The 57,671-nt window shown below is 51.1% G+C and carries 26 protein-coding genes (1 of these 26 running past the window's edge); 14 read left to right on the top strand and 12 right to left on the bottom strand.

Going from position 1 to position 57,671, the window contains the following annotated elements; translation table 11 throughout:
- From ACN0YH_RS25990 to ACN0YH_RS25975, 4 genes are all read left to right on the top strand, one after another.
- A protein-coding gene (locus tag ACN0YH_RS25990) for a hypothetical protein (protein ID WP_417382522.1) crosses the window boundary here: on the top strand, positions 1-1,267 show its 3' portion. 512 nt of this gene lie to the left of the window's left edge; the window shows 1,267 of its 1,779 coding nt (coding positions 513-1,779); its start codon lies off the left edge, out of view; the stop codon is at positions 1,265-1,267.
- Positions 1,268-1,444: 177 nt separating this feature from the next.
- Complete coding sequence (locus ACN0YH_RS25985; protein ID WP_417382521.1) at positions 1,445-3,247, top strand: cation:proton antiporter; 1,803 nt, start codon at positions 1,445-1,447, stop codon at positions 3,245-3,247.
- A gap of 153 nt (positions 3,248-3,400) precedes the next feature.
- A complete protein-coding gene (locus tag ACN0YH_RS25980; RefSeq protein WP_417382520.1) occupies positions 3,401-4,585 on the top strand; it encodes a sialidase family protein in 1,185 nt (394 codons plus the stop codon).
- A gap of 499 nt (positions 4,586-5,084) precedes the next feature.
- Entirely contained in the window at positions 5,085-19,448 is a 14,364-nt protein-coding gene (locus ACN0YH_RS25975) for a choice-of-anchor D domain-containing protein (RefSeq protein WP_417382519.1), read from the top strand.
- Between the two features lie 189 nt (positions 19,449-19,637).
- Here ACN0YH_RS25975 and ACN0YH_RS25970 read toward each other — a convergent pair whose 3' ends face one another.
- From ACN0YH_RS25970 to ACN0YH_RS25960, 3 genes are read right to left on the bottom strand one after another with little or no spacing between them, the layout of a single operon-like run.
- Positions 19,638-21,440: an amidohydrolase family protein gene (locus tag ACN0YH_RS25970; protein WP_417382518.1), complete on the bottom strand. Its 1,803-nt coding sequence runs from the start codon at positions 21,438-21,440 to the stop codon at positions 19,638-19,640.
- Positions 21,437-22,900, bottom strand: a complete 1,464-nt coding sequence (locus tag ACN0YH_RS25965; RefSeq protein WP_417382517.1) for a DUF1501 domain-containing protein — start codon at positions 22,898-22,900, stop codon at positions 21,437-21,439. The genes ACN0YH_RS25970 and ACN0YH_RS25965 overlap by 4 nt, the downstream gene beginning before the upstream one ends.
- Before the next feature lie 5 nt (positions 22,901-22,905).
- Complete coding sequence (locus tag ACN0YH_RS25960; protein WP_417382516.1) at positions 22,906-25,779, bottom strand: PSD1 and planctomycete cytochrome C domain-containing protein; 2,874 nt, start codon at positions 25,777-25,779, stop codon at positions 22,906-22,908.
- 262 nt (positions 25,780-26,041) lie between these two features.
- Between ACN0YH_RS25960 and ACN0YH_RS25955 the strand changes: the two genes are divergently transcribed.
- From ACN0YH_RS25955 to ACN0YH_RS25935, 5 genes are all read left to right on the top strand, one after another.
- Positions 26,042-27,052, top strand: coding sequence for a Gfo/Idh/MocA family protein (locus tag ACN0YH_RS25955; protein WP_417382515.1), 1,011 nt, complete (start codon positions 26,042-26,044; stop codon positions 27,050-27,052).
- A 292-nt stretch (positions 27,053-27,344) separates the two neighbouring features.
- A complete protein-coding gene (locus ACN0YH_RS25950; RefSeq protein ID WP_417382514.1) occupies positions 27,345-30,296 on the top strand; it encodes a PSD1 and planctomycete cytochrome C domain-containing protein in 2,952 nt (983 codons plus the stop codon).
- Between the two features lie 45 nt (positions 30,297-30,341).
- A complete protein-coding gene (locus ACN0YH_RS25945; protein ID WP_417382513.1) occupies positions 30,342-31,811 on the top strand; it encodes a DUF1501 domain-containing protein in 1,470 nt (489 codons plus the stop codon).
- Positions 31,812-32,186: 375 nt separating this feature from the next.
- A complete protein-coding gene (locus ACN0YH_RS25940) occupies positions 32,187-32,870 on the top strand; it encodes a hypothetical protein (protein WP_417382536.1) in 684 nt (227 codons plus the stop codon).
- 129 nt (positions 32,871-32,999) lie between these two features.
- Positions 33,000-33,341 (top strand): YegP family protein, encoded by a 342-nt coding sequence (locus ACN0YH_RS25935; RefSeq protein ID WP_417382512.1) that lies wholly within the window; start codon positions 33,000-33,002, stop codon positions 33,339-33,341.
- Positions 33,342-33,356: 15 nt separating this feature from the next.
- Here the strand turns inward: ACN0YH_RS25935 and ACN0YH_RS25930 are convergent, their stop codons facing one another.
- The 5 genes from ACN0YH_RS25930 to ACN0YH_RS25910 all read right to left on the bottom strand — a co-directional run bounded on the left by ACN0YH_RS25930 (position 33,357) and on the right by ACN0YH_RS25910 (position 43,360).
- Positions 33,357-34,739, bottom strand: coding sequence for a carbohydrate porin (locus ACN0YH_RS25930; RefSeq protein WP_417382511.1), 1,383 nt, complete (start codon positions 34,737-34,739; stop codon positions 33,357-33,359).
- Positions 34,740-34,899: 160 nt separating this feature from the next.
- Positions 34,900-35,883 carry an HAD family hydrolase gene (locus ACN0YH_RS25925; RefSeq protein ID WP_417382510.1) on the bottom strand — a complete coding sequence of 328 codons (984 nt, stop codon included), beginning with the start codon at positions 35,881-35,883 and terminating at the stop codon, positions 34,900-34,902.
- 104 nt (positions 35,884-35,987) lie between these two features.
- A complete protein-coding gene (locus ACN0YH_RS25920; RefSeq protein WP_417382509.1) occupies positions 35,988-37,562 on the bottom strand; it encodes an arylsulfatase in 1,575 nt (524 codons plus the stop codon).
- Positions 37,563-37,937: 375 nt separating this feature from the next.
- The gene (locus tag ACN0YH_RS25915; RefSeq protein ID WP_417382508.1) at positions 37,938-41,177 is read right to left on the bottom strand and encodes a family 16 glycoside hydrolase; all 3,240 of its coding nucleotides are present in this window, start codon (positions 41,175-41,177) and stop codon (positions 37,938-37,940) included.
- Between the two features lie 365 nt (positions 41,178-41,542).
- Positions 41,543-43,360: an arylsulfatase gene (locus tag ACN0YH_RS25910; protein WP_417382507.1), complete on the bottom strand. Its 1,818-nt coding sequence runs from the start codon at positions 43,358-43,360 to the stop codon at positions 41,543-41,545.
- A gap of 415 nt (positions 43,361-43,775) precedes the next feature.
- Between ACN0YH_RS25910 and ACN0YH_RS25905 the strand changes: the two genes are divergently transcribed.
- Entirely contained in the window at positions 43,776-45,950 is a 2,175-nt protein-coding gene (locus ACN0YH_RS25905; RefSeq protein ID WP_417382506.1) for a sulfatase-like hydrolase/transferase, read from the top strand.
- Positions 45,951-45,993: 43 nt separating this feature from the next.
- Here ACN0YH_RS25905 and ACN0YH_RS25900 read toward each other — a convergent pair whose 3' ends face one another.
- Positions 45,994-46,533: a hypothetical protein gene (locus ACN0YH_RS25900; protein WP_417382505.1), complete on the bottom strand. Its 540-nt coding sequence runs from the start codon at positions 46,531-46,533 to the stop codon at positions 45,994-45,996.
- A gap of 25 nt (positions 46,534-46,558) precedes the next feature.
- The gene (locus ACN0YH_RS25895) at positions 46,559-47,962 is read right to left on the bottom strand and encodes a DUF1501 domain-containing protein (RefSeq protein WP_417382504.1); all 1,404 of its coding nucleotides are present in this window, start codon (positions 47,960-47,962) and stop codon (positions 46,559-46,561) included.
- Between the two features lie 375 nt (positions 47,963-48,337).
- On the opposite strand from ACN0YH_RS25895, the gene ACN0YH_RS25890 reads away from it, so the two are divergent.
- Positions 48,338-50,371: a right-handed parallel beta-helix repeat-containing protein gene (locus tag ACN0YH_RS25890; protein WP_417382503.1), complete on the top strand. Its 2,034-nt coding sequence runs from the start codon at positions 48,338-48,340 to the stop codon at positions 50,369-50,371.
- 19 nt (positions 50,372-50,390) lie between these two features.
- Here ACN0YH_RS25890 and ACN0YH_RS25885 read toward each other — a convergent pair whose 3' ends face one another.
- Positions 50,391-53,156 carry a patatin-like phospholipase family protein gene (locus tag ACN0YH_RS25885; protein ID WP_417382502.1) on the bottom strand — a complete coding sequence of 922 codons (2,766 nt, stop codon included), beginning with the start codon at positions 53,154-53,156 and terminating at the stop codon, positions 50,391-50,393.
- A gap of 480 nt (positions 53,157-53,636) precedes the next feature.
- Between ACN0YH_RS25885 and ACN0YH_RS25880 the strand changes: the two genes are divergently transcribed.
- Positions 53,637-54,533: a dienelactone hydrolase family protein gene (locus ACN0YH_RS25880; RefSeq protein WP_417382501.1), complete on the top strand. Its 897-nt coding sequence runs from the start codon at positions 53,637-53,639 to the stop codon at positions 54,531-54,533.
- Between the two features lie 421 nt (positions 54,534-54,954).
- The gene (locus ACN0YH_RS25875; protein ID WP_417382500.1) at positions 54,955-55,329 is read left to right on the top strand and encodes an HPF/RaiA family ribosome-associated protein; all 375 of its coding nucleotides are present in this window, start codon (positions 54,955-54,957) and stop codon (positions 55,327-55,329) included.
- Between the two features lie 205 nt (positions 55,330-55,534).
- Here ACN0YH_RS25875 and ACN0YH_RS25870 read toward each other — a convergent pair whose 3' ends face one another.
- Positions 55,535-56,452 carry a DUF1559 domain-containing protein gene (locus ACN0YH_RS25870; protein ID WP_417382499.1) on the bottom strand — a complete coding sequence of 306 codons (918 nt, stop codon included), beginning with the start codon at positions 56,450-56,452 and terminating at the stop codon, positions 55,535-55,537.
- A 688-nt stretch (positions 56,453-57,140) separates the two neighbouring features.
- On the opposite strand from ACN0YH_RS25870, the gene ACN0YH_RS25865 reads away from it, so the two are divergent.
- Positions 57,141-57,422, top strand: coding sequence for a hypothetical protein (locus ACN0YH_RS25865; protein WP_417382498.1), 282 nt, complete (start codon positions 57,141-57,143; stop codon positions 57,420-57,422).
- The last annotated feature ends 249 nt before the right edge of the window (positions 57,423-57,671 follow it).

Here is a 57,671-nt window from a genome sequence, read left to right as displayed (position 1 = left end):
CGATTCGGTTGTAAAGCGATTCCTGCCCAACAGTAATTCAGGAGGTGCCTTTGGACCCAATGGGCTGTTGTATGCGACAGGTCACGATCATGGTGAAGTTTATGTACTGCGAATACCAGACGCGCCAGGAATGCTGGAGCATGTAGAAACGATATCCGCCCCCATTGCCGGGCAGGGAATTGCCTGGGACCAGAGTGATATCGGGACCTTCTTAGGCATCGTCCGGCGTTCAAAAGAGGTTGTGAAACTCAGGCTGACGCATTCCCAGGAATTCAGAGAACTGCGCGATCGGATTCAATGGAAACGCGAAGAAAAAAATCCAATCCTGCCGCCACGCTCTGTCGGAAAGTTCGATTCCACACGTTGCATGAACCCCTGGGTAGTACGACAGAATGACCAGTATCATTTGTACTATGCAGGCGGTGATGATCGTAGTCAGCATCGGATTGGTATGGCGACAGCAAAAGTGGACGCTATCACAGAGTGGAAACGCAACGGTCCTTTATTTGAGAAGGGTAAGCCGGGAGCCTTTGATGCACGCTGGTGTGTCCTGCCCCATGCAATTCGAATGGAGGAAGATCGCTGGCATTTATATTACACAGGAAACAGTGGACAGGGGACGGGGCTCAGCTCATTTCCCGGTATTGGTCTGGCGACCAGTGTGGATGGAAAAAACTGGTCACGTTTCAGTCATCAACCGGTCCTGCCACGGAGTGGTGAACCAGGGAGTCCCGATGCTATCGGCATGGCCGGAGGCTCGGTGCTGAAGGTCAAGCGAAGTGATGGTACATCGGAATGGCGTTTTTATTACACCGGGTGCCCTACCACGGGTAAAGCCCACCTGCTCAATCAGCAGAAAACAATCTGTCTGGCTGTCTCCGAGGATGGCATTCACTGGCAAAAACAAGGTGCAATCATGCTACGTGATCCTGAACGGGATTATGAAAACGTGGGAGTCGCCGGCCCGGTCGTTCTGCAGCGTGACGATGGCACCTTTCAGATGTGGTATTCCGCCATTGGTACCCGCTGGGGCTATTATTGCATCTGCTATGCGGAATCAGATGATGGCATCCACTGGAGCCGAGGTGTTAAGTCGGGAGATAATCTGCAACTGACCCCCACAGGTTCCGGCTGGGAGAGCCAGATGGTGGAATATCCTTCTGTCATTCGGGAAGGAAAGCGGTTACGCCTGTTTTACTGTGGAAATGGTTATGGGAGAACTGGAATCGGGACTGCAGTGAGTATCGAGCCAGATCAGAACAACTGACCCTTGCTTTTTAAGTCGAGCTTGTAATGATTCTGACAGAACAGCACTTCCATCATTGATACGCTTCACCAGTTTGTCGCCTTCGATTCGCAGTAAACCGGGCGCGTTCTGTATTCAACTGACGAAACAAACGGCTTAAATGAACAGGGCCGAATAAAAAAACAAGCTGGAAACTACATGAACGAACACGCAATTCTTTCCTTATCCTTTATCCTACTCGCAGGCATGCTGTGCCAGTGGGTTGCCTGGCGCGTCAAATTTCCCGCAATTATTTTCCTGCTGGCGGCCGGAATCGTCGCTGGACCGGTAACCCAGTGGTTAAATCCGGATCAGTTATTCGGAGATTTGTTGTTTCCCTTTGTTTCACTGGCAGTCGCGGTCATTCTGTTTGAGGGAAGTCTGACCTTAAAAATTCAGAATATCCCCGGGCTGGAACGGGTCATCCGAAACCTGATTACGATCGGGGCCTTCATCACCTGGATGATCACCACGCTGGCGACTCGAACACTGCTGGACTTTTCCTGGAGTGTTTCGTTTCTATTCGGTGCGCTCATGGTCGTGACCGGGCCAACCGTCATTACGCCGCTCCTGCGGACCGTTCGTCCCAAAGAAAATGTCGCCAGTATCCTGCAGTGGGAGGGAATTCTGATTGATCCCCTCGGGGCCATACTGGCGGTGCTGGTATTTGAGTTTATCGTCTCCGGGGGAGGAGTAGAGGGTAGTTTTACTGCGGGCCTGGTGGTCTTCGGGAAGATGATCTTGATCGGACTCTTATTTGGTGCAGCGGGAGGCAGCTTATTTGGATTTCTATTGAAGAAATTCTGGATTCCTCACTATCTGCATAACATCTTCGCGCTGGCACTTGTGTGTGTCGTGTTTGCGGTTTCCAATGTCTTCGAAGCCGAATCGGGGCTGCTGTCGGTGACGATCATGGGGATCTGGCTGGCAAACAGTAAAGGGCTGGAACTGGACGATATCCTGGACTTTAAGGAAAGCCTGAGTATCCTGCTGATCTCCATGCTGTTCATCATTCTGGCTGCCCGCATGAACCTTGATGCTTTTATTGATCTGGGCTGGCCCGCCCTGGCAGTCTTCGCCGTGATTCAATTTGTGATACGGCCTTTAAGCGTGCACCTCTGTGCCTTGGGATCCAAATTGACAATGAATGAACGACATCTGCTGTCCTGGATTGCACCGCGTGGAATTGTGGCTGCGGCCATCTCAGCTCTGTTTGCGATTCGCCTGGAATACCTGGGATATCAGGATGCATCTCGCATGGTGCCTCTCACTTTTCTAATCATCATCGGGACGGTATTGCTGCAGAGTACCACAGCCGGTCCGCTGGCACGATTTCTCAAAGTCGCTGAACCAGAGAACAAAGGCTTCCTGATCGTGGGGGCAAACGCGGTCGCGCAGCTTATTGCCGAGGAATTAAAGAAAAACGGAATTCGGACTCTGATGACGGATCAGAACTGGTCGTCTGTGACCGAGGCCAAGCTGAAAGGCCTGGCCGCTTACTGGGGGAATCCGGTATCAGAGCATGCGGAACGCAATCTGAACCTGATGGGGATCGGAAATCTGCTGGCGCTGTCACCACAGGTCGAATTGAATGCACTGGCGGCGCAATACTATCGACTGGAGTTTGCCCCTTCGAGTATTTTTACCATTCGCAATGCACAGCCTACTGCTGGCACAGCAGAAACGAAGACGGCTTTCAAGTACAGTGGGCGTGTCCTGTTTGGTGAGTCAGTCACATTTCAGGATCTTGAACATTTACTGCATCAGGGGGCGGAGATGAAAACCACCCTGCTGACGGAAGAATTTTCTTATGAAGACTATCGGGATCAGCAGGGAGATACACGCAATTCCCTGTTTGCGATCGATCCAAATGCAGCCGTCCATGTGTTTACAGACCAGCCCGATTTCGTGCCTAAAGCCGGTTGGAAAATAATCGCTCTGGCAGTCAAAAAAGCAGCTTAACCGGTCTCTCGATTGAATGAGCTCACTGGAAGATACTCTCGTTCGGGATTCTCAAGGTTCGGTAATTCACAAAACCTGTTCGCTCTCTTAAAATACGCCTGCTACAATCAATGGATCTTTCTCGAACACTCTCTGTGAGGAAATCCTGCACTCATGACAATTCGCCGACGCACTTTTCTAACATCGTCACTGTCAATGGCTCTGACAGGCCTACTGCCAGACAGGCAATTGCCAGCGAAGGGGGAGTCGATTGGTGAGAATCGTCGCCTGCTGAAACCTGTCCACGACCAGATCGTCTGTCCCTGGGAACCTGAGCATCCCCGCCACGATCACCAGTTGATATTTCCTCTGGATAAGCAGAGGCTGTTGCTGGTCTGGTCAGAGTATTACAGTCAGTCAGAGCACCCGGCAACCAAAAAAGGTTTTTCCGGAATAGGCGATCATGTTGCCTGTCAAATCTCGTCGAAGATCTCGACAGACCGGGGGCGGACTTGGGGCAAGCATCAGGTGCTGCAGCCTAATCGCTGGAAGCAGAACGTCAAGCATCCAAATCTGGTCCGCCTGTCTGAACAGGAAATCCTGTTTTCCTATGTGGGCTGGGATGATGAACATCAGCGCAACGTTTATTTGCGGCGGTCTACAGACAATGGAAAGACGTGGGGCGAGCAGCGGCAAATTTCCGAGCCGGGCTGGTACTGCTGCAATGCCGATCATGCTTTGCGGCTGAGTTCAGGTAGGGTGCTGATTCCGGCGCACGGTCCCTACGCGAAACAGTATGTGGGGGGAACTTCTTACAAAGGGGGCGACCTGCATTCATTCGTGTTTTATTCGGATGATGGATTTCGCACGTGGAAACGCAGTGCAGACAGCATGACTGCACCGGGCCGTGGTTGTCATGAGCCAGCGATCGTGGAATTGAAAGACGGGCGTCTGCTCTGCCTGTTAAGAAGTACAAATCAGAGGCTCTACCAGAGTTTTTCAGAGGATGGGGGCGATCACTGGTCTCGGCCTGAAGCCACGAAATTACCGGCACCCGAATCCCCGGCGATCGTCAAACGCGTTCCTTCGACGGGGGATCTGCTGTTATTGTGGAATAATGTAGCTTCTCCCACGAACTGGCCTCGTACACCCTTGAGCGCTGCGATTTCTCAGGACGAAGGTAAAACCTGGGGGCATTTTTCGGATATCGATGCGCGTCCGGCTTTTGATGCGGCTTACCCTTCCATCACATTTGTGAATGATGAGGCGTGCATCGCGTATTACTCACGCTCCACCCGCTGGAAACGTGACTCTGAAATTACGCTGCGAATTTATCAGGTCAAGCAGTTTTACGCCTGATGATGTCTTATGAGGAAGTCTGGCATTCCAGGTATTGCAACTCGTTGATCCGACTATGACTCTCTCTTCGGAAACAGGACCTCAGAGTGGCTGATTGAGAAAATAGTCATGGATCCATCCGAAATCGGTTTGCAATCAGGCCAAATTATTTACGCTCTCACCCAGAAAAATTTTCAAAAATGGCCGAATCTGTATAGGTGATTTGTTGAAAAAACCCTACATAGTAGTTTTATCATCAAAAGCCCCCAAATTGTTAAAATTATGATAGAAGACCCATTTTATAGTGGAAATCCTTCCACAGATTGGTTAATCCTATTATCTTAAATGAAAATAGGTTGAATGCGCAGGTAGAGAGTTATTTGTGTTTTGGAAGATATCAGCAGAGATGTTCAGGATTAAAAACACTACCTGTAGGCATTAGACAGTTAGAAAATAAGAAGTTTGAGGCGAATATTCTCATCCCCCGAGACTTTTGATTCACTTACGAAGGAATGACAGGATGCTACTGACGAACTGGCTCAACACACTCACTTCCCGAATTTCAAAACGCCGTGTTTTTCGATCCCGCGATCGCCGCGACATCCGCAAACGCTGGCAGTCAATCGTCCATAATCAGATCTCCACAACAGAAGCGCTCGAAGATCGCACGCTGCTGACCACGTTCTTCGTCGATGACTCCCTGGTGATCACGAATGACCCGGGGGCAGACGGTTTAAACGCGGGTGATACTGTCACTTTTGCGTCTGGTGAAGCCGGCGAGACAACAGGGCTGATTTTCGGGACGGATGTCTTTGACACGATTCAGGACGCGGTTACTGCTGCTGCATCCAGTGGCGACTTGAGTGACATCATTAATATTGCTGCCGGCACATACAATGAGAATGTCACCGTTGGAACTGCCATCGAATTTATTGGGGCAGGAACAGCTAATACGTTTGTTGGTGGTACCGGCAATCTGTTTACAGTGACTGCCAATAATGTCAGCTTTCAGGACATGACCTTGCAGAATGCGACACAGGGGATTCGCGTTGATCTGTTGGATGGGACAGTTGATAATCTCCAGGTCGATAATGTTCATTTTATCGATATCGGCAGTTATGGAATTGAAGTACATAATGGAACCACGTTGACCAATCTGGATGTCGCTAATAGTCTGTTTCGCGGAACAGCCAGTGTGGGTATCCGGTTTGCGCAATCTGCTATTGGTGATGGTGTAGACATCGACAATACAGAATTTGATGGTTTAGGTCGCGCAATCTATCAACAGAGTCACAGCGCTACCGGTCTGGGCTATCTGGCTGATTTGCAGTTAACCTATTCCACCATTCATAACATGTCGTCTGAAGGGATTTATACTGAAGAACTGACTGGCGACAACATAACAGGCACTAATATCAGCAATAATATCTTTGAGGATAACTCGCGGGACATTATTCTGAACAATAAATATGGCACTTCCGGAACTGCATTCGGAAATATCTTTATTACTGACAACACTTTCACAGATTCCGAAAAACTATCCATTCAGCTCAACAGTAAGGGAACTTCTCTGGAAGCCGGTGTGACGATTACCGGGAATACCTTCAATAGCGCCATTGAAAGTCTGATTCAAAACTGGGGGCAAATTGATGTCTCATTACAATCTGGTATCAGCCACGCCCCGGTTGTCATTAACGAGAATACAATCAACTTCACTGGTTCAAGCTCAGGTGGTGCCACAGAAGCCTATGGTATCCGACTGATGGGCGCATCAGATGATATTACCATTAATGGCAATACACTGACGGATACTAATACAGGTGGCGTTCAGACATCTGCCCTGTTTGTAGATACCAATAATGCAGATATGGGGCCGGTTTCCTCGACCGCTATTATCAATGCCACCAATAACTTCATCAGCGGTTTTGACAGTGCGGTAAGCGTTTTTGCTACATCCGGTCCGATGTCTGGGCCTGGTGGTCTGGTTCCCGGCGCGCAATTGAATATCAATAATAACTCCATTACCAATAATGCGATCGGTGTGCTCAATGGCCCTGGTGCTACAGTGAATGCTTCCGGCAACTGGTGGGGGACTTCTGATGAAGGAGTTATCGCAGGTCTGATGACCGTGGGGGTTGACTTTTCTTCTTACCTCAATAGCGATACAGATACAGACGGTGGAACAGCTGGCTTTCAGGGTGATTTCTCAGTGGTAAATGTTACTGCTCTGGGAGCGCAGACCGGGCCTGTGGGACGGATTCAGGAAGCGATTGATCTGGCAACATCGGGAGCAACTATTAATGTTGCCGCCGGAACTTATGCCGAAGATGTGATCGTGAATACCTCCGTGACGATCCAAGGTGCCAATGCCGGGATTGCTGCGGGGGTTGACCCTGGTGCTCGCGGCCTGGAAAGTGAACTGACCGGCGGGTTTCGTCTCTTTGCGAACGATGTCGTGATTGACGGACTCAAGATCGTCGAAGGGACCGGTCCGGCCGGCGTTGGCAGTAAATCTGCCGTCTTCATGGCCAACGGCACCACGGGGCATACGATCGAGAACAATATTCTGGAAGGCCCGGGAACGGGAGTCGAAAGTCGTGGTGTGCTCTCCACATTTAATGGAAATAACGACAACATCACGATCCAGAACAACGAAATTTACGATTGGGTCGCCGGTATTCATAACCATGGCAACACGAATGTAGATATTTTCGGCAACAACATCCATAGCGTGTTCGTAGGCGTCGCCAATGACTACGTTGCTGATGTCACTATCGAAGGCAACGCCTTCAGCAACTCAACGGAAGGTATCGGCGTCTTAAATAACATTTCCAATGGCACGCCCGATGTAGCCGCTCATAACAACTCTTTTGACTCCTTAACGCTCACCAACCTCATCGCTCATTACGGTGGAGATACTGTCGACGCTTCCGGCAACTGGTGGGGCATCATAGACGCAACAACCATCGCCAATTCCATGATGAGCGACGGTGTTGTTGGCGACGCTTCGAAGGTCGACTTCACTTCCTATCTGGATAATGGCGTGGATACAGTTGGGGGAACAGCCGGTTTCCAAGGTGATTTCTCAGTGGTAAATGTAACCACGCTAGGCGAACAGACCGGACTAACGGGTCGTATTCAAGAAGCCATTGATAGTGTAGCCTATGGTGCGACGATTAATATTCTTGCCGGAACCTATACGGGTAATGTAGACGCTACCGGAATTAATATTACTCTCGCTCCTGGTAACAGTCCCGGTCAGGTGGTGATTAACGGTGATCTGATTTTAAATGGTGATGATACACTTGATATCGAAATTAACGGTACCACCGCTGGTTCCGGTTATGACCAGTTTATCGTCAACGGGGCTGTTGTGTTGAACGATGCCGTTCTAAATCTGTCCAGTACTTATACTCCAGTCGATGGTGATAAGTTTACATTGATCGATAATGACGCTGCCGACGGAATCACAGGAACTTTCATTGGCTTCCCTGAAGGTCATAACTTCACAAATTTCCTGGGTAGCGGGTTGAATGCCTACCTGACCTATGTTGGGGGTGACGGTAACGATGTTGTGATTCATATGGTGGATTCCACGCCTGAAGTCGATCTGCCTGATGATGACGGCCCTGATAATTATTCACTCACAATTGTCGGTGGCAATGTTGTGATTACCGATGTGAATACCGGGGGCATCATCTCTTCAACTCCACTGGCTTCACTGGCTGGCACTCTGGTGATCAATGGGGAAGATGGTGAGAATGATACACTGAGCATTGATATGACCGGCATCGATCATACCACCCCGCTGCAGATTCAGTTTAATGGCGGTACCGGTGGTTTTGATACACTGGAATTACTGGGGGGAAGCCTGAACTCGGTCGAGCATATCTTCACCAGTGACAGTAGCGGTAGTGTTCAACTTAATGGTTCTGGGACAGATTTCATCCGTTATACGGGATTGGAACCAGTCTTGGATACGATTGTCGCCGGGGACCGGACCTTCAGTTTTACCGGGGCAGCTGAAATAATTACGCTGTCCGATGATGGTGTAGCTGCGAACGGGACTTCTCGCATTGACTCCAATATCTTCGGGGAAGTTGTCACCTTCCTCAATCCAACTGATAACATCTTCATCAATACTGAACTGTCCGGCGGGTCCGGGGCAGATCTGGTCGATATTGTCGGCCTTGATTCTAATTTCGATGCGAATCTGACAGTGACTGCGGGCACTGATGATACCATTGATACGGGTACAGTAGATATCGGATCAGGGATTCTCAACCTGACTGGTGGCCAGGTCAATGTGAATGGTGCTTTCACGACCACGGGCAGCGTGGATATTGACGCCAATGCTGCCGATATTACATTTGGTGTAGTCGGATCCATTGATGCCGGTACCAGTGAAATTGATTTAACTGCTACATTCAATGTGGAATCTGTGAAAGTGACCACAACCAGTGAAGTGCGGGTGACTGCCACCGGTGGTGGCATCAATAACGTGAATACGACCCTGATCACGGCCGATCGCGTGGCTTTGGTTGCAGATGGTGCAGGGGGGGGGATTTCCGGTGTTAATACCGATGTGAATACCCTGGCTGCCCGTGCTGCAGGTGGTGGCTTTACCATCGACAACGCGGGTGATTTAGAAATTGGTGCCGTAGGTGTTCTCATTGGAGTCAATAGTGGTATCAATGCTGACAATAGCACGGTTTTCCTAACCACGACCGGCCAATTGACAGTCACGAATGCTGTTTCTGCAGGCACGATTGGTCACCTGCGAGCCATTGACGCAGCTGGCGCAGGACAGGATCTGAACGTCAATGCAGGAGTCACCACTACGAGTGGAAATCTCAATTTAGACGCCGGTGATAATTTGAATCTGGCTACGGGAGTTACTTTAAATGCTGCGGCAGATCTGATTCTCAACATTGATAGTCCATTTGGGGGTGTTCCAGATGCGGCGGGTGGTGTAGCTAACCTGAATGGAATTCTGATTGCGGGAACAGACATCACCGTGAATGGTGGGGCTGAGGCTGATCAGGTCATCATTGACAGTAATGGTGGTCCCTCTAACGATGGTGGTACTGTAGACGGCATTCAGTCGCTCTTCACATTCCTGGGGGGTGGAGGTAATGACGAGTTGATCGTGGATGATTCAGGCGATGCGACCGGCGACAACATTATCATCCAGAATACGGGGGATGGGGTTGGTACGGTAATCGGTGCTGGTGCCGTGACTCTCAGTTATGAAGACCTGGAAGATCTGACATTTTATTCCGGATCCGACGCAGATGACATTACGGTCAATCCCAATATATCCACAACGATTAATATCTTCGGCGGGGATCCCGCAGCTCCCACGATGCCTGCAGACTCGTTGACTTATCTAACCCCAGGGGGGCAAATTTCCACGCTCTCACCATCTGGACTTGATGGAGGCACGATTGGTGCGACGGGCGGATTCCAGGATGTAGTCTTTGATGAAATCGAAAGCCTCACGTTTGGTGGAAGTGTTGCCGTTACAGGAACGGCTGGCGATGACATACTCACAATTAGCGCGACAAGTGCCAATGCCGGGACCTATCGGATCAATGGTGGTCCGATCATTAACCTGGATAACATCACCGATTTCACTTTCAATGGTGGTGATGGCAACGATACGCTGATTATTGACAATTCCGGGATTACACCTACTGGTGGCTCAGATCTGTTTGATCCGACAGACGGTATCTTCTTCAATGGTGAAGGCAATCTCGGTGTAGGCGTCGGCGACAGGCTCCAGATTCTGGGCGGCGATGCCACGACTGTCGAACATCGCTTTACGAATGCCAACGATGGTTTTGTCTTCTATGATGGGGAAGGAACCGCCACGATTACCTACACCGGTCTGGAACCGGTTCTGGATACGATTGCCGCCACCAATCGGATTTTCAGTTTCACCGGTGCAGGTGAAACGATTACCCTGTCTGATGACGGCGACGCAAACGATGATGAATCTCTGATCGGTTCCACTCTGGGTGAGTTGGTCACCTTTGACCACAGCACTCTGAGCACCGTGACCATCATCACAACCGCGGGCAGCGGTGTCGATAGCGTGGAGATCGAAGGCGTCGATGCCAATTTTGATGCCAACCTGATTGTGACAGCCGGCACCGATGATACAGTCATCTTCCAGGCTGCCGCCACTGATCTGGGTTCAGGCGATCTGACGGTTAACAGCGGCAACGTGGTGTTTGATGCGGATGTGACCACCACCGGTAATGCGGTGATCAACGCGACTGGTGGTTCGATTACCGATGGCGGTTCAAGTGCCGCTGACGAATTGACTGCTGCTACGGCGGTTCTGACTGCAACCGTTGATGTGGGGGGCGCCGGGGATGCCGTTGACATTAACGTTGACAATCTCGAAGCAGATGCCGATGGCGCCATCAATGTCGTCAACACCAGTGGCGCGACTTTGACGATTGGCGGGATTGCTGGTTCTCTCATTGATGGCCTGGAAGCAGTAACCGGCATCAGTCTGACCACTGATGCTGATTTAGAGAACTCGGAAAATGTGACTTCTACCGGCGCAGGACTGGTTGAACTGATCTCAGCCGGCGGTTCGATCACAATGGGCACTGGAACTACGTTTGACGCAGGGACCGGTGCTCTGGAAGTGACAGCGGATAACAACGTTCAGCTAGAACTGCTGACAACTTCCACGGCTGATGTGACAGTGACGGCAACCAATGGTGCGATTACCGATGGCAATGCCGGGGGGAACAATATTTCTGCCGTCAATGCGACACTGAATGCCGGCACCGGAGCGGGCGTAGGAAATGCTCTGGAAACAACGATTACCGCTCTGGAAGCAAATACCGGAGCAGGACTGGAAGTTGACGATGCAGCAACACTCAACATCGGGTTTACCGGTGGAATTGTTGGACTGACTGTCGGGGCACCTTCGCGGATTACCTCAAGTGGTACCATGACCGTGACGGAAGGTATTGCCGCCTCCGGTGGCAACCTGCAACTGGAAAACACCGTTAATGATTTTGTCTTGAATGCTGCCACGACGATCTCAAATACGGGCGGGTTTTCGATTCAGGTAGACTCTGCCAATGATCTGACCGTGAATGGAACAGTACAGACGGCAGCGGGTGCCATTACCTTGCGGGCAGACAATGACCTGATTCTCGGTGCAACTTCTCTGATCGATACCACAGCCGCAGCGGTTGTGACGTTGACAGCAGATGCTGCTGGTCCCGTGGGTGGTGTCTTCACTCAGAATGAGGGAGGCGTGGTCAACGCATACGGTGGAGATCTGAATGTGGCTGCAACCGGTGATATCCGGCTTGCCGATCTGCAAAGTGCCGGGGGGACGATTACCGTTGATTCAGCGGCAGGAGCAATTCTGGACAATACGGCAGCCGGAAACAATTTAATTACAGCAGACAGTGTGTATCTGGAAGCCGCGACCTCCATCGGGATCGGTGATGATATCGACACTGCTGTTACCACACTCGCTGCACGAGCCTTCGATGGTGAGATCTCGGTCAGAAATTCAGGTGACTTGACGATTGGTACGGTCGGTGCATTCCCCGCAGGTGTGATTGCTACAAGTACCATACCAGCGAATGGAACAGTCACGATTATCGCGGCCAGTCCGCTGACAGTGGCCAGCAATGTGAGTGGCTCGGGGACTGTCACGTTGACCTCAACGGATGTAGGCGGCCTATTGGATGTTATGACGATCAACGCTGGTGTGACTGTCGAATCAACCGGCGACAATGTCATTCTGAACTCTGGCGATGACTTCACGTTGGCACTGACGGGTACCGTCCGGGCTGCGACTACCATTGAGATCAACGTTGATCCGAGTGCCGGGGATCCAGATGCTGCCGGTGCGATCGTAAACCTGCTGGGTAATGTTGATGCGACCCTGACGACCATCAATGGTGGGGACGACAACGACATATTCAATATTCTGCCCACGGGAACATCGCCGATTACCGTTAATGGCGGAAGCCCTGCCTTGCCTACGATTCCCGGTGACACGCTGAATATCGACCTGACCGGTTTGACTTCACCCGTGCTGACCTTGGGAGGCTCCGCCGGTTCGGGGACCTTCAGCTTTAACCCTGATCCACGCCAGGCTGTCACCTACAACAGCATTGAAGACGTCAACTCCATTGGTGTGACTTATCACCTGGTGCTGGATATGGCAGCTTCTGGCTTCGAGAATGGGGGTAACGATACGATTGATGCAGGTTTGGACGCCGGTGGTACGAACCTGGTACTGGATATCAACACCAACAACTTTTTCACGGGCGACGACGCAGATATTCGTTCCTTTACGGTTCTTGGTTCGACTGATAATGATACGCTGAATATCAATGAAACTGCTGGCGGACTGCCTCTCTTTGTGACCGCGGCTCCTGCAGGACCAGTGATTCCTGGCTCTAACGGGGCGCACTTGAATTCGTCCGCAGAAACATTCCTGAACACAACACTTGCAGGGGCGGCTCCCTTTACGGTAACGGATATCACGATTCACTATGATGGTGGAGCGGGTACAGATGCCATCAATGTAAATTTCATAACTGATCATAATACGGGTTACTTTGCAGATACCGTCGATGGCCTGGGCAGCGGTAACATTGCTTCTGCAGCCATAGCAGGAGCTGATATCGATCTGGGGCTGTCGTTTGCCCGTCTGGAAGGTGTGGGTTTATTTGGTACTGCGACCGGCGGATTACGCGTGGATGCTTCTTCCACTCCTGATACGAACAGTATCGCGATTAACGATGACGGAACCGCTGCAGACGGTATTTCACAAATTACCGGTAATATGCAGTTTACCAATGTACTGTTTGATGGCTTTAATGATCTGCAGGTTGTTTCCGGAACGGGGGCCGAGCTACTGGATCTGATTGGTCTGGATGAAAATACCACTCTGTCCAATGTCGAACTGGATGCTGATAATGTGGATGGCACGGATACCGCGAATGACACGATCCGTGTGCGGTCCACTCCCGTCACAACAGTCACCAACGTCACATTACTGGGTGGAGCGGGTAACGATCTATTCCAGATTTTTGATGCTGGTAATACTGTTGATAATATTAACGCCGCCATCCAGGTCTTTGGAGAGGATGGTGTTGTTGGAACTGACACACTGACGTTGATCGACTCCGGTGATGTTACCGGTGATACATTTGAAGTAACATCCACAACGATTCAAGATCTGATCAGTTCTCCTGTTCTCGATGTCACATTTACGGATATTGACAATCTGAATGTGACGGGAACTGGCGGCAATGACACGATCAATGTGAATCTGGGAGCACAGCTTGACCTGAATAATGTGAACATCAATGGTTCAGGCGGAGATGATGACTTCAACCTGCAGAATAGCACTCCAGTGGGCGTCGATACTCGCTTAAACGGTAACGCCGGCCTGGATGAATTTTTCTTCCTGGGCACTAACGTGCTGCGAGGCTTCATCAATGGTGGCTCAGAAGTCGACACGATCGACTACAATGGCTACACCCCGCCTGTGCATGTGGCTCTTTCCAATACTGGTACTATTGACGGTTTCGAAGGACGCGAATTGAATGGAAGTATCCTGGGAACCGGAGTTGCCAGCCTGGCCTTCGATAACATTGATAATCTGGTGGGAACCTTAAGTAATGATGATGTGCTGGAAGGCCCCGACTTGAACAACTACTGGGGGATCACATCCACTGATGAAGGTTTTATTATCGCGGATCGAGCTAATCTGAACAGTGGTCGGCCAACGATCGGTGCAGATGCGACAGCCAGTGGAGCGGAAGAGCGTCTGGATTTCACTGACTTCCAGAACCTGATTGGTGGTACACAGGATGATCGTTTCGACCTGACTGACGGAGCCGGCCTGACCGGGAATTTGGACGGTGACAGCGGAAATGACAGCCTGGATTACCGGGACTTCAGCACGGGCGTGACAGTCAACCTGTTTGCGGGAACTGCCACTAATATTGGTGGTGACCTGGAAGCTGGGGCCGGTGGCGGTGACGATGACAACAGCATTGAAAACGTCTTTGGTGGTGATGGCAACGATAATATCACCGGCGACAATGACAATAACATCCTGGGTGATGGCTTAGGGAGCGACAACCTGGATGGTGGTGGCTTTGGCGTGGGTGGTGGCGTGGGCGCCGTTGGTGTCTCGGGAATTATTGGCAGCGGTAATGGCGGCAATGATGTGTTCCTGATGGAACCCGGGGCTGGCGGTAGTGCCGATGTCATTACTGACATCCACGGTAACGATACAATTGATTTCCGCTTTGCCAGTACCGGTATCACTTTTGATGTGGATCTTCTCAACGTGGCTCAGACTGTATTCGGCAGCAGTACTGTTACACTGCAACAGATTATTCCTGAGCAGCCTGTTACGAACCCCAGTTTCATGGAAAATATTGTAGGCAGCCAGGGTGATGATACGATCTTCATTGATCCACTGTCGCAGGATGGTAACTTCCCGATTGACGGGCCTCCGGTTCTGCGTTCTGCTGATGGGCTGGGGGGGACGGACTTCCTGGACTTCGATTCCAAGGGACAGGAAGTCATCGACACCGGCTTCTCACTGACCGCCGATGGTGTGGGAACAGTCCAGTATCTCAACTTCGAAAATGTAACACCATTTGAAGATAATCCCGCTTTCATCGTGGATAACGGTGATCCCGGATTCACCTTCACAGGTGATTGGCCCTGGTATACTCTGGGGAATACTTCTCTGACCAATGGTATCGGGTTTGAAGATGATATCTATGTGGCTCACCCTCAAACTCCATTCAGCACCGGACCCGCACAGGCTTACTGGGAATTCTTTGGTCTGACTCCTGGCGAGTATCGCATTTCCGTCACCTGGCCTGCCACTACGAGTCCATCAAACGTGCCTTTAGGGGCAACCGATGCTCCCTATACGATCTATGACGGGTCGCGCACTGAAATCGGTTCTACAGCCCTTGATCTGGGGACCACAGACTTGAATCAACAGTTGGCTCCAGATGATTATTCGGCTGATGGCACCACCTGGGAAATTCTGGATACCGTTACCATATCCAGCAGGACGCTGACCGTGATGTTGACGAATCTGGCCGATGGGGGAATTACCGCCGATGCGATCCGGATTGAACGTGTTTCTGCCGGCCCCGAGATTGAACTTGTGGATGTGACCGATGCTCTGGCGCCTCCGGCACTGATTGTAGACGGTCATCCAGACGGAATTAAGTTTGGTCCTACAGAACTGCTGACCGATGCTGTGCGTACTTTTGAAATTACCAATAATGGCTCAGCCGACCTGAATATCAGTAATATTTCAGTACCTGCCGGTTATACAACCAGTCTGACGCCTCAGGTTGTCGGAATCGGTAATACGATCTCATTTACGATTACCATGGGGTCTGATACCTTTGGTGATCGTTCCGGTATCTTCTCGTTTGATACGGACGATGTAGACGAAGCGACCTTCAATATTCTGCTGGATGGTCAGGTTTCGAATGTCGTCATTATTGATGATGGAGACGTCGGAGAATTTACTGCGACGGGAACTTTTACGAACTACTCCACCGCTGATAATGGAGGTTCTCGTGGATACGAAGGTGATGTCACTGCGGCAATTCCCAATGCACCCGGCAGTACTACCCCACCAGCTGGAACGGATACTGCAACCTGGACCTTCACCGGACTGGCTGAAGGAAACTACCGTGTCTCAACGACCTGGTCTCAATATTATAACCGAGTGACCGATGCACCATTCTCACTGGACGGCGGAGCGGGAACAGCTGATATCGTTGTCGATCAGAGTGTGGCACCTTCCAGCTTCATCGAAAATGGAACATCCTGGTTTGATCTGAGCACCTCATTTGCTGTCGATGCAACGGGCGAACTGGTAGTCACTTTGACTAACGAAGCCAGTAATTTTATTCGTGATCATTTCACACTCGCTAACGGTGTGATTGCGGATGCAATTCGCATCGAATATCTGCCAGAACCCGATCTGGAAGTGACCTACGATCTTGGCAGTGGCCCGATCGTGGTAGATGATGACACTGGTGTGGTCGATTTCGGCAGCACCATTCCTGGAATTCCCGTGATTATTGAATTTACCGTTACTAATCTGTCTGCAGATCCTGTGAATGTGACGGGACTGATTGAATTCCCACCAGGTTTCAGCATTATTCCCACACCCACTACACAGTTCGGAACAAATACAACTCCGGTATCGATCGCCGGCGGTGGCTCTGAAACCTTCCAGATTCAGTTTGACGGCGGAACGAACGGTACCACATTCGGTCAGGTCTCATTTACAACGGGTGATGTTGACGAAAACCCCTACAACTTTACGGTTCGTGGTGAAGCAGGTCCTGCAACGATAGGAATTAACGATACCGATTTCACCCAGGTCGGTACCTGGAATGGTTATACTCCAGGAAATGCTGGCGACCCTCTCTTCCTGACCGGCAATACACAGTATGTTGGCGGAGACGGTAGCAGTACAGCGACGTGGGACTTTGATGTGGAACCAGGCCGTTACCAGGTCGTAGCGCACTGGAATGTCTCGCCTGATTTCTCCATGAATGGAGCGGGTGCTGCCACAAATGCCCCCTATACCATCTTTGGTGGATCTGTTCCGGTTACCGTATTGAAGAGTCATCAGACCAGTGCCAACGATTTCCTGGATGATGGGCTTAACTGGGAATATATCGGTGACCCTGTTGTCATAACAGGAAATTCACTCTCGGTTCAGTTATCTAATCTGGCTGATGGTGTCGTCTACGCTGACGAAGTACGCATCTATCGAGTTGTGGATCCTGTGATCAAAGTCGAAGTGGATGGCGGTACGGTTGAAGATAGTGGCTCGGTCGAATTTGACGATACGATCGTGGGAGCTCCTGTGTTTAAAACATTCACTGTGACCAATTACGGTGAGCGAGACATGGCACTCGGTCCGATCAGCCCTCTTCCCACTGGCTTTAGTCTCGCAAGTCCATTTGGGACGAACAATCTGCCACCCGGTGCTTCTACTACGTTTACCTTGCGGATGGATGCCGGCTCAGCAGGCAGTTTCAGTGGTATGGTTACCTTCGCTGTTGATTCTTCCGATGCGAATCCGTTTAACTTCATGGTTTCCGGGTCGGCAGCGGGATCGATGATTATCGACAATGGAGATCTGGGTTACAGTACCAGTGGTGACTGGCTTGAACGGTCTGCTACATCGATCTACGATTATTACGAAAATGACCAGGATGAACTGTACGGTGGTGATCAGGTTGGCACGAATACGGCCAGCTGGGAATTCACCAACCTGGCAGCAGGGACCTATAATCTCTCTTCACACTGGGCTGCCCACAGTAGTCTGGCTACCAATGCTCAGTTTGTGATTTCAGGAATTCTGGGTGGCGATATCACCGTGACTCTGAATCAGCGTTTCGCTGCCAACGATTTTGTTGATGGTAGTGGCGTGAACTGGGAAACGCTCGGTGATTTCCAGGTGGCTGGCGGCACCTTAACAATTACTTTACTGGATGATGGGGCAAACGGTCATCTGGCCGCTGATGCAATGCGTCTGGCAGTACTGTCGTCCGGTTCAATTGCTCCGGAAATCGAAGTTCAGGCAGGTGCAGTGAACCTGGTTGATGGTGTAAGCAGTATTGATCTGGGAACCACCTTCTATGGAGAATCACTGTTCCAGACCTTTACGATTACGAATACGGGAACCGATACTTTGAATCTGTCGGCGGTCATTCCACCCGCTGCCGCTGGTTACAGTATTTCCACACCGCTTGGAACAACCACTTTATTCGTTGGTCAATCGACGACATTTGAAGTCGAATTTAATAATACGACGCTAGCTGGCGGGCTGTTTAGCGGGACACTGACTATTCCCAATAATGATAGTGACGAAAGCCCGTTCACGATTGATCTTTCTGCCACGATGACAACCGCACAGATTGTGGACGACGGCGATGCTGGATTCAGCACCACAGGCGGCTTCTACTCGACAAGCTGGCTGACCTATTTCCAGGGTGATACTCAGCAGTTGAATACTGGTGCTAACGGAACTGCAACCTGGGACTTCAGCAGCCTGCCTGCTGGTACATATAATGTATATGCTTCCTGGTCTGCACACCCAAGTCTGGCTACGAATGCCGAATACTCGATCAACGCTGGTGGCCCGATTACGATCAATCAGGGAATTGCCCCCAATGATCTGACCAGTGATGGTACGAACTGGGAGCTTCTGGGAACCGTGAGTGTATTAGCGGGTGGTTCGGTTTCTGTCGAACTGACCGACAATGCTGCTGATGGAAGAATTCGGGCCGATGCTATTCGCATCGAACGCACGGGTCCCCTGATGGCAGCAGCAGGCGTCAGTTCTACAAATGCTCCTGCGATTACTCAATCGGACCTGGATTCCGTTCGAGATGCTGCTTTGAATTACTGGAAAGCGACAGGCTTAAGTGAAACTCAAATCAGTCTGCTGGAGTCAGTCAATTTTGTTCTGACTGATTTGCCTGACGCAATGCTGGGGGCAGCGACTACGACCACGATTCTGATTGATGTCAACGCCGCTGGCTATGGCTGGTTTGTGGATAACACGCCGTTCGACAGCAGTGAGTTCAGCCTGAATGCGGATGGGGATTTGATCGCCGGTGCCGGTAGTGCCGCCTTTGGTCAAATGGACCTGTTAACCGTCATGCTGCATGAAATGGGACACGCTCTGGGTCACGATCATGCTGATGATCATGACTCGCTGATGAGTGATGCTCTGGATGCCTCAGAACGACATCTGCCCGAGATCGACGATTTCTTCAGCGGTGTGGCTGACGGGGATAATCCTCTATTGGACTAATCCGCTAGATCGCATCACATTTAACCATAGCGTCTCCCGATCTATGATACTCGGTCCAAATGGCCCTGGAGACGCTACAGTAAAACTGGACACAGTCTAGTTTAATATTGACTGACAGTCCTCGAAAACTTCTGGTTTTCGGGGACTGTTTTTTTAATAAGAGGCGTATTCGTCTGACTGCAGTCGGTCTTACTCAGAACCGGGAGTCAGGAGTTGGCGAAAATTGGTGCCGAGGATCAGACGTTTGTCTGCTTCAGAAATCTGTGCTGCCGTGACTTTGCATAGCTCGGTACCCAGAGAACGCGAAGGCAGGTGGCTGCCGAAGATGATGCGGTTAGCTCCCAGTTCACGCACTGCCATTTCAATGAAGCCGGCGGTGGGGTCGAAGCCTGAGGTTTCCACGAGTATGTTTTCTGAATCGCGGACTGCGCGAATGCCACGTTCCCACTCGCCCCCGGAATGCGCGCAGATAAATTTCTGCTGCGGGAAGCGTTTTGCCAGCACTGCGAGTTCGGAAGGGGTTGACATTCCCTGGCTCTTCTTGCCTCCCGTGATGAACCAGGTATGTTGCATGATCACGCCATTCAAGTCTGCAATGCGCTCGATGAGGGGATCAAAATTCCGATGTGTGCAAGTAAGTGCCGCCGGTCCGCCTCCCGGAAAATAGACGCCGCGCATGGGGCCGTCCTGTAACCAGCGCTTGAGGGCGTCGAGCGAGGCGGGCACATTATTGGCGTTGAGTTGTATCATCCCCAGCAGCAGATCAGGCCAGCGTGTCAGCGGCCCTTCCACAAGTTCCGGATGCGATTTCAGTTTCTGTTCCAGTTCCCTGTCAGTGGTTGTACCGATGCCGACATGTGGGAAATAGCAGAGCTTTTCGAACTTTCCGGCTTTGATGGCGGGCATCGCCCGATCAATTTCTGTAATCAGACTGCTGCTGCCATCTCGGCCCGGATGGGAATGTGCAGGAGTGAAATACGAATCCCAGATGTGATACTCTTCCAGCACTTCTTTGGCAGGCAGACCGCTAATTTGAATCGGGAGAGTCGGTTTGTTTGAATCCTGTTTTTTGACCCTGAACTTTGCAGGCGAATCCGGGGTCGGTTTACTGACAGCCAGGAATTGGGTCGCATTGTCTGCCAGCACGGAATTGAGAGCTGCAGTATCGAGAATTGAAGATTCATGGACGCGAACCAATGCCGCTTCGGGAATCAGAAACGGTGCGTGTGTACCGAACAGGACGCGTCCTGCAGGGAGACGCTCCATGAGTGCAGGCACCCCATCGGTACTTTCCACGCGGGCGGTATCAAAGAATATACCTGGTACCTGGCTGAGTTTGTTGATCAGGTCGGGGCGGGGTTTCGCATTAAGGAGCTGCAATCTGAGTCCGGGAACTTTCTCTGCCAGTTCCGGAAGTGGTGAAAGCTCTACGTCGGCAACCTGCAGTGATTGATGCTGAGTGCGGATATCTTCGAGAGAGACAGCAAGTTGAACGAACAGTCCTGCAGCGGTGGCCTGTTGTAATAATGTCAGCAGACGCGGATCTTTAAGGGTATAGCCGTGGTAGTTGGGATGCAGGCGGATGCCGGGCATCTGATGTTTTTCACTGCATTGCTGCAGGTCTTGTTCCCAGTCAGGCAGTGTAGGATTGATAGAACCGATGGGGACCAATTGTGGGAAACGTCGGCATTCGACGACCAGTCGCTGATTCACAGATGTGATATCACGATGCAGAATGCCCTCATAACTGCCTGCCCAGGCCTGTTCCATGCCCAGACCTTGAAGTTTGTTGACCAGTGTCTGTGTATCTTCAAGCGGAAGTTGACGGAAAGGCCATTGAAACAGGCTGACATTGGTATCGATGATCTTGATACCGGGGGGCTGGTTCTCTGCAGACTGTGTGGATTTGATTCCCAGGGAAGCTGTCAGGCTAACGGCGCTTGCAATCGTCAGAAAGTCACGTCGATTGAATTCACACTCGGGGTGGTTCAACTGAGGATCTCCTTGACCACGCGAGGTGGATTGACTCCAGTCAAGCGTTCTTCGAGTCCGCTGCGAGTATAGAAGAGTTCCTGATGATGGAGTCCCAACTGGTGGAGAATGGTGGCGTGGAAATCGTGGACACTGACGGGGTTTTCGACAACGCTGTGCCCGAATTCATCGGTGACGCCGTAGGTGGTGCCTCCTTTAATCCCACCACCTGCCATCCAGGATGTGAAGGCCTGCATGTTATGATCACGGCCCGAGAAACCGTTGGCGGATTTCTGTGTGGTGGGTGTGCGACCAAATTCGCCTCCCCAGATCACCAGGGTGGAGTCGAGCAGGCCCCGTTGTTTGAGGTCGCGGAGCAGACCGGCAACCGGTTTGTCGGTCCGTTGACACATGGCGCGGTGATTGGCGGCCAGGTCGGCGTGGCTGTCCCAGGGTTGTTCTTCGAGGAAGATCTGAACGAAACGGACACCCCGTTCGACCAGTCTGCGAGCGAGCAGACAGCGTTTGCCGTAGGAGTCAGTTTCTTTAGTACCAATACCGTAGTCTGTGAGGGTGTGTTGTGTTTCGCTTGATAAATCAAGGGCTTCCGTGGCTGACATCTGCATACGAGCGGCAAGGCTGTAGGATTCGATCCGGGCATCCAGCAGGGGGTAGTGGGGACGTTTTTCGCGGTGGATGGAGTCGAGCTGATTGAGCAATTTGCGTGCAGACTCGGTGACAGCCGAGGGTTGGTCGTATTGTGGCTTGAGATTCAGAATTGGCGAACCGGTGGGCCGCAGACGGGTTCCCTGGTATGTGGGTGGCAGAAAACCGGACGTCCAGTTGCGCGTGCCGTTTTTGGGAGCGCCCAGAGGATCGGTGAGTACGACATACGCAGGCAGGTTCTGGTTTTCGGTTCCCAGGCCATATACGGTCCAGGAGCCGAGGGTGGGATAGCCCATGAACAAGCGGCCGCTGTGAATTTTATACAGGGCATTATCGTGATTGGGGTGATCGGTCCACATGGAGTTGATCAGGCAGAGTTCATCCGCCATCTTTGCTGTCTCGGGAAGGACGTCGGCCATCCACATTCCCGATTCCCCGTGTCGGGCGAACTTGTATTGCCCGCCCAGCATCTCGCCGATACTCGTGGTATTCGAATTTCCCAGGTCTTCAATGTTACCCGGGAATGGTTTACCGTCCATTTTGTTCAGAACCGGCTTGGGGTCGAACAGATCCATCTGGCTGGGACCACCATTCATAAACAGCTGAATAACCGAAGTTGCTGCAGGCTGATGGTGTGGCTGTTTGGGTTTGAGGTCGAACTGCTGCGGTGCGTGTGGGGCTTCCTTCGCAAGTGCAGCAGTGCCACCAAAAAAGTCCTGGCATAACAGATGCGTCAGGGCGGCACCCATGACACCATCGCTGGTGCGGGCAAAGAAGTCTCGACGGGTGGAAAGTGGTTCAGGCTGGCTGTTCATATTCATCAGTCAATGTATAGAAACGCGGCAGAGTTGAGAATTGTATGGCAGTAGGTATCGAGAGCGGCTTCAGGGGTTTCCTTCCAGTGGGTTTCCAGTTCCTGCAAGGTCGTCTGTCCCAACTGGCGTTCTTGTTTACTGGGTAAGCGACTGAGGGCCAGTTGATAGACCAGATCGATTTGAGCACCCTGATCCTGTTTCTGATCATCGGGCAGCAAATGGCGAACCCGGCTGGCGAATGCATGAGAAAGCGAATGCACGCGTTCGTTATTTAAAAGCATCAGGGATTGTGGTGAGACGGTAGAGACATTCCGTGAGACACAGTTGGGGCCCATTTCCGGGTAATCGAACGTATCCAGCATCGTTGGTATCTGGGTGCGTCGATACTGCAAATAGACACTGCGCCGCCAGCCACCTTTGCTGGTGGCGTTGGCGCTGACGAGACCGTTGCGATCGACGGTGACTGTATCTGGGGGACCGCCGGTGGTGGGATCGAGTTTACCGGAGACGGCAAGGATTGAGTCACGCAGGGCTTCCGCGTTCATTCTGCGAAGCGGCATATGTGAGAGCAGGCGGTTCTGCGGGTCATGCTGTTGAATCGCAGGAGTAATGTGGCTGGATTGTTTGTAAGTACGCGAATTCAGCATCAGGCGGTGCATGGCTTTGATGCTCCAGTCCTGTTCGACAAACCGGACAGCCAGCCAGTCAAGCAGTTCCGGATGAGAGGGGCGTTCCCCTTTCACGCCGAAGTTCTCGAGTGTTTTAACCAGACCTGTGCCGAAATGGTGGTACCAGATTCGATTGACCATCACTCGTGCAGTAAGCGGGTGATCTTCGGCAGTCAGCCATTGTGCTAAAGCCAGCCGTCTGCCGGTCTTGGCGGTTCCGTTCGGGAAAGGTGGTTTGACAGTGAAGGGAGTTCGTCCATCGGTGAGGACCGAAGGGACACCGGGACCGACCTGCCGACCAGGTTGATCATGCTCGCCTCGCAACAGGATGTAAGTGGGAGAGGGTTCACCGCGGTCCCAGAGCGCGCGAATCGTGAGCGGTGGTTCCATCTGTTGCTGAACTTCATTTTTCTGCTTTTCGATGGAAGCCACATGCTGCAATGCCTCCTGAACCGGTTGCGAGAATTCCGACTCGGGCATGGTTTCCGCAATTCTTAATTTCTCGACCAGAATCCGCTGACGTTGCGTACGGGTGTTATCAGCTATCTTTAAGGCCTGCAGGGTTTCCTGCTGTTCTTGAGCGGGTTGATCCGGATAGAACTGGCGGAGCATAGCGACCTGTTGTGCGGCGATGGCTTTTTTATAACTCTTGTCAAGTTTACTCAGTCTGTTTCTGAACAACGGGTTCGTCTGTTTGACGCGGCTTTGCTGTTCGGGAGTGCCCAGCTCCAGGGAACGGTTTTTAAAGGACAGCCAGTCGTATTCATCGAGGGCACCCTGGAAGATGGCTTTGAAACGATAATAGTCACGGTGTGGCAGTGGATCGTATTTATGCGAATGGCAACGGGCACATTCCAGCGTTAGACCCATGACCGAGGAACCCATGACATTGATGGCATCATAGACCACCCCCAGGCGTTCAGGGACAAAATTCATTGTGCGGGAACCGGTCTGGTCAATGCCCATTCGCAGGAAGCCGGTGGCGACGAGGTTGTCGACGATTTCTTCTGTGATGACTGGTACATTTTCATAGTCGGCTAATTCATCGCCGGCGATCTGTTCCAGCAGAAAACGATCGTAGGGTTTATCGATATTGAAGGCGTCGATGACATAATCCCGGTATTTCCAGGCGACTGCCCGCAGCGGGTCGGAAGAGACGCCCCCTTCGGAGTCCGCGTAGCCAGCAAGATCGAGCCAGTACCGACCCCAGCGTTCTCCGTACCGGGGGGAAGCGAGCAGGTGATCGACCATGGATGCGTACCAGTTGGGATCATCAGAATGGCGCCATTGTTTCCACTCTTCGAGTGTCGGAGGGATGCCAGTCAGATCCAGATAGACACGGCGGATGAGGGTGTCACGGCTGGCTTCGGGTGAGAAATCCAGTTCGTGTGCCTGCAGCTGTTTGAGAATCAGTTGATCTATGGATTTGATATCAGGCTTTGCCTGGGGGGCTTGAAAGGCCCAGTGCTGGCGGTCTTCTTCCGTGACGAGCGGATCTGGTTGTAAACCGACAACTTCCGGTTCGGGATCGATAATCGGCGCTTTCGCCGCGATCCATTCGCGTAGAGTTTCGACTTCTGACGGGGGGGGACGTTTGACAAAAAACTTCAACAGCTGTTCCTGGGGAGGGCAGGCATGACTTTCAACGCGTTTGATCATCAGACTTTTATCGGGATTACCCGCGATAAACGCCGGCCCCTGATTGCCTCCCTTAAGCATGCTGGCAGGAGTTCGCAGATCAAGGCCGCCTCGCTGCAATCGCGCGCCATGGCAGGCAGTACAGCGCAGGAGCACAATGGGAAGGACATCGTGCTGTGTGATTTGTTTTTCTTCGGGCTGATGGGGCTTTTCAGATTTGGCACCGGTGGCAATCCAGTTGTGGATCAGTTTGCGTTCTGCTTCCGTCAACTGCGGTTGTCCCTCAGGTGGCATGTCTCCTCCGTCGACCAGGATCCAGAGCATGCTGTCATCGACATCTTCTGCGAGGGCAGACTCTCCTGATTCGCCTCCACGATGGACGCCGGCGATGGTCGAGAGATCGAGACCTCCCTTGCGAACTTTCTCGCTATGACATTTGCCACATTTCGCAGCGAGAACCGGCTGAATCTCTTTTTCAAAGAGAAGCGGTTTTTCTGCGGCATGAATTGTCCGGCTCAGACCTGGAACAAATACAACAACAAGCAATGGAATTAGAAATCGTATGAGCATCATATTTAACGCTGGCAGGTGGGGTGAGGAACGCAGGTGTTGTTCTCTCCATCCTACGCGAAGCGGGCAGGGCATACAAGACAAAAACGACCTGAAACGGGTCTCAGAAACGGTCTGCGGATGGGATTCACATTGCGATGGCTGGGTTAATTGTCGGGATCATTCAGATCGTGGTTCGATGGACGAGAGGTCCGGTTTGCGGTAGTTTGGAAAATGTGAGTTAACACAAGTCGCTGAATTCATGATTCGAGAGGAACGAGATCGTATGATGAGCCCGTCAAAAACAGTTCGCTGGGGAGTAATTGGTCTGGGGTGGTTTGGCGAAGTTCACGCTGACAACCTGGCGGAGATTACGGGAATTGAACTGGCGGCGCTGTGCACCAGACGACCAGAACGCCTGAATGAAGTAGGTGATCGACTGCAAGTCACGAGGCGTTACACGGATTACCGTGAACTGCTGGCTGATCCGGAAGTCGATGTGATCAGTATCACCACTCATATTAATGATCATCGCGACATTGCCATCGAAGCGTTGCGCAGTGGGAAGCATGTTCTGCTGGAAAAGCCGATGGCAGCGACAGTGGCGGACTGTGAACAGATTGTTGCTGCAGCTGAAGACGCTGCCGGTTTATTCATGGTGGGGCATATCTGTCGCTTTGATTCACGTGTGACGCTGGCGAAACAGGCGATTGATGAGGGACGTATCGGTGATATTATCTCCATGCATGCGCGGCGGAATCTGTCGAAGACAATCGGTGAAACAGTGCTCGATGATATTTCCGCTTTGATGGGGGATGGAATTCATGATGCGGATTTGATGCTCTGGTTCAGTGGTGCGAGCGTTTCCACCGTCTATGCGCAGGAAGTTCATCCCGGCAAGAACAAGTATCCGGATGGAGGCTGGTCGATTGCGAGACTCGATAATGGTGCCGTCGCTGTGGTGGAGTCGGTCTGGCATCTACCGGAGTCGACGCCTTATACGATTGATGCGCGGATGGAAATCATCGGCACGAAAGGAGCGATCTATATTAACTGTGGTGAAGCAGGGCTGACGATCCATGATGCAGAAGGAGTCAAGATGCCGGACACGATGTACTGGCCTCGTCCGTTCGGCCGTTACCTGGGAGTGCTGCAGGAAGAGCTGCGGTATTTCGCAGACTGTGTGCGGACAGGTGAGCGGCCCGCGCGGATTACTCCCCGGGAATCTCAAGCCGCTGTCGCCTGGATGGCAGCAGCAACAGAGTCTGCCCGGACGGGATCTGTGATTACCTTTTAAAGCGGTGAATGATTCCAGTGGATGCCAGCTGCCTGTTTTTTTCTGGGTAGTTTCTTTTTCAGATCTGAAAGTCCAGTTTGCTTTTAGATTTTGTTGTATGGAAATCAACATAGAGGGTGTGGAACGATATTCCTTGCGAAGCGTCTGGATCCTTGTACAATTAAGTGTTGCTTTATGTGTTTGTCACGTGTGAGTTAATGGCACGTATAATTGAAGGGGCTGCCCGGTCAAAGTAGATTTCTGTCTGTGATTCACTCCATACTTTCCCGCCTTAAAATTAGGGATGATATTAATGATTCGCTTTTGTCTGCTCTCACTGATGGGAATCATCACTCTGTTCCAGCCTGTGTTAGCTGTTGAAGCTACTAAACCTGGCGAACCGAATCGGGACGGGATTCATTTTTTTGAATCCAAAATCAGGCCGGTGCTGGTGAATGAGTGCTATGAGTGTCATTCTCTGGATGCCAGAAAGAATAACAAGCTGGAAGGTGAACTGTTATTGGATTCCGGTCCGGCGATGTTGAAAGGGGGGGACACGGGGGCTTCGATCATTCCCGGTGATCCTAAAAACAGCCTCTTAATGGCGGCGATTCGGCATGAATCGTTCGAGATGCCTCCGAAGAATAAATTATCGGACCAGGTGATTGCCGACTTTGAGAAATGGATTCAGATGGGGGCACCTGATCCCCGCGATGGCAAGGTGCCTGAATTAAAAGCTGAAAAGATTGATATTGAAAAAGGGCGTCAGTTCTGGTCATTTCAACCACTCAATCAGTCGCCGCCACCGGTTCCGCAGAACAAAACCTGGGCTACCAATCCTGTTGATCAATATATTCTGGCGAAGCAGGAAGCAGCAGGCATTACTCCTAACGATATGGCAAGTCGAGGAACATTGATTCGTCGTGTTTTTTTTGACCTGTGGGGGCTACCTCCCGAACCGGCTGATGTGGAATCGTTTGTGAATGATCCTGATCCGGCCGCGTATGAGAAACTGATAGACCGTCTGCTGGCTGGCCCGCATTATGGGGAACGCTGGGCCCGGCACTGGCTGGATCTGGCCCGGTTTGCCGAGAGTAATGGTTATGCTTTTGACCGCGATCGACCTGCAGCATATCACTTTCGCGATTTCGTAATTAAAGCGCTGAATGAAGATATGCCCTATGATCAATTCATCCGCTTGCAGATTGCCGGCGATCAACTGGGACCGACGGATTATATGTCTCAAGCGGCGACCGGTTTTCTGGCGGCAGGGCCATTCACTTCACAACAGACACAAAAAGAACGAGAACGCAGTCGCTATGAACAGCTGGATGACATTATTCATACTGTCGGCACGACGACATTAGGATTAACGTTTGGATGTGCTCGGTGTCACGATCATAAATTCGATCCGATCTCCAGTCATGACTATTATCGGATGGTTGCTGCGTTTGCGGAAACCGGTTTTCAGGATTACCAGCATGACCAGCATCCGGAAAAATATCAGAAAGAGAAGGCGGCATTCGATATTACACATCAGCCATTTATTGATGCGCGTTTAAAATACGAAAAAGAGAAATTGCCGGCAGAATTGACAGGGTGGCTGGAGAAACGACCGACAGAAGCGATTCAGCCCACGCTGAGCGACTGGCATGTCATCGGTCCTTTTTCGGCTGCGAATTTCGACCAGGCTTTCAGTAAGAAAAATGAACCCGAAAAGAAGGTTGATCTTTCACAGACATTTGCGGAAGGAAAGTTGAAGTGGACTCCGCAGCCGGATTGGAAAGATGGCGTCGTTCACAATACACTGACCGGCAATAACTCAGCGAATTATCTGTTTCGAACGATTGAAGTACCGACGGCTGGTCCTCTTGACATTTCACTGGGACGCGATGATGCGATTCAGGTCTGGCTGAATGGTAAGTCTGTCCTGTCGAAAAAAGTGATGGGTGGGGCCGTCGCGGATCAGGATCAAGTCAAGCTGGCGCTCAAAGCCGGTAAGAATGAACTGCTGGTCAAAATTGTGAATGCGGCGGGGGCTTCCGGTTTTTATTTCAAAGCGAAGGAGTCAACACCCCCGGAAAACATTCAGAAGATTCTGGCTCTGCCGGCCGCTGAGCAAAACGAAAAACAGCAGCAGGCACTGTTGAAGTGGTTTGCTCCTTATGATGAAGGCTGGGCAGCTCTGAATGACGCCGAGCAGGAACATATGAAAAAGCATCCGAAACGGGATCTTCTGCCTGTCTTTGCTGCACGGAAAGGGGGCGCGACTTATAATTTTGGCCCTGATACGCGCAAGGTCTATTATCTGGTGCGGGGGAATTCCAACCGGAAGGATGGTCTGGCGGAACCTGGTTTTCTACAGGTGTTAATGACCGGCGAAGCGCAGGAGAAACAGTGGTTGTTTGAGGGAGACCAAACAGAAAAATCGGTGCACCCACGGATTGCTTTTGCTGACTGGCTGACCGATACCAGTCATGGAGCCGGGCATCTGCTGGCACGCGTGATGGTTAATCGGATGTGGCATCATCATTTTGGTCGTGGTATTGTCGAGACCCCCAGTGATTTTGGCACCCAGGGTTTTCGTCCCACTCATCCCGCGCTGCTGGATTACCTGGCAAATCAGTTGATTGAGAACCACTGGAATCTGAAGCCGATCCATAAGCTGATGATGCTGAGTTCGGTATATCGTGAATCGGGGGCCACCAATGCCAGTGGAATGGAGCATGATCCGGAAAATCATCTGTGGTGGCGACGACCGGCGCTGCGGATGGACGCGGAAGTGATTCGTGATCACCTGCTGGCCGTGAGTGGGACGCTCGATCCCAGGATGTTTGGTGCGGGAACACTAAACCAGGAAGACAAGCGGCGGAGTGTGTATCTGACTGTCAAACGCGACAAACTGATTCCGATCCTGCAACTGTTCGATGCACCGGATGCGATTCAAAGTATCGGCAAACGCAATGTGACGACGGTGCCTCCGCAGGCGTTGGCGATGATGAACTCTCCCTTTATTCGGAGACTGGCAGAAGATTTTGCCAAACGGGTACGGCCGGATGACCAGAAAAAGCTTGAGCAACTGGTCGACGAGGTGTATGCGATCGCTCTGTCTCGTAAACCACGTCCGGAAGAACAGCAGAAGATGCTGGAGTTCATTCACTACCAGACGGAATCGTACGGCGAGAATCCGCAGGCCAGCGCACTGGCGCTGGCTGATTTCTGCCAACTGATATTCTGTATGAATGAATTTATTTTTGTTGACTGATTCTGAAAGAAATTCCATTAGTCGATTTACAGGAATTAAGGCGCTATGAGACGAAAATATAGATTTCAGACAGGCAGTGCTTTTGATTTTGAAACACGCAGAGCGTTTCTGAAGAATGCCGGTTCCGGATTTGGAAGCCTGGCATTGACGGGCCTGCTGTCAGAGCAGGGGATTCTCAACTCCGCTGGCGCAGTAGAGGAAGAAGACGGCCTGAAAGCGCGTGAGCCGCATTTTGTCCCCAAGGCAAAATCGATTATCTGGCTGTTCATGCCGGGCAGTCCGTCTCAGGTCGATACGTTTGACTATAAGCCAATGCTGCAGAAAAAGAATGGAGAGAAACTCGAAGGCGCCGATCCCAAAACCGGCTTCTTCACGACAAGTGGGAAGTTATTGAAGTCGCCTTTCAAGTTTCGACAGCATGGAGAATCAGGTGCGTGGGTGTCTGAAATATTTCCCCATGTTTCCCGACATGTGGACGATATGTCATTTATCTATTCCTGTTTTTCCCGCTCGAATAATCATACCCCGGCGATGCTGGAGATGAATTCAGGGGCCTTTCTGCAGGGGCGTCCCTGTATGGGATCCTGGGTGACTTATGGACTGGGAACAGAGAATCAAAATCTGCCTGGTTTTGTGGTAATGCATGGTGCCATGCCTCGCGGAGGGAATCCAATCTGGGCACCCGGATTTTTGCCTAAGGTGTATCAGCCGACGGCCATCAATGGTCGGAGCAAGCAGCCCATTTCGAATCTTTCACGGTTGACTTCCATGACCGATCGACAACAGCGGACCCAGTTGGACCTGTTGAATGAGCTGAACGCCAGTCATCAGAAATTAAGGCCACACGAAGCGGATCTGGCGGCGCGACTGGAATCATTTGAACTGGCTTACCGGATGCAGACCGCGGCACCGGAAGCGCTGGATGTCAAAGAGGAATCAGAGACGACTCAGAAACTGTATGGAGTCGATCAGAAAGAGACAGAACTGGTCGCGCGTCAGTGTATCACCGCGCGACGTATGGTCGAACGGGGAGTCCGTTTTATTCAAATCTATGCGGGTACGAATGGGGGAGGTGGAGGTGTCGCTGACGTTCCCTGGGACGGTCACAGTGATATTGGTCTCAATCATCGCATCGCTGCGAAATCGGTGGATCAACCCATTGGTGCACTGCTGGCTGACCTGAAAGCCCGCGGACTGCTCGATTCCACCCTGGTGGTCTGGGGCGGCGAATTTGGCCGAACCTCGGATTCCCAGGGAAGTCAGGGCCGCGATCATAATCCGAATGCGTTCACAATGTGGATGGCAGGAGGCGGCATCAAAGGGGGTGTCCAGTATGGCGCCAGTGATGACTTCGGTTACAAAGCCGTGCATAATCGAGTAGGGGTCAATGATCTGCATGCGACGCTACTGCATCTGATGGGAATCGATCATATGAAACTGACCTACCGCTTTAACGGACGCGATTATCGTCTGACTGATCTGGGGGGAGATCTGATTCAGGAAATCATCGCCTGATCACATTCGGGGATACTCTGTATATTCTCTTTTAGCAGGAGGCGTGGGCACCAGCTGCTCGCATGTGAATATCTATTCATTTCATGTATGACGCAGATGTTTCTGTTCATCCTGTCAAATCTGCAACCGCGATTACTGTTAAAAACGGAGAGTCAGTTTGCAATATTCAGGGGACCAATAACAGGGGGCGAAGAGCAGATGGCTCTCGAGTCTGTGAAAAAAGAAGCTTCTGCGATGCCAAACAGAATGTCGCTCGTTAGAATTATGGTGATGCATCGATGTCTGTTATTCGGTGACTGATTCCTGCGCTCCTTTATTTTAAGGTTTTCAACTGTGAAGCACCAATTTCTCTCCGGCTGGGCAGTCCTGCTCTGTTTGACCGCTCCTGTGTTTGCTGAAGACCATGGCAAACTGATTTTCGAAGACGATTTCGAACGGAATGAGTCACAGGAAACCAAAGATGAGATCGGTAAAGGCTGGGGCACGAACAGCCGGACACGAGCTGCAGGAAATAAGCAGGTCGATCTGAAAAATGGTGCGATGCATATCTACATTCACAAAGTTGCAGACCATGCGGTTTCGGTAACCCATCCTGCTGAATTCCAGGATGGTTCTGTCGAACTGCGGTTCATGCTCGAAAATGAAAAGGACAGCCTGGGGCTCAATTTTGCGGATCTGAAATATAAAGAGGTGCACGCAGGCCACTTGTTTGTGGCGAAAGTCAGTCCACGCTTTGTCGAATTGACCGACCTCAAAACCGGGAGCATGGATTTGAAAACCCGCGAACTGCGACTTGCTAAAAAACTGCCACCCGACCTGCAGGAAAAACTGAAAAGCAAAAGAAAACGCTTTCCGATCAAACTGAAAACTGGTAAATGGTACACGCTGCTGGTGACAGTCAGCGGTGATCAGTTGACCGTCAAAATAGATGGCAAAACCATCGGGTCCTTTTCCTCCGCAGGGATAGCACATCCGACCAAGCGGTTACTGCGACTGGCTGTCCCCAGAAACGCCGTTGTGGATGATGTGAAGATTTATGCTAAGACGCTCCAGGACTGATTCAGATGCTGAGTGCCAGTCAGGTGAATGTATCTGAAATCGCTGAAGTCCTCTTGCAAGTCACAATGGGGATTCTTACCATAATTGTGCAATCACTGATAATTCCTGATCCTTAAGAAAGGGACGAGCATGGCAGCCCGATTTCAGATTCAACAGGCGCGAAACGGCAAGTACTACTTTCACCTGCTGGCAAACAACGGTGAGATTATCCTCTCCAGTCAAATGTATGCTTCCAAATCGTCGGCAAAGAAGGGGATCCTCTCGGTGCAGACGAACGCTTCTGATTCCAGTCGCTATGAAGCACTGGTCAATAAAGCGGGCGAACATTATTTTGTGCTGAAGGCGAAGAATTCTCAGATCATCGGCACAAGTGAAGGGTACGCAGCCACAACCGGCATGAAGAGTGGAATCAAGTCTGTTTCCCGGAATGCTCCCAAAGCGATCACGGAAGATATCATCGTTAAGACCTGAATTCCTGCTACTGTTTTAGAGTTCGATCACGGCTCTCAGGCCAACTAAGAGGGCGGTGTCGACGGTCTGGCGAACCGGTCTGAGTACCTGCATATCAGCGGTCAGGTGGAACCATTTTGTGACTTCAATGTTGTAGAACAATTCTACGCCATGTCCATCTCCCACGCCTCCCAGAATGGTATTGATAAAGGGAGACAGCCGGTCGCTGGTGGCAGAATAATACCAGCCCACGCCAAACGTATCTGCTTCGCGGCTGGAGATCGGGCTGTTGCCTCCCACGCCGAAGCTGAGAAACCAGGCAATCGGATTGGTATCCGCATCGGCAATACCGGCACGACCGAAGACCCCCCAGCCTCGCGTAGCATCGCAGGGATCAACGAACAGATATTGATCGAAGTTCCAATAGAGCGACCACGAATCGGTTTTGCGGCTGATAGGAATATCAGGCAGAACAATAAACGGGTCCTGTTCAAGCGCCGCATAATCACGACTGCTCCAACTGGCTCCAAACAGAAAATGGCCGGGGCGGCCAAAGAGATTTGTAGGAAGGCGCAGTTCCGGAATGACGGATGCGCCGTTGGCAAACAGTTCATCAAAACCGCTGGTTCGCGATGTATCGGTGGAGTTGATCACGGTGAAGGTAAAGATCGGCTCACCTTCCTGCATAATCAGAAACCCGGCGCCCAGCGAAGAGTAAACAATGGTACGCAGACCAATGGGAGTGGCGACAAAAGCGGCATTGGAGAATTGTGTTTTACCTCGACCATGTGCAAACGCATTCATGTCTCCATCAAGCGTATCCATTTTACCGGCGAAGACTCCAAACGATTCGGAAAACATCTGCGTAAACAGAACATTGGTCAGATAGAGTTGATCTCTGTCTGCGACCGGGAGGTCAGGCAGTATGTTGGCCGGGATGATTGCGCCTGTGGCGTTGTTGATGCTTTCACCGAAGCGATGTTCTGCGCGGAGTTTTACAAACAGTCCCTGCGGTCCGCCGAGCTTGCCCGAATCGATATTCATCACATAGTCGCCATGCCCGGCGTAACGGTATTCCTGTTCGGCTCCTCCTGAGGCGACCCCCATATAAAACTGGGAGACGTCCGCATCAAAGGTGATGCCTTGCTCAGCCAGACAGGGCCTTCGCTGAAACAGGTTTTCCGTGAGTGTGGATTGATTCCAGAAATCAGGACCACTGAATTCACAGCTGGAACATGTCTGCTCATAAGCAGGTTTCTCTACCCGAGGCTCTTCTGGCAGTGATTCTGGTATCGCGTCGTCGGCAAACGTGCTGCGAGTGGAAATGACAAGACTGACAATGCAGATTGAGCACCAGATCGATTTGAAAATCAGACTGGTTCGCAGGTTGTGGCGTTTTTTTATCAAACCTGTGAGCATGGAATATCTCGAAAGGGATCCTGTGAAAAAGCTGGTCCTTTCGGTATTTTTCGTCGCGAGGCTCCATCTACTGAATGAATTATCCATTCAATCAGAATAATCAGAACAAAAGAAAAACGATCTTAACGATTATTCCGGTTAGTGAATGAATTTCGTTCAATTAAGGCGTGGGATAGATGCGGTTCCAGTCTTTCCGCATATCAATCACGGTCCAGCCTTTCTCCGTTCCCTCGTCAAGGACCTTATCGAGTTGGCCGATGGGTGAGTTGCGGTCGTAGGCGTATTCCCGTTTCGCATCGGTGTGGTGGACGAGGGCTTTAAAGGTATTCGGCTTACGATCCGTCCACTGCAGCATCTGCAGATCACCGTCGGAGTTGCCGAACGCCATCACCGGAGCACGCCCGATGAAGCGATGAATGCCGACCGGTTTACCCTCTTTGTCATCAATGAAGTCAATCTCCGCCAGTCGGGCAAGGACGGGTTTGCCATCACGCTCTTCCAGTTTCACTTTGATAATACTGCCGATGACCTGCTCGGGGGGGATGCCATAAACGTCTTCGGCCCAGACCCGGAGGAAGTCGACGCCCCCGCCAGAGACGATATAGGTTTTGAAGCCATTTGCACGCAGAAACTTGAGTACTTCCAGCATAGGCTGGTAGACTAATTCTGTGTAAGGCAAATTTTTTTCAGGATGACGGGCGGTTTTAATCCAGTCACGCACGGTCTCCTCAAATTCGTCGGTGGTCATCCCACTGTGTGTGACTGCCATGATTTTGAGTAAACCGTCTTTACCGGAAGCAGCGACTGCTTTGAGATCATTTTCCAGAATGGCTTTAAAGGGCTGTTCGGTTTTCCATTCCGGATGCTGGTCGGCGAGTGCTTTGACCCGATCCAAAGCGAACAGCAGTTGAAAATAAGCGGGCTGTTCAGACCAGAGGGTGCCATCATTGTCGAAGACGGCGATTCGATCCTTTGGCGGAACATACAGCGGGCAGCCATCATTGGTTGCGCATTTGACGAAGTTGATAATCGCGTCTTTCGCTGGTCCGGCGTTCCAGGAAGGTAGAGGGTCTGCAGCGGAGACGGTGTGACTGGCAAAAAGAAGACTTATCAAAAGAAACAGTAAAAGGAGTGAGTGTCGCATGAAATGATCCCTTCACTGGATTCTGGGAACAGGGGAAAACAGAACAGACGGCTGAAGTGAACAATCAAATCAGCCGTCTGTCTTTTTTATTACGAACTGCTGGGTCATCTGCCGCTGGCAGCGTCCTCAATCGTCTTTTTGATTTTTTCCAGGTTGAAGGAACCGGGAGACTGGCTGGGCGGATATTCCTGCATCGTCTTCAGGAAATTTGCTGCGATCTGCTGCATCGGGACGATGACATACACGCGATCGATAAACCAGTCATTATAAGTGGTCGCATTGTGTTGCGCTTTTTCAAACGGATCTCTTCTGAGATGAAACAGGAGCGGCACGCGTAATTCGGTAAACGGTTCCCGCCAGACCTCAAATGCCATCCCGCGATTTTCCAGGAAGACGGCTTTCCAGTCTCCAGCCCGGATCGCTACGATTTGTCCGTCATCATTCACGTACATGAACTCTTTACGCGGTGGTTCTTTCGTTTTTCCGGAGAGATAATCAAGTTGATCGTGGCCGTCGATATAATTGCGATACTTCCGGCCGTTGAGTTCGACTCCCTGTTTCAGTTTGTCTTTAATTTTGGTATCGCCGGCGACAGCCGCAAATGTCGGCAGCCAGTCTTCGTGTGAGACGATTCCATTCAGCGTTTTTCCAGCCGGAAAATGATCAGGCCAACGAACGAAAGCCGGGACACGATATGCGCCTTCCCAGTTTGAATTCTTTTCATTACGGAATGGTGTCGTCGCGGCATCAGGCCAGGTGTTGTAGTGCGGACCATTATCGGTCGAATAAAGTACGATGGTATTGTCGGCGATGCCCAGATCGTCCAGCACTTGCAGGAGTTCACCGACCTGCATATCGTGCTCGACCATCCCGTCATGGTATTCATCGCCACTGGGCCCACTCAGACCGCGATGTTCTTTTTTAACGTGCGTGCGGAAGTGCATGCGGGTTCCGTTCCACCAGCAGAAGAAAGGTTTTCCGGCAGCGTTTTGCTCTTTGATAAATTTCTTGGCAGCAGCGACGGTTTCTTCGTCGATGGTTTCCATACGTTTTTTAGTCAGTGGGCCGGTATCTTCAATTTTCTGACTACCATCTTCCAGAGCCCAGGAGTGAATGACGCCCCGTGGTCCATACTGCTCTTTAAATGTTTTACCGTTAGGTAGTACGAGATCAGCTGGATAGTCTTCGTGTTCAGGCTCTTCTTCGGCATTCAGGTGATAGAGGTTGCCCAGGAATTCATCAAAACCATGTGCTGTCGGGAGGTGTTCATCCCGGTCTCCCTGATGATTTTTACCAAACTGACCGGTGGCATAACCGTTACTTTTTAAAACTGTTGCCATCGTAACGTCGGTTTTCTGCCAGCCTTCTTTGGCACCGGGCAGACCGACTTTAGTCATTCCGGTCCGCACTGGTACATTCCCTCCAATAAACGCAGCACGACCTGCTGTACAGCTTTGCTGTCCGTAGTAGTCAGTGAAGGAAATTCCTTCTTTTGCAATCCGGTCGATGTTGGGGGTTTGATAGCCCATCATGCCACGATTGTTGTGGCTGATGTTCCAGGTGCCAATGTCGTCTCCCCAAATGACGAGGATGTTGGGCTTGTCGGCAGCGGACAGAGTCGATGCGCAGCAGAACAGCAGCAGAACGCACGCTGGTAGCTTGAGTGTGCTGGTTTTCATGTGAGGTTCCTCAGATACAGAATTGGCGGAGAGACCGAATGGCCTGGGTTATTAAATTGGCCCGATTTGGTTTTAGCCAGATGTGAGAGTTTTCAAAGTGATCAAATTTGAGAATTCAAAAAGACGGATCATTTGGTAGAAACTCTGACTACCTTTGATGCTATCCGGTTTATTTTGGGAAGTCCAATTAAAATTGAAAGAAGAATGGAGATAGCACGTTTCAGGAGTGAGGTGGTTCAGTTGAGAGAAAAGGGCGGTTCAGCAGATGACGTCACATCTCAAGCGTCATTTAAATGATGCTCACAATGAGAAACAGGCTGCTTACAAGAAATAGTAAGCAGCCTGTTTGGGTTTAAACGCATCGTGTCAACTGGATTAATCCTGGAAGAAGGGATGCTGTGCATCGCCGGCACTGATCAGATAGGCGATCAGGTCGAGGATTTCGTCTTTCGTCATGCGGGCGAATAGATCGGCGGGCATGGGTGAAGTTTTGGAAACCACCAGCTCGTCAATCGTCTTGCGGTCAATGTTGACCCGTTTGTTGGGGTCGGTCAGATCTGTATTCAGAGTCATGTTATCACCGCTCAGATTCACGACAACGCCGGTATGTACTTTGCCGTCTTCCGTCACGACTGAAATCGCGGAAAACTGTTCGTTGATAACTTTGCTGGGGTTGATCACCTGATCCAGCAGATCGTGAGGTGAGTAACGGCGTCCGGCTGATGTCAGATCGGGGCCGGTCATGCCGCCCTGGTTACCGAAACGATGACAGGCGTAACAGCCTGTCGCAGCGAACATTTTCTGTCCGTTGACGAAGTCGCGTTTCTTCATTTCTTTACTGGCGGCCGCGGAGAGTTCTTCGAGCGTCCATTTGTTTGTGGGCCGTCCGGCGAAGACTTCGCCCAGATTTTCGAGAGCAGATTTCTTTACCGGTTTTTTCGCGAGAATTTCAGCCAGTTCAGTTTTTTGTTCTTCACTGAGTGAAGCGACCGCGTCGTTCCGTACGAACTCGATGAATTTATCGAAGCTCGCGCCCCCTTTGTAGTTGGCAGCTTTCAGGAACCATTCAAAGTAAGCTTTGTGGAGTTCTGGCGTCCAACCGGCCTGCAGCATGCGGATGGAGCGGGCATACTGCATCTGCTCTTCCTGTGTCGGTGCTGACTGAATCAATGCGATTGCTTTTTCAGCGAGTGTGGGTGACTGCAGCCAGGCAAGTGTTTCACATAACAGCCAGTTTAACTCGGGTGATTTTGCGGGAAACTGTGCATCAAATTTCTCGATCAGCTTCGCCACGGTTGCGTCGTCGGGTTGACCAAAGCGATTCAAAATAATCTGTAAGGCACGTTGCAGCGTTAACTGCTGTGACAGATCGAGATGGGAGTCATCAATATTGATGATGGCGGATAGCAGTTTGTCCCGCATGGCAGTGTCCACTTCGGGAGTCTGCTCGTTACGATGTTGTGGACAGACGCCTGTCACGCGGGCCAATGCCAGTAAGGCTTCGACCTGTCTGGCAGGGTCGGATTCGGTGAGTGCTTTTTCAGACCAGGTATCGGTGGGCTGATGCTCAACGGCCGTGCGTGCGGCGAATCTGATGAAGCGGTCTTGATCAGCGAGGTATGGCCAGGCGACTTCGATTGCTTCGGGATCCTGTTTGCCATGAAAGGCTTCCAGTGTCTGACGGGTTTTGCGTGCTTTGTTTTCTGTCGGTTTTGCCTGGACTGGTTCAGTTGATTCATCGCCCACATAAGTGACCCGGTACAAACCAGACTGCACACGACGTCCGCCGATGGTGAAATACATGGCGCCATCCTGCGGATGAATAATGGCGTCGGTAATTGGCAGTGGCGCGCCGGTCACGAATTCTTCTTTGGTAGCGGTGTAGGAAGAACCTTCCGGTTTGAGGTGAATGGCATAGAGTTTCCCCCAGCTCCAGTCGAGTGCGTACAGCGCGTTCTGATATTTCGCAGGGAACTTTGCACCGTAGCCGAACGTCATGCCAGTCGGAGAACCAGGGCCGATATCCAGAACGCCTGGCAGATTGTCTGCATAAAAGGGAGGTCGTTTGCCTGCTCCGTTGCGCCAGCCGAATTCTGCTCCGCTGGTGACGTGGCAGATACGCGTGGGACGGTACCAGGGGGTATTAAAATCGTATTCCATGTCAGCATCGTAGGTAAACAGTTCCCCATCCCGATTGACGGCAGCGTCAAAAATGTTTCGGAATCCGGAAGCATAGGCTTCGAATTTCTGGCCATCGGGAGAAACACGATAGATAATTCCGCCAGGCGCCAGTACGCCTCGGTTATGGCCTCGGCCATCGGGCATGCTGGGCAGGAGGTGATCTTCACCCCAGACCTGGCGAACGGGGGAACTGTCGGCCAGTGTGGGGGGGATCGTGTTATTTCCGGTCACCAGATAAAAGTCTTCGCCATCGGGAGTAGGCATGAGAGCGTGCACGCCGTGATCACTGTGGGATTCGACTTCCTGCAGTAATTCGACCTGATCCAGTTGATCGTCGCCGTTACTGTCGGAAATACGATACAGGCCGGAGGCGATTTTGCGTTCGTAATCGTTGACGCCAACATAGAGTGCACCGTCGGACCAGAGCATCCCATTGACGCCTCGAATCCCGGCGGGAATTTTCTCCACGTCTTCTGCTTTCACTTCTTCTCCCGCGGGAGGGAGCGTGATGCGATACAGTCCGCCGTACTGGTCGCTGACCAGCAGGCGTCCTTTATCGTCTGTGCAGAGATTGACCCACGATCCCTGGTCTTGACCGGGGACGGAGTACAGCAGTTCAACCTTGAATCCTTTGGCGGCTGAAATGCGGTCGATGGGGGTGGCTTTATTGCCGCCAATGGCGGCGCCGACTTCTTTCTTAGGAGCCGGTTTTTTTTTCTTTACTTTTTTTTTTGGATTCAGTTCTTTGATTTTCACGTTACGCCAGCTGACCTGTTTGCCGACTTTTTCAGGATGATTGCCTACGCCGTGCACCTGCAGGGCGATGAAACCTTTGGAGGTCAGGTCATCTTTGAGGTCTGCTGCGGGCACGCCATTGATCCAGGTTTTGATCGAGTTCCCACGGCAGACAATGCGGTAATGATTCCACTCGTTCTGCTTGAAGGCTTTCTGGGCGGCTTTGTTGTCAGCGAGGTTGTTTAACCAGCCACGTCGGCCTTCATCGTAAATACCACCTGACCAGGCGCGGTCGGAGGGATCAATTTCGACCTGGTATCCGTGCACACGACCGGCGGCGATTTTGATTTTCTTATCTTTGCCGTTCGCGTCTTTGGTTTCGAGGGTTTTGTCTGTATCGTAGACATTGCTGCGGATCTGGATTCCCGAGTTCAACAGCGGGTCGACTTTGAAGTCCACCTGCAGTTCGAAATCGTCGTACATCTTTTGGGTGCAGAGAAAGCTGTTGGGAGTTTTCGGGACTGAAGTGCCCACGATCGTATTTTCTACAATATCGTATTTGGCTTTACCGCCATGCTGAACCCAGCCATCAAGATTCTTGCCGTTGAACAGCGGGGTGAAGCCTTTATCGTCGGCGTGTGTGGTTACGGTAAACAGCAATGCGAGGCAGATCGCAGAGAGAGTAGCGAGTCGTTTCATAACGTATCCATCGGGTTATCAGGAATAAAAAGGTGACTGGCAAGGGACATCATTGATTTGCCAGTCAATGCAGGAATCGAGGACTTCTGTGGGGGCGATCATCGCTGTGCTTCTCAATCACTTGTGCTTGAGAAGACTGACACTGTTCCTGATGGAAAACAGTATCACGGAAACATCAAAAACTCGATGATCACAATCCATTATGACCATACCGTGAGGATGATACCAGTCAAAACAGATCGTTTTCATCTGGTTCTCTGGCTGTTCAGTAAGTTACTGAATTGAGTTAATAAATGGGGTTTGAGTGTGTTCTGCTACTAAACTCTGAAAAGAATGAACTGTTGTCTGTAGCAGTGCTCTGCCATTTATTCAATCCGGTTAAGAATCAGCAGTCGAAAGTCCATAACCTGGCTTCCGGGAATTTCCAGTGCCCGCAAAGTGAGCAAGCTCGTCCCTTTGGGTAACGTGATCTTCCCCAGTGTCATCGGTTTGAAATCCTTAACGAACGATTCGGATCGAACGGCGCGGTCCTGCGCTGCGCCCTCCAGTGGCGGATCGTGGGCCTGAGTGATCTGTCCCTGCAGTTTACTGCCTTTGAAACTCAGTTCTACGGTTGAGCCGAGATCTGCCTGCGGACAAGTATAGTACAGGATTGCTTCATAAACGCCGGCTGTGTCGACTTCTGCATTCCAGGTGATACTGTCACTGGTACTGGTCCAGTGATAAAAGTAGGAGCAGTTGGGATGCCGGGAGGAGCGTTTGATCTCACCGTGTGAGATCGCATCGCGGACGGGTAATTGTGTGGAGCGTGCGCCATCATAGCCGATTAAAAATGGTCGCGTGTCTTCAGGGTAACCGTTCGGCCAGACAGACTGTCTCCAGTCTGCGACTGCCTGCTTCAGCTTTGTGGTGATTTCGGGTTTCTGTTTCGCGATGTTGTTTCGCTGACCGGGATCGGCGTGCATGTCATACAGTTCTCCTTTGCGAGACAGGCGGTATTGATCGGTGCGGACGCTGACGCGATTGCGCAGGCTGGAGAAAATCATGCGCTCCGGCCAGTTTGCTTTTGAATTCATCATCAATGGTTTGAGACTGACGCCATCAATGGGCTTGGGTTCGGGACGCTGGATGCCTGCCAGATCGGTCAATGTGGGGAACAGGTCGATCGCACCGGCGATCTGATTGACCTCGTGACCGGCGGGCAGATGTCCGGGCCAGCGGATCACGAAAGGGGAACGGACGCCCCCTTCATCAAGCGAACCTTTTTTGCCTTTCATATCCCCGTTCCAGCGAACCCCGTTCGGGCCATTGTCGGAGAAATAGATCACGATGGTCTCGTCGGTGATTCCCAGGCTGTTGAGCTTATCCAGCACGCGTCCCACATTCCAGTCAACATTCTCACACATGGCGAGCGCTGCGCGGAGGTGATCGGGCTGTTCTCTGTCTGGTTCCCGGTTATGCAGCTTGAGCTGTTTGTCTTTGAAACGATCCCAGTACTGGTCGGGAACCTGCATAGGAGAGTGGGGAGTGCAATAGGGCAGGTAAGCGAAAAACGGTTTCTTGTTCTGAACCTGTTGATCAATGAACGCCATGGCTTTGTCGGTCAGGTCATCGGTGATGTAGCCGTTCCCTTTCACAAATGTACCATTGTGATCCAGCATGGGACTGAAGTAGTGTCCCCAGTGACCGGAGGTGAAACCGTAGTACTCGTCGAAGCCTTTGGCGTTGGGATGGTTGGGGTACTGGGTGCCGTTATGCCATTTCCCAAAGGCACCCGTGGCATAGCCGGCGGCTTTGAAAGCCTGGGCGATCGTGTATTCATCGGAATTGAAGCGTTCCTGTCCGGTGGAGACGCCGGTGGTTCCGGTGCGGGCATGGTAGCGTCCTGTCAGAAATGCGGCGCGAGTCGGTGCGCAGACTGCGCCGACATAAAAGTGGTTGAACTTCACACCTTCTTTTGCCAGCAGATCGATGTTTGGCGTGTGCAGGTTGGAATTGCCGTTATGGCTGAGGTCCCCCCAGCCCTGATCGTCGGCGAGGAAGATCACTATGTTGGGATGAGGCGTTTTCTCTGTTGCCGGCCTGGTTTGAGTTTTCTTGGCGGGTCTGTTTTTGTTTTCTGCTGCTGGCAGACTGCCGGACAGAATGCAGACCAGTAGACCCAGAGATAAAAAATATTTCATAGGGATGCGCTTTGCTGAACAGAGGATGCAATCGTCAATTTATGAACGGATGGAATTCAGTGTTATTGAAATCGGTCTTTTAATCGACAAGTCTCATGATACCTGATGAAGGCGGTCGGATCACGTTTCAGTCAGAAGAAATCAAAAGTTCGCTGAGAATGGAACAGTCTCGTTTTACAGATGAGTTTCAGAGTGTAATCGCTCCCTTGATCTGTGTTTGTCTTCAAATTTCAACAAAGTCCTGCGTCTGCCTTATTCGTCATTATCCGACTTAACTTTGTTGAAAAAATGCCTGTTCGGGTAAAACATTCGTTTCTGAAGAAATCTGAACTATCGTGAGGGTAGGGGACCGCGTTTAAATAGTGGGTACGGGGGACAGCCAAAGAAATATCTACAGTCTGCAGGTAACAAACGCGTGAAGAAAGCTGCTGCTCTATTGAAGATGTGTGTCACGAACCTGGGGAAAATCTATCCCCATCCCTGGTTGGCGCTGTTTTTTCTGACGCTGGCAGTCTGCGAACTGAGTTTACTGTCATTCCACCCCAACAGCTTCTGGAATAATTCCAGCCTGGTCTGGTATGAAACATTGACGCTGGTGGGGCTCTCTGTTTTAACGTGGGCTTCGTTCAGTTGGATTGTGTGGTGGCTGCTGGCACTCGCTCGTTCTTCACCAGTGGGAAAAATCAAAGGTGTGATACTGTTCGCCTTGCTGGCGGTCTGTCTCAGTAGCGGACTGCTGTTTTATGTTTGCAGCTGGGTCTTCTTTTGGCGCACCGGTGCGTTTCTGGACTGGGAAGCGCTGACCTTTGGCGGAAGTAATCTCCTGATGATCGGCCATTATCTGTGGCAGTCAGAACAGACATCGCTGTTGCTGGCCGCAGCAGTTTGTGTGTTCGGTTTCTGTCTGACTGTTTACAGTTTCAAGCGGCTTCACCGAGTTACTGATACATTTCAGCTGGACTGGTCGAGTGCAAAAATTGGCCGACGCACGGTTTTTTTAACTGTAGAGCTGGTATTCGTGCTGGTACTGATTTCGTCCCTTAATCAGAACAGCATGTTGGCTACGATTGAATGGTGGAATCATGCAGGCCCGGATTGTCATTATGAATTACGGACGCGGTTGAGTCCCGTGTTGACGATGACTGTTAAGTCTGCGATGCAGGCCTGGCAGAACGATGAGGTCGAGGGCGAACTGACTGCTGAGGAAGCAGGTCCGCCCCGTTCCACGCCTTACGAAGCGAATCAGCGGCTGAAAGACTCTACAGAGCAATATTCCGTGATTTATATTGCCATTGAAGCCTTACGCAGTGATGTGGTGTTGCTGAAGCATCAGGGACAGGATGTGATGCCTCATCTGAATCAGCTGGCGCGAAAGGGGATCAATTTCACACGCTGTTATGCGCAGAGTACCCATTCGAATTACGCGGACCCTTGTCTGTTCAGTTCGCTGTATCCTCTACGAAACACCGGGCATCATTATTACTCCCGTACCGATCCCTGGCCGAAAGTCATGTTGTACGATGTGCTCAAGCAGCATGGATATGCGACCGCCATCTATTCTTCACAGAATGAGACCTGGGGACACATGGATGCGATTCTGGAGAGCCCTGACCTGGATGTCTTCTTTGATTCGCGCAGTTATGACGGGGCGACGCGTGTCTCGGAAAAAGATGTCGGTTTTGCCCGCTATGCGCAAGAGTCTCACGTCGCCGGCAAGCTGGATGATGCGATTACTGTGGAGCAGGCCATCGACTGGATTTCCCGCCAGGAAGCGAAACAGCAGCCTTTTGTGCTGTGTATGAATCTGCAGAGTTCCCATTTTCCCTATGAGCTTCCATCGGGGCAGACTGGTCCGTTCCAGCCAGCGACGATCGATTTTCCTGCATCGTTTGTTTCTTACCCGAAAGATAAAATTCCGGTGATGCGAAATGCCTACTATAATTCCCTGCATTATATCGATGAGCAGATTGGTAAACTGGTGACGTATCTGGATGCGCATCAACTGCGAGACAAAACGATTCTGGTACTGGCGGGCGACCAGGGGGAGGCGTTTTATGAAAATGGCTTTCCTACGCATGCCGGGCCTCCCTTTGAGCCAACGATTCGTACTGCACTGGTATTCGACGCGCCCAACCAGCAGACTGCTCAAACGATCGATTACCTGACACAGGCGATTGATATTGTGCCTACCATCTGTGGCCTGTTGGATGTTCCCGTGCATCCCTGTTTTCAGGGAATCGATGTGCTTTCTCCGGAACGTCCTGCAGAAGATCGACGGTTGGCGTTCGTGCATTGTCAGTCGACGATCGGCAAAAGTGACGCTGTCATCAGCGGAACCGGCTGGAAACTGATTCACGACAGAGAGAAGGAGACAACCAGCCTGTATCATCTGAACAAGGATTCCGGAGAAACAACAGATGTGTTGCAGGAAGAACCGGAGATAGCAAAACAGCTTGCCGGGTTGTTACAGCAGTGGCGTCGACAGCAGTTACTATACTATCAGAACCCGGCCAGCTATGGCTGGTACTATCCACCCCGTACACCAAAAGTCATCACTGAGCCACAGTTGCTCAAGGATAAACACGACTGATTGACCTCGGCGTTCTGGCTGAGAAGGTATTCCCAGGCCGAAATCATTTCATTGGTGAATATAGAGAAACGGCTTTGATCAGCGTGAAAACATCGTGGCAATCCTTGTCCCGTAGTTCCTGTCGATGCAGCTTAAACAGGAGTGTCACGACTGGATTCAAGACTTTAATCTCACGTATTGAAATTTCATGATGACTTTTGGGCCAGGTGATGCGTGGATCACGGCGATAGATGACCGTGTCAGCGCTGTCATCATAGACCATCAGTTGCAGAACCCAGTGAGTTCTGTCTTTGCTGGTTATCCAGATATCATGTATGCGTTCCGGAACCTCAAGTCCATTCCAGGCGACAAGCTGACCGGGTGGGTCACAGAGAAATATCCGCGATTGTTCAATGGATTTCAAACAGGTAAAAAGGTCTGATCGGAAGAGACCGATATCGGTATCATGGTGTTCTCGGGTTGTCTTCGCGAGTATCCAGTCGATGGAGCATCCGCCACACAGAACCCAGTTGGTGAAGCTACCAAGTGTTGCTTGAATGTCTGGTACGGGAAGCGGTTGCCAGTAGTCAACTGATGGGATCATGGCTTCACGTCGATTCTGGTGTTGCTCAGAACAGCGCCGTCAATGGTTTGGAGTCATCGAGCAGATGATAGGGGCGGTCCAGTTTGTCGTACGCGATGAGGTCGTCGATGCCCATGGCGTGGTAGACGGTATGGGTGACGTCAGCAGGGGTGACCGGGCTGTTAAGCGGATATTCGCCGTAACGATCGCTGGCACCAAAGGTCTGTCCACCCTGGATTCCGCCACCCGCGAGGACGTCGGTCAGGCAATGTGTCCAGTGATCGCGTCCGGCGCCTGATATTCCGCCGGAACGGGGGTCGCCGATTTTGGGTTTGCGGCCCATTTCGCTGGTGACCATGACCAGGGTTTCATCGAGCAAACCACGGTCGTTGAGATCTTCAATCAAAGCAGAATAGGCGCGGTCGAATTCGGGGAGCAGATTTTCTTTCAGGCAGTTGAAGTTATTGCCGTGTGTATCCCAACTGCCGGCGCTCTTGCATTTTTTACCCAGTTTGTTGAGGTCCCCTTTCCAGAAGACAGTGATGAAGGGGACTTCCGCTTCCACCAGTCGTCGAGCGACCAGCAGGCTCATGCCGTTGATGGTTTTTCCATAGCGTTCCATGGTGGCCTGTGATTCCTGCTCCAGGTCAAAGGCGGAGGTGGACTCGGAGGAAAGCAGCAGTGAGAGGGCACGTTCCTGATGCCGGTTCATCGTGGTGACTTCGGCGAAGCTGTCATAGTGACGACGGGCGGTATCGAGCTGTTTCAGAAGTGACATGCGCTCGGTCAGTCGATCGGCTGTGACATCCCCTTCGAGGGACATGGCGGGACCGCGCAGTTTGAGTGGTTCTTCGCGGGTTCCCTGAATGTACATGGGGTCGTGTTCAACGCCGATACGAGCAGCGAATTGACCGGGTCGGGTGTAGGGGGCGCGGCTGGGCATGTGCGGCAGTGAAATCGCGTTCGGCAGACTCTTGTGTGAGGGACGTCGTGATGCGACGACAGATCCCATGTAAGGCCAGTCGTCCGGCATGGGGGTGCGGTTATTGCCGAGTGTGATAAAGGACTGATCGGGAATGTGTCCGGTCAGATTGTAATAGTAGCCGGCGTGATGGTCGTTCGTGTTGACGGTTGCACCAACGGAATTGATCACGGCGAGATGATGTGCCTGTTTGGAGAGCATCGGCAGATGCTCGCAGAGTTGGACGCCCGGTGCAGAAGTCTGAATGGGAGAAAACATCCCACGGTAGTTGGACGGCGCCTGGGGTTTCATGTCCCACATGTCGAGATGCGAAGCACCGCCACACAGAAAGAACAGAATGGTGGATTTGGCAGTTTTGCGTCCCGGCGCTGTCTGAGTCTGAGGAGCAGACTTAACGGAAGCGGGTTTCCCGAACGACATGCCGGCAAAGCCGAGTCCCGATGCCACCAGAAATTGCCGTCGTTGCATATCGCGTTCCTCTGTTGTGAAACAGGAGTCCGGTATAGACTCAATGGTATCATGTGCAGTGTAAACAGCGCACGTCTCATATCACAGCGCACGTCTCATATCTGCTGATGTTTATGTTAACATTCTTTCCAATTTAAGTCCAGCACGACCTTTGAATCCTGTCGGGAAATGTTCAGGTCGTTATTATTGGAATAACTGGTAGTTTCAGTTGGGGGAGAGGATCACTGTCTGTTCTCCTTGCATCGTCCATTTCTGTGGCCTGTTTTGAGGAAAATCTTGCGTGAATTCCCCGCCGGATCAGCCAGATGAACCGGAAAATTCTTCAGCAACTCTATGATTGTCACACAGACTCCTGCTGCTTATGAAAGGTATTTCATGTCTTTATCGTGTTTCCGTGTCCTGGTTGTATTCTTCTGTTTCCTGATGATCACAGTCGTCGAAGCAGGCGGGAATCCAGACATCAATCAACGGGCGATTGACGAATTGAAGTCGGGAAAAACAGATGTGGCATATGCATCCTGGTGGGGTTTTCAGCGAGAAGATTCGACAGCAGCGTTGCAGGCGGCGATTCATTCCGGTGCGAAAAAAGTGATCGTGGAGAAAATGAACGGGCCGTGGATTGTGGCACCGATCCAGCTGGCCAGTGATCAGGAAATCTTCTTTGAAGAAGGTGTCGTGGTTCAGGCGAAAAAAGGGGAATTTAAAGCAGCCACCGCCTCGTTGTTTACCGCTTCACTGAAGAAGAATATTCAACTGACCGGCGCGGGGGCGATTCTGGAAATGCGGCGAGCCGATTATGCTGCAGCTCCCTATACCAAAGCGGAGTGGCGGAACGGCATCAGTGTGCGGAGTTGCAGCAACGTCACCGTTTCCGGGCTGGTGATTCGCGAAACCGGCGGCGATGGTGTGTACCTGGGTGTGGCGAAACGGGGTGTGACCAACCAGAAGATAAGGATCAGGGATGTGGTGTTTGAACGAAATTATCGCCAGGGGATCAGTATCATCAGTGCTGAGGATTTGCTGATTGAAAACACCGTGTTTAAAGAGACCTCGGGCACGGCACCGATGGCAGGCATTGATTTTGAACCGAATCATTCAGATGAATGTCTGGTCAACTGTGTGCTGCGGAACTGTGTTTCGCAAAATAACCAGGGGCCCGGTTATCTGCTATATCTGCCGAACCTGACACGGGATTCAAAGCCGGTTTCCATACGGTTTGAGAACTGTCGCAGTACAGGCAAGGGGAGGGCACTTTCCGTTACGACAAGAAATAATAAACCAGGCAGCGTGACAGGATCGATGGTTTTTGATAACTGTGCTTTTAAAAGTACCGATCAGACTCCGGTGACATTTCTCGACAAACCGGCGGACGTCTGTCCGGTCACGTTGAAAAACTGTACGATCATCGGGCCGGAGAATGATGATGCGGCGCTGCCGGTCATTCAGTTTACCGCCCGGCCCGGCGTTGTTGGTAAGATTGGAGGGGTTGCCTTTAAAGACTGTCTTGTCAAAGCCGCTGCTGTGCATCCGGTGATGATGTTTTATGATGCCTCGTATCTCTCCGCTGTGGACAATGTCACGGGGACTTTGCAGGTGCAACACAACAATCTGAATGTTCTGTATCGTCTGAATTCAGAGTTAATCCAAAAATGGATGCCAGCGAGTGAAGCGGGGAACATCACACCTTATCAGACAGGCATCAGCCGACTTCAGCCGCTGGAAGCAAATCATGAAACCAGTTCGAAGCCACGACGGATGCTGCGTCAGCGTGCCTTGTCGCAGTATCTAGTGTATGCGAAGCAGGGTGAGGACGTTTCCGTTCAATTGACTTATCATCAACTGGCCCGTTACACGGGAGATAAGATGCCTGTGAAAGTGACGGCACCTTCCGGCAAAGTGATTCCGGTCGACTCCGTGCCATTCAAACAGAGGGCGAACTGCGAATTCACGGCTCCCGAAACGGGCGTGTATCGCATCAACTGTGATCCGGGGGCAAATTTTGTCACAGTGGACCAGTCAACGCATCCGTTGTGTCTGACTTCGAATGGATCACCGATTCGTCTGATGGCTGCCACCGGTGATTTCTACTTCCACGTTCCTGCCGGGATCGAAAAGTGGGCCGTGGGTGTGTTTGGCGGCGGAGCAGGGGAACGCGTCAGTGCGACGCTGTATGATTCCACGGGAAAGCAGGTCTGGTCAGAAAAGGATATAAATACTCCGAAGTTATATACAGAAACTCACAAAACGTCCGCAACAGGAGAAACATGGCGGCTGGTGCTGGACCGTCCTTCAGCGGGGGGCTTTGAAGACCATTATGTGCTGCTGGTAGGGATTCCCTCCGTGCTGGCGCTGACACCCGGGGAATTACTGGTTCCCGCTGATCTGCCGGAGAAACAACCGGAGAAATAACCGGTAAAGAATGCAGGCCTTATGAATCAGTCTGATCTTTTTGAGAATCCGAATTCTCAAAAACCGATTTACACCAGGCCATCAAGTCTTCAGTCGTTGGCTCTGCATTCTCCTTGGGCTTTTTACCTGCATCCCTGATTTGTTGATCACGCCCTTTTTCAAACGTCTCGAACATGGAAGAGGCGACGTGGTAGCCTAGTGCGCGATAGGCTTCAAACTGATCATCATCATAGAATTGATCCGCGGTAGTCTCGTGTGGAAAATCCGGACTGTGGATGGCAAAACTCTGGACAGCGGGAGGTTCATGTTTCAGATCCTGGCGGTCATGATGCGCTTCGTTGCGAGAACCTTTATAATAATTGTGAATCAACGACGACTTTAAATAAATCAGCCAGCCAGTAGACGCTTTCGCATCCGGGCCATCCCGGTCCGGATCGGCGGGGTAATTAATCTTACCAATAAGATAATGGGCTTTGCCGGGCCCCCCTTCCTGATCAGGCCGTAATTGTGTGACATCTATTTCAACGACTACGTTTTCATCTATATAAATCTGGTTGATGGCATTGATCAGCGAGCTGAAACTGTAACCGGGGTCGCATTCGGCATCACTGGCGATAATCAGCCGGCAGCGTCTCTGGAACAGGGGGTACAGTCCGATGTTATCGCCGGTATGTCCCCCATCTGATAAATTGACTAACCGCCCTTGACTGTTTGTCGCTCCCATCAGCTCTGCGCGGAGAAACCAAGGCCACCAGATATTCTTTTCCAGCAGATAGGGGCTGAACGGAAATACTTTATGTTTCCAGTTTTCATTCAGCCATTTAGTCCTGGGTTTTTTTTCGCTGGGAAACTGTATGATATCCTGGCTGGCAGCTTGTTCCTGATCGTAAACGCGCGGATTGACGATCCAGTAACCGAGACGCACATTAAAGAGCGTCAAGGCAAAGGCACGCGCAAATGAAGTTTGGGAGCCCATATTGCTGCCAACAGCGGCCCCGGAGATGGTCATTGCTGTTGAGAGTTTTGTATCCCCGTTGCGATATTTTTTAGTAGGCACGTATCCCGTAGAACTGGAGCCGCAGTATTCCCGCGAAAAAATGAAGTGGTCTGATTTTCGGGTCCGTCGGGCCAGATCTCGTGAACCAGCCAGATTCAACGAGCAGAGGATAATGTGATAGGGGAGCGGGTTGTTAATATGGTTTCCCTGACAATTCAAATCGGCGATCTTTAGCGAACTGTCATTACGGATCAATTTCAGCTCGCCGGATTCATGGCGTTCGGTCTGCAGGTAGGTTTCCAAGAGACGGTCTCGATAAAAGTAATGAATGCTGAGTCGATTCACATCGATCAGATAACCTCCGAAGATTAGAGCAAGCAGACTGCCTGCAGTCAGCAGTAAGCCATTTTGCCAGCAGACTATCCGGCCAATTTCGATGGTCGATTCCATACACAGCATATACACAGAAAACATGAATAGCGGGACCGCGATCTGCAGGATGAGCAAGGGGATTTTCGCTGCGAATTTACCGATTAGTCCACTGTCTGATTTCGGTGCACTGCCTCTAAGTGCAAACAGCCTTGTGACGATGAAAGAGATCACACTGACGATGAGAAAGAACATCCCTGGTGGATTTTTAGAATCCGGGATATACGCTTTCAAGAACTCTGGAAAAGGTTTCAGCAGTTGATGCAGGTGTTCGCCTAGAACTGCCCAGAGGCAGAACGCCACGATCGCCAGCAGAATAAATACAATGATGGAATTAAACATAATCGCAATCGAGGCCCCTAAGAGGGAGCGGCTTTTCAGCGTCCACATCGAACTGCGTTTACTGACGATGAAAGTATAGAAGGAGGCTGCCCCCACGAAGTTACCCAGACAGAAGAGGACCGGGATCAGGAAGTGCGAAAAGGTAAAGATTTTGGGTTGTGTGGCAGAGTCACTGGCAATCACATAACCAACGTAGACTACTGCAGAAACGAGATAGAACAGTACGAAGACGGTGGTCAGGCAAGAGCGTTCCGAATAATCTTCCTTTGTCTCGCCGAGATTGCCTCCTGTATTTTTCCAGAGGGAATGCAGTAGTGGGATGCAGAAACTGAGTGCAACTCCGATCAGGAAACCGATGCCTGTGACGATTAAATGAATCGAATCCGTATCAAAAGCATCTTCCCATGATACCCAGGTGATTTTACTTAAATTTTCGGAGCCCAGATGGGGGATCGCAGTCAGGGAGATATAGGCGATGGAAAGCCCGACAACGATCAGTAAAGGCAAAGCTAACAAAAAAAACGTGGACAGGATGCCGACCAGAAATAACCCGACGGCCCGCAAAACATCTTTTCGAAACAGTCCTTCGCGCAAGACAAGAAAGCTGCCATGTTTTCGTAAGTGATGCATCTGGTCGGCGCGAGAGAGGGGGAAGTTGTCGGACAGATTGAAGTTGGTAAAGGCCTCCTGGTCAATACTTACATTGTCGTCTTCGGGCGGATTATCAGTTTCCGGGAATGTCATCAGTGATGAGAGGCATGAGCCAATGTAACCACCGCCGGAAACTGTTGTCATGTAGTCCACCAGCCGCAGACTGTTTTTACTGGCCAGTTTCTGGAGCACTCCCAGAGCAAATGTGGCCGAACGAATGCCTCCTCCCGACAAAGCTAATCCGACAGGCTGTTCTGTTTTTTTTCCGTCCAGTTTTGCAGCCTTGCGGCGCTGGTTGATATATTCCTGTTCAACTTTACGGACTTCTTCAGGTAATGTCAGTCGGCCTTTGGTGTTCTCTGTCATCTCTGTTCACCTGACTGTCTGGGGAGTTTGTATGGTTAGTACACTGCTATTCTTGCAGGTGAATACCTATGGGTGCAAACATATACTTGGGGATTTGGAATATTCTTTTAAATCAGACATTGGGGGCAAATAAACACGAGGAGAACCACCTAACCAGAATTGAACTGATTCCCCTGGCGTTAGATTTGTTCCTGTAATACTTCATTCTTAATGACCAGAGTGTCCAAACACTCAACAACTGACTGCGACACGCTGCCGTGGTAAGATCTCTTTGACTCACTGTAATCAGGAACAGGTACGTCTCATACCTGGTGCGGGCAGAGGTATTCTCTGAAAAATCGTTTCACCACTCAGGCTTGATTTTTATAATACAGCGGACAGTAATCAGGATATTTGATTCGACAATGCCTCTGGTCGATCACCCCGTTTTTTGAGAATGAGAACCAGTCAAATTCAACCGTAACAGGAAAGAGAATACTCATGGACCGTAAAGAAGCTGCGCAGTTTGATCAGGAAGTTCTGGATCTGTATGACGACTATGCACATGGACGGCTCAACCGCCGTGACTATATTAAAAAGCTCGGACTGTTTGCCGTGGGCGGGATGACGGCGGAAGCTCTGATGGCCAGTCTGAGTCCCAACTATGCCTGGGCAGAACAGGTCAAACCTGACGATCCACGCATCAAGACCGAGACGGTCACGTATCAGTCGCCAAAGGGAGCCGGCGAAATGAAAGGGCTGCTGGCCTGGCCTGCGAAGGGGAAGAAATTTCCGGCGGTGCTGGTGATTCACGAAAATCGCGGATTGAATCCGTATATTGCTGACGTTGTGCGGCGACTGGCGGTCGATGGCTTTCTGGCGTTTGCTCCCGATGCATTAACGCCCCTGGGCGGTTATCCGGGCAACGATGATGACGGGCGCGCGATGCAGGCCAAACGCGATAAAGCCAAGATGACCGAAGACTTCATCGCGGCGGCAAAGTTCCTGGATACCAATCCGCTGTCAACCGGCAAAGTCGGCGCTGTCGGCTTCTGTTATGGAGGCGGTGTGGTGTATGAACTCGCCGTAAAATTGCCCGACGTGATCGACGCGGGTGTACCCTTTTACGGAAGGCAACCCGATCTGGAAGACGTGTCGAAGATCAAAGCACCGCTGATGATCCAGAATGCTTCGCTCGACAAACGCATTATGGCCGGAGCGGGTCCGTTTGAAGCGGCGCTCAAGAAGAATGGCAAAACCTTCGAGGCTTTCGTGTATGAAGGGGCCAATCACGGCTTCCATAATGACACGACTCCTCGCTATGACGAAGCTTCAGCGAAAAAAGCCTGGGAGCGGACGGTGGCCTTCTTCAAAAAGAACCTGGCAGAAAACGACTAGTACTTTGTCAAGCTGGAAATTGAGGCTTGGGAGTGTTGTTTACGTGCTCCGCTGTCACACTCTCGTGATCTCTATCACCCCAAATTTTAAATATGACACTCCACTAGCCTGCGATCGATTTCTTCCCCGCTGTCACTTCTGATGGCAGCGGGGAAAGATGCTCGTTCCATTTCTGAATGAACCATGCAACAGGCGAGAACGCATTCTATTTTCGAATAGCATTTCTTGTTCAATTCTACGCGGTCCCACAATGCCTGGTGACGTTACAGTAAAACTGGACACAGTCTGAGGTTACTGAACAGAAAAAACTTAAGAAAATTTCGCATTCTGAATTTCCCAAAGATCATATTGCCCGCTGATCAGTGTGGGGTAGAATAGGTGTAGTATCCGAGTGACTTTATTTTTCACAGAGGAGAGTTAGATGCGAAACTATGACTTCGAATGTGTTGCCTTGCAGACCGATTGCAGTGCTCAAACGAAAGAATTTGTCGAAACTCAGTGGGATCAGGCAATTGACCGGATTGATAACTGGATTCGCACCGTCAGCATTTATCTAACCGACATAAACGGTCCGCGCGGCGGGATCAGTAAACGTTGTCGAATCGTCGTACATACGCAATCCGGAGCGCCCGTGATTGTTCAAGATACCCAGGAGCGGATTTCGACGGCGATCACGCATGCCATCAAACGGGCCGCACATACGCTGAAAAGACAGGTGGCGAAAAAACGTGAAAAAAATCGTCAGCCCCTGCATGCGATTACCGAGCCGCTACCGGAAGTCGAAGCGGAAGTTTAATCCGGCTTCTCAATAAAATCTAATGAACCCAGTGCGTCAGTCTGTTGAGGGCTGACGCACTTTTTTGGTGTACTGCTGCCTGATTCAAATCAGGGTTACTGGATCACAGTGTTTTCTGTAGATCGAAAAAAAAACGGCTGTTCGCAGGGAACAACCGTTTTTGAATTATTGGAACCAGGCACAATAAACCGGGATTCCTGTTTGCTTAATATTCGCCAATGACATTGCCGTCATTGATCAGCCCCAGGTACTCATAGGTTTCCGAGCTGATGTTTTCGCTCAGGAAGCTGATGCGTCCATCGCCGAAGAGGAAGTGGCAACCGCCGACGTGGGCACTGCTGGCGGCACCATCGGTCGCGCCTGCATTATTGATCAGGAAGTTGCCATTCGCAGACGTACGCAGACCATTGTCAGAGCGGGATCCGCGGGCACCAATCCAGATGCCTCCGTTGGCGGCTCCTTCGGTGGTCCGTTCTCCTGCCAGAAATGTGTTGCTGGTTCCGTCTGAAAAATCACGCATTCTGGTTGCAGAGTTTCCGTAAAAAGCACCTTTGTAGGTGGTTGTTGCACCGCCGGTGATGGGGCCGTCTCCGTCCCAGTCAGTCCCGACGACAGCCAGGTAGTTTGATTTTCCGTACGAACCACGGTCGGTGTTGATGCCGCCCATCGGGTCGGAAGGACAGACGTAGGGGGGCACAATATTTTTTGCCAGTGTGGTTGTGCCCACGGTTGCGGCAGTGTCACTCTGCCAGTGAACGCCAGCTCCGTTGCCGGTGGCGCCAAACATCCGAGTGGAAATGCTTTCGTATAAATTACCCTGATCCATGAAGGGGAGGATATAAGTTCCCCAGGCGATCCCCAGGCCGTTTGTCGCGCCTGTATTTGGTGCACCACTGGAAACGCCCTGGTACATGAGAGGGAAGACACGGTGTGTATCATGGTAGTTATGCAGCGCCAGACCGATCTGTTTCAGGTTGTTCTTGCAGGTGCTGCGACGAGCTGCTTCGCGTGCCTGCTGAACTGCGGGCAGAAGTAATGCGATGAGGATGGCAATAATGGCGATCACAACTAAAAGTTCGATCAAAGTAAAACCGCGTCTCTCGTTCCGTTGAGTCGTTCTCATAGTAAGTACACGTTCCTTTAAAAAAGAGGTTGAAAGCACAACCCAAGTGCTCAATCTGTGCTTAGATGGGTAGAAAAAGAGGGGAAACATTTTCAGCCGTGCTGATGATGCGCCCCGGAAATGTGCGGTATCAATCTGAAATAATCATCAAAGCTCTATGCGGCTGAGGGAATGGAACCCGGGCGATTTCAACTTGGGGCGTCCCCACCTGTTTGAACCAGCCAGCAGGAATTGCAAGATCGCAGAATGGAACCTGATGGCAGCCTGTGGTGGCTGGCAGACATCGCGCTGAATCGGTCGCTGTTTCCAGCAACAGAGAGCGGACAATCGCTGCGGCACTCAAAAAGCCGTTTAAAAATTAAGTGTATTTAAGTATATATGTGGCAGTGGTTTAACACTCCAGCTACTAATAAAATCGTACAGGAAAGATGTTACTTACCGATAAATTAATAAATTGCCCAAAATAACTTAAAGATGGAGTGTGGGAGGGGGGAGAGGTATGGCGGTGAGTTCAGTTCAATGATACTTCAGAAATTGGCAGGAATTGAAAAAGGGACAAAAGCCCTGCCCACTTTTTTCTGTTCAATCCGGTATTTTTTCATTCAACGCGTGATACCCGGTTCATTTCCACGCCTGATCACTGTACGAGACATCCCTGCTTTCTCAGACTTAACCTCGAGGTTCCCGCATGTCAAAAGTAAATCAAATCCAGAACGGAATTGACGACGAATTCACCACAGCCATTGAATGGGTTTTCACCATCATCTCAGCCATCATCACAGCAGGGATTGGCGTTGTCATTGGTGCCCTCGTGGGGTTTTTGGGTCTTTATTATTTTTGCGTCCTCATGGGAGACGGTTTCGTGCAGTCTGGCTGGGCGTTGCTCTATTTCACCGTTCCCGGTGGTATGCTGGCAGGGGGAATTCTGGGCGGTTCTCTGCCACTCTTATTTAATGCGAATTGGAAATAACCAGTCCCACAACTCCAGATGATTTTTACCAAGTCGCATTTATTTAATAGTTTTCTGCGTGATCATGAAGTCGACAGCGCTGGCTCTGTAAGTATTCACCGTGGCCGAGGCTATGTTGTTACTTTTGTTTTCAGGACTTCAACAGCAGAAAAGCAAAATTAGCCGCAGGGCGTTAGCCTAATGGCACTTACTTTAAAGTAAGTTGGTCACCCCTGACGTTTGGCATGGGATTTGCGCAGGATTCTATTC

This window comes from Gimesia sp., assembly GCF_048262075.1.
In the GTDB taxonomy this organism is placed as follows: Bacteria; Planctomycetota; Planctomycetia; order Planctomycetales; family Planctomycetaceae; genus Gimesia.
The sequence above is the reverse complement of the archived record's forward strand: the minus strand, read 5'-3'. Positions and strand labels throughout refer to the sequence as shown.

What these genes read in the sequence shown, in the direction of transcription:
- ACN0YH_RS25890 (WP_417382503.1), top strand. Translation starts at nt 48,338, where the DNA reads ATGTCTTTATCGTGTTTCCGTGTCCTGGTTGTATTCTTCTGTTTCCTG.
- ACN0YH_RS25910 (WP_417382507.1), bottom strand. Translation starts at nt 43,360, where the DNA reads ATGAAATATTTTTTATCTCTGGGTCTACTGGTCTGCATTCTGTCCGGC.
- ACN0YH_RS25920 (WP_417382509.1), bottom strand. Translation starts at nt 37,562, where the DNA reads ATGAAAACCAGCACACTCAAGCTACCAGCGTGCGTTCTGCTGCTGTTC.
- ACN0YH_RS25985 (WP_417382521.1), top strand. Translation starts at nt 1,445, where the DNA reads ATGAACGAACACGCAATTCTTTCCTTATCCTTTATCCTACTCGCAGGC.
- ACN0YH_RS25930 (WP_417382511.1), bottom strand. Translation starts at nt 34,739, where the DNA reads ATGCTCACAGGTTTGATAAAAAAACGCCACAACCTGCGAACCAGTCTG.
- ACN0YH_RS25895 (WP_417382504.1), bottom strand. Translation starts at nt 47,962, where the DNA reads ATGCAACGACGGCAATTTCTGGTGGCATCGGGACTCGGCTTTGCCGGC.
- ACN0YH_RS25965 (WP_417382517.1), bottom strand. Translation starts at nt 22,900, where the DNA reads ATGAACAGCCAGCCTGAACCACTTTCCACCCGTCGAGACTTCTTTGCC.
- ACN0YH_RS25975 (WP_417382519.1), top strand. Translation starts at nt 5,085, where the DNA reads ATGCTACTGACGAACTGGCTCAACACACTCACTTCCCGAATTTCAAAA.
- ACN0YH_RS25935 (WP_417382512.1), top strand. Translation starts at nt 33,000, where the DNA reads ATGGCAGCCCGATTTCAGATTCAACAGGCGCGAAACGGCAAGTACTAC.
- ACN0YH_RS25885 (WP_417382502.1), bottom strand. Translation starts at nt 53,156, where the DNA reads ATGACAGAGAACACCAAAGGCCGACTGACATTACCTGAAGAAGTCCGT.
- ACN0YH_RS25950 (WP_417382514.1), top strand. Translation starts at nt 27,345, where the DNA reads ATGATTCGCTTTTGTCTGCTCTCACTGATGGGAATCATCACTCTGTTC.
- ACN0YH_RS25900 (WP_417382505.1), bottom strand. Translation starts at nt 46,533, where the DNA reads ATGATCCCATCAGTTGACTACTGGCAACCGCTTCCCGTACCAGACATT.
- ACN0YH_RS25870 (WP_417382499.1), bottom strand. Translation starts at nt 56,452, where the DNA reads ATGAGAACGACTCAACGGAACGAGAGACGCGGTTTTACTTTGATCGAA.
- ACN0YH_RS25875 (WP_417382500.1), top strand. Translation starts at nt 54,955, where the DNA reads ATGCGAAACTATGACTTCGAATGTGTTGCCTTGCAGACCGATTGCAGT.
- ACN0YH_RS25925 (WP_417382510.1), bottom strand. Translation starts at nt 35,883, where the DNA reads ATGCGACACTCACTCCTTTTACTGTTTCTTTTGATAAGTCTTCTTTTT.
- ACN0YH_RS25945 (WP_417382513.1), top strand. Translation starts at nt 30,342, where the DNA reads ATGAGACGAAAATATAGATTTCAGACAGGCAGTGCTTTTGATTTTGAA.
- ACN0YH_RS25980 (WP_417382520.1), top strand. Translation starts at nt 3,401, where the DNA reads ATGACAATTCGCCGACGCACTTTTCTAACATCGTCACTGTCAATGGCT.
- ACN0YH_RS25880 (WP_417382501.1), top strand. Translation starts at nt 53,637, where the DNA reads ATGGACCGTAAAGAAGCTGCGCAGTTTGATCAGGAAGTTCTGGATCTG.
- ACN0YH_RS25955 (WP_417382515.1), top strand. Translation starts at nt 26,042, where the DNA reads ATGATGAGCCCGTCAAAAACAGTTCGCTGGGGAGTAATTGGTCTGGGG.
- ACN0YH_RS25960 (WP_417382516.1), bottom strand. Translation starts at nt 25,779, where the DNA reads ATGATGCTCATACGATTTCTAATTCCATTGCTTGTTGTTGTATTTGTT.
- ACN0YH_RS25865 (WP_417382498.1), top strand. Translation starts at nt 57,141, where the DNA reads ATGTCAAAAGTAAATCAAATCCAGAACGGAATTGACGACGAATTCACC.
- ACN0YH_RS25915 (WP_417382508.1), bottom strand. Translation starts at nt 41,177, where the DNA reads ATGAAACGACTCGCTACTCTCTCTGCGATCTGCCTCGCATTGCTGTTT.